The sequence below is a fragment of the Variovorax sp. 05N34 genome (assembly GCF_056397405.1).
Window position 1 is genome coordinate 169,840 of record NZ_JBFTNI010000007.1, and the last position, 57,065, is coordinate 226,904.

The 57,065-nt window shown below is 62.6% G+C and carries 54 protein-coding genes (2 of these 54 only partly in view); 17 read left to right on the forward strand and 37 right to left on the reverse strand.

All coding sequences use genetic code 11. The annotated features are described in order from the left end of the window. The 3 genes from AC1DMA_RS19815 to AC1DMA_RS19825 all read right to left on the reverse strand — a co-directional run. Window positions 1–106, reverse strand: the start of a protein-coding gene (locus tag AC1DMA_RS19815; protein ID WP_478125831.1) for a TRAP transporter large permease subunit. 308 nt of this gene lie to the left of the window's left edge; only the first 106 of its 414 coding nucleotides appear in the window; the start codon lies at window positions 104–106; its stop codon lies off the left edge, out of view. An 858-nt stretch (window positions 107–964) separates the two neighbouring features. After that, window positions 965–1,255 carry an AMP-binding enzyme gene (locus AC1DMA_RS19820; protein ID WP_478145398.1) on the reverse strand — a complete coding sequence of 97 codons (291 nt, stop codon included), beginning with the start codon at window positions 1,253–1,255 and terminating at the stop codon, window positions 965–967. 565 nt (window positions 1,256–1,820) lie between these two features. After that, a complete protein-coding gene (locus tag AC1DMA_RS19825) occupies window positions 1,821–2,090 on the reverse strand; it encodes a hypothetical protein (protein WP_478145285.1) in 270 nt (89 codons plus the stop codon). 424 nt (window positions 2,091–2,514) lie between these two features. Between AC1DMA_RS19825 and AC1DMA_RS19830 the strand changes: the two genes are divergently transcribed. Further along, window positions 2,515–2,778: a hypothetical protein gene (locus tag AC1DMA_RS19830; protein ID WP_478145286.1), complete on the forward strand. Its 264-nt coding sequence runs from the start codon at window positions 2,515–2,517 to the stop codon at window positions 2,776–2,778. Window positions 2,779–3,132: 354 nt separating this feature from the next. Next, window positions 3,133–3,534: a hypothetical protein gene (locus tag AC1DMA_RS19835; RefSeq protein WP_478145287.1), complete on the forward strand. Its 402-nt coding sequence runs from the start codon at window positions 3,133–3,135 to the stop codon at window positions 3,532–3,534. A gap of 137 nt (window positions 3,535–3,671) precedes the next feature. Here the strand turns inward: AC1DMA_RS19835 and AC1DMA_RS19840 are convergent, their stop codons facing one another. Both AC1DMA_RS19840 and AC1DMA_RS19845 read right to left on the reverse strand, forming a co-directional pair. Then, complete coding sequence (locus AC1DMA_RS19840; RefSeq protein ID WP_478126220.1) at window positions 3,672–4,025, reverse strand: hypothetical protein; 354 nt, start codon at window positions 4,023–4,025, stop codon at window positions 3,672–3,674. Between the two features lie 200 nt (window positions 4,026–4,225). After that, complete coding sequence (locus tag AC1DMA_RS19845) at window positions 4,226–4,639, reverse strand: hypothetical protein (protein WP_478145288.1); 414 nt, start codon at window positions 4,637–4,639, stop codon at window positions 4,226–4,228. A 429-nt stretch (window positions 4,640–5,068) separates the two neighbouring features. Between AC1DMA_RS19845 and AC1DMA_RS19850 the strand changes: the two genes are divergently transcribed. Further along, window positions 5,069–6,184, forward strand: a complete 1,116-nt coding sequence (locus AC1DMA_RS19850) for an OmpA family protein (protein WP_478145289.1) — start codon at window positions 5,069–5,071, stop codon at window positions 6,182–6,184. Between the two features lie 714 nt (window positions 6,185–6,898). Here the strand turns inward: AC1DMA_RS19850 and ccmI are convergent. Genes ccmI through napE form a run of 14 tightly spaced genes read right to left on the reverse strand, consistent with a single transcriptional unit; the run spans window position 6,899 to window position 17,901 of the window. Then, the gene (gene ccmI / locus AC1DMA_RS19855) at window positions 6,899–8,119 is read right to left on the reverse strand and encodes a c-type cytochrome biogenesis protein CcmI (RefSeq protein ID WP_478126217.1); all 1,221 of its coding nucleotides are present in this window, start codon (window positions 8,117–8,119) and stop codon (window positions 6,899–6,901) included. Next, window positions 8,116–8,550: a cytochrome c-type biogenesis protein gene (locus tag AC1DMA_RS19860; RefSeq protein ID WP_478126216.1), complete on the reverse strand. Its 435-nt coding sequence runs from the start codon at window positions 8,548–8,550 to the stop codon at window positions 8,116–8,118. The genes ccmI and AC1DMA_RS19860 overlap by 4 nt, the downstream gene beginning before the upstream one ends. Then, window positions 8,547–9,068 carry a DsbE family thiol:disulfide interchange protein gene (locus tag AC1DMA_RS19865; protein ID WP_478145399.1) on the reverse strand — a complete coding sequence of 174 codons (522 nt, stop codon included), beginning with the start codon at window positions 9,066–9,068 and terminating at the stop codon, window positions 8,547–8,549. The genes AC1DMA_RS19860 and AC1DMA_RS19865 overlap by 4 nt, the downstream gene beginning before the upstream one ends. Beyond that, window positions 9,065–11,068 (reverse strand): heme lyase CcmF/NrfE family subunit, encoded by a 2,004-nt coding sequence (locus tag AC1DMA_RS19870; protein ID WP_478145290.1) that lies wholly within the window; start codon window positions 11,066–11,068, stop codon window positions 9,065–9,067. Before AC1DMA_RS19870 ends, AC1DMA_RS19865 begins: the two co-directional genes overlap by 4 nt. Next, window positions 11,065–11,523: a cytochrome c maturation protein CcmE gene (gene ccmE / locus AC1DMA_RS19875; protein WP_478126214.1), complete on the reverse strand. Its 459-nt coding sequence runs from the start codon at window positions 11,521–11,523 to the stop codon at window positions 11,065–11,067. Before ccmE ends, AC1DMA_RS19870 begins: the two co-directional genes overlap by 4 nt. After that, entirely contained in the window at window positions 11,513–11,659 is a 147-nt protein-coding gene (locus tag AC1DMA_RS19880; protein ID WP_478126213.1) for a hypothetical protein, read from the reverse strand. The genes ccmE and AC1DMA_RS19880 overlap by 11 nt, the downstream gene beginning before the upstream one ends. Beyond that, entirely contained in the window at window positions 11,656–12,426 is a 771-nt protein-coding gene (gene ccmC / locus AC1DMA_RS19885) for a heme ABC transporter permease CcmC (RefSeq protein ID WP_478145291.1), read from the reverse strand. Before ccmC ends, AC1DMA_RS19880 begins: the two co-directional genes overlap by 4 nt. 11 nt (window positions 12,427–12,437) lie before the next feature. After that, window positions 12,438–13,103 (reverse strand): heme exporter protein CcmB, encoded by a 666-nt coding sequence (ccmB, locus tag AC1DMA_RS19890; RefSeq protein ID WP_478126211.1) that lies wholly within the window; start codon window positions 13,101–13,103, stop codon window positions 12,438–12,440. Next, complete coding sequence (ccmA, locus tag AC1DMA_RS19895) at window positions 13,069–13,746, reverse strand: cytochrome c biogenesis heme-transporting ATPase CcmA (RefSeq protein ID WP_478126210.1); 678 nt, start codon at window positions 13,744–13,746, stop codon at window positions 13,069–13,071. The genes ccmB and ccmA overlap by 35 nt, the downstream gene beginning before the upstream one ends. After that, window positions 13,739–14,416 (reverse strand): cytochrome c3 family protein, encoded by a 678-nt coding sequence (locus AC1DMA_RS19900; protein ID WP_478126209.1) that lies wholly within the window; start codon window positions 14,414–14,416, stop codon window positions 13,739–13,741. Before AC1DMA_RS19900 ends, ccmA begins: the two co-directional genes overlap by 8 nt. 18 nt (window positions 14,417–14,434) lie before the next feature. Further along, window positions 14,435–14,908 (reverse strand): nitrate reductase cytochrome c-type subunit, encoded by a 474-nt coding sequence (locus tag AC1DMA_RS19905; protein ID WP_478126208.1) that lies wholly within the window; start codon window positions 14,906–14,908, stop codon window positions 14,435–14,437. Window positions 14,909–14,927: 19 nt separating this feature from the next. After that, the gene (gene napA, locus AC1DMA_RS19910; protein WP_478145292.1) at window positions 14,928–17,417 is read right to left on the reverse strand and encodes a periplasmic nitrate reductase subunit alpha; all 2,490 of its coding nucleotides are present in this window, start codon (window positions 17,415–17,417) and stop codon (window positions 14,928–14,930) included. Then, complete coding sequence (locus AC1DMA_RS19915; RefSeq protein WP_478126206.1) at window positions 17,407–17,685, reverse strand: chaperone NapD; 279 nt, start codon at window positions 17,683–17,685, stop codon at window positions 17,407–17,409. The genes napA and AC1DMA_RS19915 overlap by 11 nt, the downstream gene beginning before the upstream one ends. Before the next feature lie 48 nt (window positions 17,686–17,733). Beyond that, window positions 17,734–17,901 carry a periplasmic nitrate reductase, NapE protein gene (gene napE / locus AC1DMA_RS19920; RefSeq protein WP_478145293.1) on the reverse strand — a complete coding sequence of 56 codons (168 nt, stop codon included), beginning with the start codon at window positions 17,899–17,901 and terminating at the stop codon, window positions 17,734–17,736. A 237-nt stretch (window positions 17,902–18,138) separates the two neighbouring features. Here napE and AC1DMA_RS19925 point away from each other — a divergent pair, with 237 nt between their 5' ends. Then, window positions 18,139–18,534, forward strand: coding sequence for a CBS domain-containing protein (locus AC1DMA_RS19925; RefSeq protein ID WP_478126204.1), 396 nt, complete (start codon window positions 18,139–18,141; stop codon window positions 18,532–18,534). 262 nt (window positions 18,535–18,796) lie between these two features. Here AC1DMA_RS19925 and AC1DMA_RS19930 read toward each other — a convergent pair whose 3' ends face one another. Further along, complete coding sequence (locus tag AC1DMA_RS19930; RefSeq protein WP_478126203.1) at window positions 18,797–20,083, reverse strand: alpha-hydroxy acid oxidase; 1,287 nt, start codon at window positions 20,081–20,083, stop codon at window positions 18,797–18,799. A gap of 195 nt (window positions 20,084–20,278) precedes the next feature. On the opposite strand from AC1DMA_RS19930, the gene ctaD reads away from it, so the two are divergent. From ctaD to coxB, 6 genes are all read left to right on the forward strand, one after another. Continuing rightward, on the forward strand, window positions 20,279–22,234 hold the full coding sequence (gene ctaD, locus AC1DMA_RS19935; protein ID WP_478145294.1) for a cytochrome c oxidase subunit I: 1,956 nt from the start codon (window positions 20,279–20,281) through the stop codon (window positions 22,232–22,234). A 67-nt stretch (window positions 22,235–22,301) separates the two neighbouring features. Further along, complete coding sequence (locus AC1DMA_RS19940) at window positions 22,302–22,826, forward strand: cytochrome c oxidase subunit 3 (protein ID WP_478126201.1); 525 nt, start codon at window positions 22,302–22,304, stop codon at window positions 22,824–22,826. Window positions 22,827–22,833: 7 nt separating this feature from the next. After that, window positions 22,834–23,280 carry a hypothetical protein gene (locus tag AC1DMA_RS19945; protein WP_478126200.1) on the forward strand — a complete coding sequence of 149 codons (447 nt, stop codon included), beginning with the start codon at window positions 22,834–22,836 and terminating at the stop codon, window positions 23,278–23,280. Then, window positions 23,277–24,134 (forward strand): cytochrome c oxidase assembly protein, encoded by an 858-nt coding sequence (locus tag AC1DMA_RS19950; RefSeq protein ID WP_478126199.1) that lies wholly within the window; start codon window positions 23,277–23,279, stop codon window positions 24,132–24,134. The genes AC1DMA_RS19945 and AC1DMA_RS19950 overlap by 4 nt, the downstream gene beginning before the upstream one ends. Further along, window positions 24,131–25,441, forward strand: a complete 1,311-nt coding sequence (locus AC1DMA_RS19955; protein ID WP_478145295.1) for a c-type cytochrome — start codon at window positions 24,131–24,133, stop codon at window positions 25,439–25,441. Before AC1DMA_RS19950 ends, AC1DMA_RS19955 begins: the two co-directional genes overlap by 4 nt. Window positions 25,442–25,471: 30 nt before the next feature. Beyond that, complete coding sequence (gene coxB, locus AC1DMA_RS19960) at window positions 25,472–26,449, forward strand: cytochrome c oxidase subunit II (RefSeq protein WP_478145296.1); 978 nt, start codon at window positions 25,472–25,474, stop codon at window positions 26,447–26,449. Here coxB and AC1DMA_RS19965 read toward each other — a convergent pair. The 12 genes from AC1DMA_RS19965 to AC1DMA_RS20020 all read right to left on the reverse strand — a co-directional run bounded on the left by AC1DMA_RS19965 (window position 26,443) and on the right by AC1DMA_RS20020 (window position 38,968). Further along, window positions 26,443–28,230: a glycoside hydrolase family 15 protein gene (locus AC1DMA_RS19965; protein WP_478126196.1), complete on the reverse strand. Its 1,788-nt coding sequence runs from the start codon at window positions 28,228–28,230 to the stop codon at window positions 26,443–26,445. The genes coxB and AC1DMA_RS19965 overlap by 7 nt on opposite strands. Before the next feature lie 67 nt (window positions 28,231–28,297). After that, entirely contained in the window at window positions 28,298–29,179 is an 882-nt protein-coding gene (locus AC1DMA_RS19970; RefSeq protein WP_478126195.1) for an SMP-30/gluconolactonase/LRE family protein, read from the reverse strand. A 10-nt stretch (window positions 29,180–29,189) separates the two neighbouring features. After that, window positions 29,190–30,845, reverse strand: a complete 1,656-nt coding sequence (locus AC1DMA_RS19975; protein WP_478126194.1) for a GMC family oxidoreductase — start codon at window positions 30,843–30,845, stop codon at window positions 29,190–29,192. Beyond that, window positions 30,835–31,488 carry a gluconate 2-dehydrogenase subunit 3 family protein gene (locus AC1DMA_RS19980; protein ID WP_478126193.1) on the reverse strand — a complete coding sequence of 218 codons (654 nt, stop codon included), beginning with the start codon at window positions 31,486–31,488 and terminating at the stop codon, window positions 30,835–30,837. The genes AC1DMA_RS19975 and AC1DMA_RS19980 overlap by 11 nt, the downstream gene beginning before the upstream one ends. Continuing rightward, entirely contained in the window at window positions 31,481–32,404 is a 924-nt protein-coding gene (locus AC1DMA_RS19985; protein ID WP_478145297.1) for a hypothetical protein, read from the reverse strand. The genes AC1DMA_RS19980 and AC1DMA_RS19985 overlap by 8 nt, the downstream gene beginning before the upstream one ends. Window positions 32,405–32,408: 4 nt before the next feature. After that, on the reverse strand, window positions 32,409–34,193 hold the full coding sequence (locus AC1DMA_RS19990; protein WP_478145298.1) for a thiamine pyrophosphate-requiring protein: 1,785 nt from the start codon (window positions 34,191–34,193) through the stop codon (window positions 32,409–32,411). A gap of 55 nt (window positions 34,194–34,248) precedes the next feature. Continuing rightward, entirely contained in the window at window positions 34,249–35,241 is a 993-nt protein-coding gene (locus tag AC1DMA_RS19995; RefSeq protein ID WP_478145299.1) for an SDR family oxidoreductase, read from the reverse strand. 185 nt (window positions 35,242–35,426) lie between these two features. Further along, window positions 35,427–36,773, reverse strand: coding sequence for a DUF2254 domain-containing protein (locus AC1DMA_RS20000; protein ID WP_478145300.1), 1,347 nt, complete (start codon window positions 36,771–36,773; stop codon window positions 35,427–35,429). 531 nt (window positions 36,774–37,304) lie between these two features. Next, window positions 37,305–37,793: a lipocalin-like domain-containing protein gene (locus tag AC1DMA_RS20005; protein WP_478145301.1), complete on the reverse strand. Its 489-nt coding sequence runs from the start codon at window positions 37,791–37,793 to the stop codon at window positions 37,305–37,307. A gap of 122 nt (window positions 37,794–37,915) precedes the next feature. Then, window positions 37,916–38,074 (reverse strand): hypothetical protein, encoded by a 159-nt coding sequence (locus tag AC1DMA_RS20010; RefSeq protein WP_478145302.1) that lies wholly within the window; start codon window positions 38,072–38,074, stop codon window positions 37,916–37,918. Continuing rightward, window positions 38,050–38,181 carry a hypothetical protein gene (locus AC1DMA_RS20015; RefSeq protein ID WP_478145303.1) on the reverse strand — a complete coding sequence of 44 codons (132 nt, stop codon included), beginning with the start codon at window positions 38,179–38,181 and terminating at the stop codon, window positions 38,050–38,052. Before AC1DMA_RS20015 ends, AC1DMA_RS20010 begins: the two co-directional genes overlap by 25 nt. 568 nt (window positions 38,182–38,749) lie before the next feature. Then, window positions 38,750–38,968, reverse strand: a complete 219-nt coding sequence (locus AC1DMA_RS20020; protein ID WP_478125416.1) for a hypothetical protein — start codon at window positions 38,966–38,968, stop codon at window positions 38,750–38,752. 197 nt (window positions 38,969–39,165) lie between these two features. Between AC1DMA_RS20020 and AC1DMA_RS20025 the strand changes: the two genes are divergently transcribed. Together AC1DMA_RS20025 and AC1DMA_RS20030 are read left to right on the forward strand one after the other, a co-directional pair. Then, window positions 39,166–41,403 carry an ATP-binding protein gene (locus AC1DMA_RS20025; RefSeq protein WP_478145304.1) on the forward strand — a complete coding sequence of 746 codons (2,238 nt, stop codon included), beginning with the start codon at window positions 39,166–39,168 and terminating at the stop codon, window positions 41,401–41,403. After that, entirely contained in the window at window positions 41,312–43,744 is a 2,433-nt protein-coding gene (locus tag AC1DMA_RS20030; protein ID WP_478145305.1) for an ATP-binding protein, read from the forward strand. Before AC1DMA_RS20025 ends, AC1DMA_RS20030 begins: the two co-directional genes overlap by 92 nt. Window positions 43,745–44,511: 767 nt before the next feature. Here the strand turns inward: AC1DMA_RS20030 and AC1DMA_RS20035 are convergent. From AC1DMA_RS20035 to AC1DMA_RS20050, 4 genes are all read right to left on the reverse strand, one after another. Then, window positions 44,512–44,721 carry a hypothetical protein gene (locus tag AC1DMA_RS20035; RefSeq protein ID WP_478145306.1) on the reverse strand — a complete coding sequence of 70 codons (210 nt, stop codon included), beginning with the start codon at window positions 44,719–44,721 and terminating at the stop codon, window positions 44,512–44,514. A gap of 625 nt (window positions 44,722–45,346) precedes the next feature. After that, complete coding sequence (locus AC1DMA_RS20040) at window positions 45,347–45,970, reverse strand: hypothetical protein (protein ID WP_478145307.1); 624 nt, start codon at window positions 45,968–45,970, stop codon at window positions 45,347–45,349. 147 nt (window positions 45,971–46,117) lie between these two features. Further along, window positions 46,118–46,777 carry an HAD domain-containing protein gene (locus AC1DMA_RS20045; RefSeq protein ID WP_478125420.1) on the reverse strand — a complete coding sequence of 220 codons (660 nt, stop codon included), beginning with the start codon at window positions 46,775–46,777 and terminating at the stop codon, window positions 46,118–46,120. Between the two features lie 176 nt (window positions 46,778–46,953). Further along, the gene (locus tag AC1DMA_RS20050) at window positions 46,954–47,787 is read right to left on the reverse strand and encodes a DNA adenine methylase (protein ID WP_478125421.1); all 834 of its coding nucleotides are present in this window, start codon (window positions 47,785–47,787) and stop codon (window positions 46,954–46,956) included. Between the two features lie 2,974 nt (window positions 47,788–50,761). Between AC1DMA_RS20050 and AC1DMA_RS20055 the strand changes: the two genes are divergently transcribed. The 5 genes from AC1DMA_RS20055 to AC1DMA_RS20075 all read left to right on the forward strand — a co-directional run bounded on the left by AC1DMA_RS20055 (window position 50,762) and on the right by AC1DMA_RS20075 (window position 56,721). Further along, complete coding sequence (locus tag AC1DMA_RS20055) at window positions 50,762–51,460, forward strand: hypothetical protein (protein WP_478125422.1); 699 nt, start codon at window positions 50,762–50,764, stop codon at window positions 51,458–51,460. 14 nt (window positions 51,461–51,474) lie between these two features. Further along, window positions 51,475–53,451 carry a hypothetical protein gene (locus tag AC1DMA_RS20060; protein WP_478145308.1) on the forward strand — a complete coding sequence of 659 codons (1,977 nt, stop codon included), beginning with the start codon at window positions 51,475–51,477 and terminating at the stop codon, window positions 53,449–53,451. Between the two features lie 17 nt (window positions 53,452–53,468). Next, on the forward strand, window positions 53,469–54,434 hold the full coding sequence (locus tag AC1DMA_RS20065; protein WP_478125424.1) for a TniB family NTP-binding protein: 966 nt from the start codon (window positions 53,469–53,471) through the stop codon (window positions 54,432–54,434). A 939-nt stretch (window positions 54,435–55,373) separates the two neighbouring features. Next, window positions 55,374–56,129, forward strand: a complete 756-nt coding sequence (locus AC1DMA_RS20070) for a TniQ family protein (RefSeq protein ID WP_478125425.1) — start codon at window positions 55,374–55,376, stop codon at window positions 56,127–56,129. Between the two features lie 151 nt (window positions 56,130–56,280). After that, on the forward strand, window positions 56,281–56,721 hold the full coding sequence (locus tag AC1DMA_RS20075) for a DDE-type integrase/transposase/recombinase (protein ID WP_478125426.1): 441 nt from the start codon (window positions 56,281–56,283) through the stop codon (window positions 56,719–56,721). Window positions 56,722–56,965: 244 nt separating this feature from the next. Here the strand turns inward: AC1DMA_RS20075 and AC1DMA_RS20080 are convergent, their stop codons facing one another. Continuing rightward, window positions 56,966–57,065 carry the final stretch of an FHA domain-containing protein gene (locus AC1DMA_RS20080; RefSeq protein ID WP_478145309.1) on the reverse strand. 269 nt of this gene lie beyond the right edge of the window, so only the last 100 of its 369 coding nucleotides appear in the window; its start codon lies beyond the right edge, outside the window; it ends in the stop codon at window positions 56,966–56,968.

The window sequence follows — 57,065 nt, forward strand, 5'->3', positions numbered from 1 at the left end:
CGCCTTCGGTCGGCGTCATGACGCCGCGGTAGATGCCGAACAGCAACACCACCGGCAGCATCAATGCAGGCAACGCGTCAAGCGTGATAAGCGGAATCTCGCGCATCGGCACCGGTGGCTCGACAGGATTGAGGGTGATCCTCGCCCTGCACGGTTCGCCTATTGGGACGGCCTGCAATGGAAGTGGCGCGCTGCCACTGCGGGCAGGCGCGTGCCGAACGCGATTCGGAGTCGCTCTGCTTGGAGTCTCTTTCTCATTTGCAGTGGAGAGGCTTGAGCCAGCCGCAAGATTCTGTTCTGCCTGCAACCGAAGGAGATCGCCAAGGTTAAGAGCGAGTCTCTGATCGAGTTTCGAACTCCTCATCAACCTCACGACTGCCAAGCCGCTCGGCAGCGATCTGTGATGTGCAGTTGGCGAGCGAGTTGTTAGTCCTCGCGCAGCCCTTGGACATCAACGGAGCGGGGACGTCTACCTTCATACCGATGAGATCAAGCGGGCGCGGCAGCTGGGGGAGGCCTTTCCGGCGCGCGTCACGCCTGATTTTTGCGGTGAACGTCTCAGAAAGACTGTTGCTGTCGTTCGAATTTCTCTGCCGAATGACAGCGGTCGCCGAAACCCGACCTTGGCCCTTTTCTTGACGAACGGCCGGTCTACTTTGGAACTTGACCTCGCCGACGTCGCGATAACTTCAGCATGGGTGGCAGCGGATGAGCAGGGCGGCATCGTGCGCGGACGACAGCTTCCACAAGGCGCGAATCGGAGCTTCGGGCCCATCAGCGACATTCACGAGCATGAAATCGGCGCCGGAAAGCTGCCAGAGGGGCACAGGACCTTCAATGGCCCTTAGTCCCTGCTAGGCTGCAACCATCGCTGGATAGCGCCCTTCAGGAATCGCTGACGCGCCTCAAGCAGATCAGCGAAGCCGCGCTGCCGCGCCGTTGAGGTCGCGCGGTGGGTGCCCAGCTATCGCAGGCCTGGGCGCAGGATCTTGCGGACCGTGGATTCGGGAACCAGGGCCTTGCGCAGTGCGCGCGGATGTCGTTCACCCAGTCCCGGGTCTGAGCGAACCACCACGGTCTTGACAGCCTCGCCCCTGGCCTCGTCGRGAATTCCGACCACTGCGCATTCGAAGACACCCTGATGTTTGATCGAGCACTGCGAGATCGAAGTCGACCGGTTCTTGAAGAACAGGTTGACCGGCAGTGACTCCTGCGAGCACTGCCGAACGTCGAATGGAGGTCGGCCGAACTTTATCCGCTCACTGCATTGAACTGCTGGCCTAACTGGAAGGAGCCTGAGGCCGAAGTCAGATCAAGTGTCCGGTACTGTTGGGGTGACCCTTAGCGCACGCCGAATCCAGCACGATGTCGGTGGAGGTCAAGCTCCGAATTTCCTCGCCGCTCGCGGTTGCCGCCGACCGGGCCACTCACTCAAGTCTGACCGAAAATGGCCCGCTCGAAGCGGGCCCAAGGACTGCCTTGAACAATCCCCTTGAGGACTCGGTTCCAGTTTTTGCGCCTGCGCTTTGTAAAGGGCAAGACCGCTCGATCTCTCATTTGGCCATGAGGTCTCAGGCGTTCTTCTGCGCGAAAAGCGCGTCCCGCGTTGTGGGCGAGCTGGTCCTGCGTGGCCTCACATGACGGCCTCCGTAAGGTGGAAACGGTTGCCTCGATCTTTGGACATGTTGATGATGGCCGCAGAAGTCAGAAACGTGCCTTTCGCGCCCAATTGCGAATTGATCACGTGCCGCCACTCATCTCCTGGCAAGCATTCGTTGATCGCACGGCTGCCGCCGGGCAATGCGATGGGTGATAGCCCGTTAGTACTTGGTGTCGCGCTTTTCCTGGCGTCCGCCCTGCTTGGTCTCGTGCTTGTCTTGCCGGCACTGAGCGTTGCTCTTCTGGTTTTCGGCCCGGCAGTCGACCTTGTCCGAACGCGCGTCCTGTTTCGCCGCCTGGTTCGCGTCTCTGCCTTGCTGACGCTGTTGCGACTGATCGGTGGCCAGGGCAGCCCCCGATAGCATCAGGAGTCCGACCGCGGCCAGCATTCCGCCTGCCCGGTGCCAGTTTCCGCCTCTCGAGTCGATCATTTGCGTTCTCCAAGGTTGATGGATTGAGACCGAGGTCCAAGTGTCGCACCAAGCCGCCTTCGTTGCCCTTGAACGGTCAGAGACAAGAAACCTCCCACGGACAAACGAGCTTCCATTGCCGCTCGCGTCATGGTCGCACCAATCACTGCCGAAGTGAACGAATTTCAATCCGAGTTCGTCGCCAGCAGGTCGCAGTTGCTCGATAGGTGGTCGGCGATCGCCGCGATTCGATCGACCTGACATGAGGACTTCCATGAGGGCTTCCCTGTCAGTCTCTACAGCGCCGCCGCAGCAGTTCGGGTTCAGCACCGCGCAAGAGTCCGGCCGGCGGGTCGGGGATCCTTGGCGGCGGCCGCGGCACACGAAGACTCGCTCGAACTGGAATCGGCCGCCAGACTGCCGCGCGAGGCGGTAGGATGGGCGCATGGGCGCAACCGAGACCATTCCGTTCGTCTACGCGCCGGAGGATTTTGCGGTCAACGACGCCCGGATCCTCCGCTCCGTGCGGACTGCTGGGGTTGAAGGGACGGCGGTTTTCGGCAAGACCGCAGACGGCTGGACCCGGGTCGTAGTCACGATCTCAGGGGAACCGGAGCCGATGCGCATCGCACGCATGGGTCTTCCGATGGAAGCTCAGGACATCGGCTGCGATCGCCACAGAGCGATCAAGACGCTCCCGAACAAGTGAGGCACCTCGTGGCTCATTGGTCTGTTGGTCGAACGCCAGAGTTGTTCACCAAACTGCTTACGGCATCGTTGCAGCAGGCGCGGCAGGCGCACGAAGCCGCCAATCAGCCCCAGCATCATCGGGGTGTAGATGAGGTAGACGTCCGTGGGAGGACGCGCCAGCAAAAGGGTCAACAGCGCCGGGGCGCATTGCGTTTGCTCAAGAGCTTCGGAGATCCGGATGCGGCTGCCAACTCTGAAGCTGCTGCAAGCGGAACACCACCGTCGACTCGCCGCGCCGGACCCTGCCAGTTCAAAGAGACACCCGTATGCTTCGGGCCGGACGCGTGACCCACATGCACCGCACTGCAACCTCTTGATCTCCTTCATCTCGACAATGACGCGGCTTGTATTCACTTGGCGCGAGCGCTCTTCAAATAGCGCCAAAAATAATCTCGCCCAAAGCCAAAACACGAAACACGCAAGTAGAAACAAGTGCCGCCTGAGCGAGACACTCAGGAATATGGCCCGACGTTCGGCGCGATGCCCCCTATCGATAGGATCGGCACCGTCTGCAAAGGATTACATGGACAAAAACGAGGTACAGGCGCTCGCTTGGGTGAGATGGGAAACCGCCGCTGAGCGGATTTCGCTTGAATTGGCCCCGCCGGACGGCGAGGTTTGGGATGAGCAGCCACGCGATCTCAAGGCCGCTGTGGAACTCGCCCGCGCTGCGCTCGATGCGATCGAAGCAGCATACGGCCTCGACAAATCCTGAAGGTCTGATTTGCTCCGCCAGGGTTTGCGGCCGAGAGAGTCCCAGTAGGCGCGGCCACCCTGGTGGTTGGTCTCGAAGGTGCGCTGTCGGCAGTTGGGCGGCGGGTACTGGCGCTGGTCTTCAATCGAACACGGAGATCAGGATTGGCACTGCCCGATGACGCCGGTCACGCTCGTCTCTGGGCCGCGGAAACCAACCATCGAGCCGGATCCATTGGTCGCCGGGCGCACCATGGCGGCGGAGCCGCTTGGTGGCATCTGACCCGGAACGAAGACATCGAATGCCGTGTCATTCGCATAGACGTACTGCGTGTAGACAGTCTGCCGGGTACCTGTGGCCCATTTCTGCGCGATGCATGCAGCGGCTGCCTTGGGGGGAAGCTGGCTCTGACCGACAGGACGCACCTCCGATGGCAAGGGTGATGGTGATGACGTTGGTTGGCTCGCACACCCAGAGACTGCAAGAACCAGAGCGGGCAGGACAAGTTTCATGATGATGGCTCCATATCAAGAACGCGAAACAGCAAACCTATCGAGTCGCAACTCGCGAGTCTTCATGGTGTGGGTCCTGGGTGCGCGGACGTTCAACGCATATTGCGCACGCGCCCTCAGTGGATTGCAATTTGTGCGCTTCGCACCTCATGAAGAAGGCAGGCCGTCTCCTGCACACGAGCGCTGGCGCTCGCCTCGTCTCAGTCCAAGCCCCAGACCTTGAGGGTGGCTGATGGCTTGTCGCCGAGGATCTTGTACTGGACCGTGACTGCCGTCAGTCGCCCTTTGCGACCCGGAGCATCTGCTGCGGCGGTCTGTCCGCCTGCCTTAATAACGCCAACATCCTTCACCGTGTCGTCTCTGCGGTTGTCCCAGTTGAGCACAAGCTGCGTGATCTGAACGTCGGCACCCTCTGCTGACAACTTCACCTGTTTGACGTCCTTGTCCCATCGACCGCCTTCGCTCTTGACCTGCGCGCTGGGGTCCGAGGATTTGATCGTCTGCTCGCCGAGCACGAACCACTGGTCCGCCGCTGTTGCGCTCTCCACAGCGCCCATAAGGGACGCGGACGCAACAACGAAGGAGGCCACCAATCTATGCATCTTCATCTTCATGGAGTTTCCTTCCGAGCCCGCGAGCATGCAGGATGAATACCGTCAATGCAAAGTCCCTGAAAAATTCAATGTGTGCGCCGCCCTTTTGTCCAGGCGGCTCGAGGCAACATGTTGTTCCGTCCTTGGGCGGTCGGCAGTTTAGGCACCCATGGAGTGAGCGCGCATTGACGTTTGTCAGTTGATGCGAATCTATACATCGTCCGTTCCACAAACACGCTTTTGCGACTTAGTTCGGCATCAATGCACACGTTGCCAATGAGCAACCATTGGTAGTTGGTTCTGACTTAATTGAAACAATGATGTCGATAACTGGTGATTACACAACGTTTGGTGACGTCTCAACGCATCGAACTGCCAAGGTCGCCTCTATCGTGGATTCGTCCGGCTTCGGCTGAGGCTCTCATCAACGTCAACAACTGAGGAGTCTTTATGTTCGATCGACGCGCCCTTGCAGCTTGCTGCGTACTCGCCATTCCGTGCGGTGTCTCTCTGGCCCAGACCAGCTTCGCACCGGATCAGTACTTCGACAACCGCTGGTACATCACGCCATTCGGCACCTACGTCCATCCGGACAACAACTGGAATGCGAAGAACGGCTGGGGCGGAGGCGTTTCGATCGGCAAGCCGATCAATCCTTACTGGAACATCGAGGGGCGCGTGCAGTACGAGGAGCTCGACAGCAAGTTCGGCACTGCCTTCGGCGTCTTCAACACTTACGACAAGTACAAGAACCTCAGCGGCACGATCGATGCGCAGTGGTTCTTCCTGGGCCGCCAGGGGATCAACCGCTGGCAGTCCAACAGCGTGCAGCCTTATGTCGTTGGCGGTATCGGCGCGCTCGACAACAAGGTGGATACCCTGTTCGCCAGCAGCAGCAGCCACACCAGCTTCACCGCCAATGCGGGGCTGGGCGTGGTCTGGCCGTTTTCGTCCTGGGGCCGCCTGATGGCCGATGCACGCTACCGCTATGTCGACAACGCTAGCAACGTCAGGCTGGCAAGCCGCCAGCAGATGAACGACTGGATGTTCACCGTGGGCTTGCAGATCCCCTTCGGTCCGCCGCCCGTGGTGGCGCAGGCACGTCCGCCATCGCCGCCGCCAGCAGTGATGCCGCCGCCTCCACCGCCGCCTCCGCCTCCGGCCGCGCGCAACTTTGAACTCAAGGCCGATGGCACCTTCGCCTTTGCCAAGTCGGACCTGACGCCGGCCGGCCGGGCACGGATCGACAGCACTCTGCAGGAGCTCAGGTCCTCGGGCATCCGGCTACGCTCGATCTTGATCGTAGGGCACACCGATCCGATCGGCGGTGTCGAGTTCAACCAGCGCCTGTCCGTGGCGCGCGCCACCTCCGTGCGTGACTACCTGGTCGCGCAAGGGGTGCCTGCGAACATCATACAGACCGAAGGCCGCGGCGAGACCGAGCTCAAGATCACCGAGCAAGAGTGCAGAGCGCAAGGCAAGGCGAAGAATCGCACCGCGCTGATCGCCTGCTTTGAGCCGAACCGGCGCGTGGAGATCCGGGCGACGGGCGAGCAGGGGCTCTAGAGGGTTCGACTCCAGCGACTTGAGAGGTCGTCAGGCGCTGGAGATACAGTGACCAGAGAAACTGTTGGCTCGACCGGTGAACGGGCAAGCGTCTTCAGGATGACAACCGCAGCGAACGGCAGCTCGCGTCGAGCCATCGCATCGGTCCTCGTGGAAAGGGGCAAACTTCGAATGGCATCCCCAAGCGCGCGTGCGAAGGTGGGATTCAGCCGGATTGAGCCGGCGCGTTGGGGCGACGATAACCGCTTGGACGCGCCTCGACGAGCGTGTTGCCGCCGCGAATCAGCTCCTGCTCTCTCTATGGGGCAATCACCGGCGCGATCGCGTAGGCTCCGTTCAGGTCCCGGACAACTCTTCCTTCGTGTCGTCGAGCTGCTCCATCTGCTCGCGCAGGTTCTTGATCTTGTCCTGCAGTCGTTAGGTCTTGGCTTCGACCTCCGGGGGCTGCGTGCGGTGGGCGTCTCCAGACAGCTGCACGTTGCCTCCTAGCAAATCGGTAACCGCACCCGCACGGTCCCGAGTCCACCGAAGCCTGGGCCGAGCGCCACGCGTCAGGAGCGCGCGCGCCAATCCGCGCAAATGCATTTGCACAGCCGGCATCCATACCCACTTGCTGGACAGTTGGGGCGAAAACCGACTATCGACCAGTTCAGCGCACTGCGGCGGTCGGGCGATATGTAGTGAAGCGTCCGGTCAGGCCCATGTCACCGGCCTTCACCGGATCACCTTGTCCGCCTCCAGCGTGACGGCGTCCTGCCCCAAGGCCACATCGGCCACCGAGCCGGTCAGGTCACCCGGCTGCGGCGCTGCCTGACCCGACCGTGTCACGCGCACCTCGATCGTCACCACGTCAAAGCGCGAGATCGGGAGGTCCGGTGACATTGCCAGGGTGTCGTCGAGCACGAACTTCGCAGGCAGATCCTTGACTTGCAGGCGCAGCACCGCGACCGGCATGCGCCCGGTGGCGGGGGACTTAGCCAGCACGAACACTGTGTCTTGCGGCGTAGTCCTTTCCCGCAATCCCGTGGCAATGGACACGGTGCCGCCGACGCGCTTGCCCGCCGCTTCGACGCGCGGCGCTGCCGACTGCTTGGCCGCGTCCAGTTCGGCGAGGTTGGCGCCGATCCTCTGGGCCGCCTCGGAGTCCGGCGGCAGCAAGGACAGCACATGCTCCCAGCGTTGCCGGGCCTGCACGAGGTCGCCGCGCTTGAACGCGGCCATGCCGGCCAGCGCGAGCGCCTTCGGATGGTCGGCGTCAATGGCCAGCGCGGCATCGATGGCGGCCTGAGCCGGCCCGCCCAGATCGCCGTCGCGGGCCGATGCCAAAGCGTCCGCATAGTCGGCCAGCAACTGAGGCTGGTTCGGCGCCAGCGCCATCGCCTTCTGGTAGGCGACCACCGCGTCGTCGTAGCGCTGCAGGTATTCGTAGGAGCGTGCCAGCACGATCCATCCTTCGACATCGTCGGGCTGGGTGCGCAGCCGTGCGGCCAATCCACCGACCATGGCCTCGACCTCGCCGCCCTCGCCCTCATGCGAGCCCGAGCGCTCGGCCGCCAGCATCTGGCTCGCGGCGGCCATCGGATTGCCGACCTGCAGATACAGCAGTAACGCCGCGGCCGGCAGGCCGACGCTCAAGACGCCAGCGACGCCCCAACCCATCCACGGCCGGAACACGAGCCCGGTGCCCGGCGACGATGGCGTTGCCTCGTCGAGCACCTGCCGCTGCAGTTCGTCGATGGCCTGCGCGCGGTCCTGCGCGCTCAGCGCATCGGACTCGAAGTCCTTCTCGATCCGGGCCAGTTGTTCCGCATGAAGCCTGCGCACGGCATCACCCTGCGCCAGCGGACGCGCTGCCGATGCCCTGAGCAGCGGAGGCACGACGAAGAGCAGCGCCAGCACCAGCAGCGCTACGGCGGACAGCCACAGGACCGTCACGGCGCGTCCCCTTTCAGGAGCGCGGCCGCTCGTTCCCGTTCAGCCGGCGTCAACGGCGCGGGCTCCGAGCGGCCATGACGGCGCACCACACGCCACAGCGCCGCGAAGCCCACTGCGAGCAGCACGAAGGGTCCCACCCACAGCAGCCAGGTGGACGGCATGAAGGGAGGGTCGTAGCGCACGAAGGCGCCGTAGCGTTCCTCGAAATAATCCCTGATCTGCTGCTCGCTGCGGCCCTGGCCGAGCTGCTCGCGGATCTGATGGCGCATGTCCGCGGCCAGCGGCGCGTTCGACTCGGCCAGAGTCTGGTTCTGGCACACCAGGCAGCGAAGGCTGCCCGAGAGTCGCGCCTCCCTGTCCTCGATCGTGCCGGCGGCGTCCGCGCCGTGCATCAGCGCCCAGAGCAGGATGAGGCAGGCCCAACGGCTCATTGCAGGCTCTTCACGACCGGCAGCAGGCGGTCGCGCCAAATGTCGGCGCTGATCGGACCTGCATGCTTGTAGCGAATGCGGCCCGCGCGGTCGATCACGAAGGTCTCCGGCACGCCGTAGACCCCGTAGTCAATGCCGACGCGTCCGTCGCTGTCGACTGCAGACCCGCGATAAGGATTGCCCCAGCGCTGCAGCCAGGTGCGCGCCGCGTCGCTCTTGTCCTTGTAGTTGAGGCCATAGAGCACCACGCCGTCCTTGCCGGCGAGCTCCATCAGCACTGGCAATTCGTCGCGGCAGGGTGCGCACCAGGAGGCCCACACGTTCAGCAACCAGACCTGCCCGCGCAGACCTTCAACCTTCAACTGTTGCTGGGGGTCGTGCAGCAACGGAAGGTCTATTTCGGGCGCCGGTTTGTCGATCAACGCCGAAGGCAATAGCTTCGGATCGCGACGCAAGCCCACCGCCAGCACGATCGCCAGCACGATGAAGATCGCGAAAGGCAGCTTGAACCGCATCAGGCGCCCTCCTGCGGCCGCAACGCGGCCGTGGCGCCGTTCGCACGGGTCTTGCGCGCGGCCATGCCGAGGCGGTAGCGGCGATCGGTCGCCGCGAGCAAGCCCCCGAAGGCCATCAGCAGGCAGCCGGCCCAGATCCACGCCATGAAGGGCTTGACGTGGAGGCGCATCGTCCACGCGGCGTCTCTGGCCGGCTCGCCCAGCGCGACGAAGAGATCGCGCGTTAGGCCGACGTCGATGGCGGCCTGGCTCAACGGCATCTGCTGGGCGCGATAGATGCGCTTCTCGGGATGCAGCGTCACGACCGGCTTGCCGTGGCGCGACACCTGCACCGTAGCGCGCTGCGCGTCGTAGTTCGGCCCACTGGCCGGCGCGATGCCTTCGAACCGAAACTCGAAGCCAGCAAGCGCAACCTGCTCGCCCAGATTCAGCTTGAGTTCCTGCCGCCTTTCGAAACCGTTGGCCATCGTCGCGCCGAAGATGAAGACGCCGATGCCCGCATGCGCGACCAGCATGCCGTACCAACCGCGCGGCTGGCGGCGCGCGCGTTCGAGCCAGCCGCCGGGCGCGCCACGCAGCCGCTGCCAGGCGTGCGCCACAGCGCTGGCCACGGCCCAGGCCGCCAGCAGAAGTGCAAAGGTCGACATCGCCGGCCAGCCCCGCTGGCCGGCCGGCAGCGTGAAGGGCATCAGAAGCGCGGCCACGCAACTGGCAGCGAGGGCCCAGCGCAGGCGCCGCGCCAGTTCGGGCAGCGGCGCATGCTTCCAGCGCGCAATCGGCCCCACGCCCATGAGGAAGATCGCCGGCACCATGATCGGCACGAACACGGCCTCGAAGTAGGGCGGCCCGACGGAGATTTTCTGGCCCGACAGCACGTCGAGCGCCAGTGGATAGAGCGTGCCGATGAGCACCGACATCGCCGCGACCGTCAGCACCACGTTGTTGGACAGCAGCAGCGACTCGCGCGACAGCAGGCCGAAGCGCCCGCCCAGGCCGATGCGCGGCGCGCGCCAGCCGAAGAGCAGCAGCGAACCGCCCACCACCGCGACCATGAAGGTCAGGATGAAGAGCCCGCGCCCCGGATCGACCGCGAAGGCATGCACCGAGGTCAGCACGCCGGAGCGAACGAGGAATGTCCCAAGCAGGCTCAGCGAGAAGGTGCAGATGGCGAGCAGCACGGTCCAACTGCGGAAGGCGCCGCGCTGCTCGGTCACCGCCAGCGAATGGATCAGCGCCGTGCCCACGAGCCAGGGCATGAAGGATGCGTTCTCCACCGGGTCCCAGAACCACCAGCCGCCCCAGCCGAGTACGTAGTAGGCCCATGCGCTGCCCATCAGGATGCCCAGGGTCAGGAACATCCATGCGGCCACGGTCCAGGGGCGCGACCAGCGCGCCCACGCTGCGTTGAGTTCACCCGACAGCAGCGCCGCGATGGCAAAGGCAAAGGCGACCGAGAAGCCGACATAGCCCATGTAGAGGACCGGCGGATGTACCACCATGCCCGGGTCCTGAAGCAGCGGGTTCAGGTCGCGCCCCTGCAGCGCGGGCGGCATCAGACGAGTGAATGGATTCGAGAGAAACAGCAGGAAGAGGAGAAAACCCACGCTGAGCCACCCCATCACCGCGAGCACGCGCGCGACGTAGGCCTCGGGCAATTGCCGACTGAACAGCGCCACCGCCACGGTCCATGCACTCAGCAGGCAGAGCCACAGCAGCATTGAGCCTTCGTGCCCGCCCCACACGGCCGCAAACCGGTAGGCGGCGGGCAGGTCGGCATGCGAGTTCGACGCCACGTAGAGAACGGAGAAGTCGTTGTCCAGGAAGCACCATGCGAGGCACGCGAAGGCGATGGCCGCGAAGATGAATTGGCCGAGCGCCGCCGGGCGCGCCAGCCGGATCCAGCCGGTCACGCCCCAGTGCGCACCCGCCAGCGGCAGGCTGCCCTGCACCATCGCCACCAGCAGAGCCAGCACCAGGCTGAAGACGCCGAGCTCGGGGATCATTGGGGCGCCTCCAGCGTCGGCGCCGTGTGGGACTGCCGCGCCTGCTCCAGGGCCCCCGCAGCCTCGGGCGGCATATAGTTCTCGTCGTGCTTGGCCAGCACCTGGGTTGCCTCGAAGGAGCCGTCGGGCAGCAATCGGCCCGCCACCACCACGCCCTTGCCTTCGCGGAACAGGTCCGGCAACAGACCGCGGTAGCTCACCGGCACGCGCTGCGCCAGATCAGTCACCACGAAGCGGACTGTCAAGCCGTCATGGCCCCGCTGCACCGAGCCGTTCTCCACCACCCCGCCGATGCGGAAGGCGCCATGGCGCGGCGCGGCGCTGGCAGCGACCTGGCTCGGGCTGAAGAAGAAGACGAGGTTCGAGCGCAGCGCGTTCAGCACCAGCAGCGCGGCGAGCCCGAACGCCAGCAGTCCGGAGCCGATGATCGCCAGGCGCCGCGTCCTAGGCTTCATCGTGCAGCTCCGAAGGTAATAACGTTCGGGATTGAGCGCGGCAGCGGCGCACGAGCATCCAGACCTCGGCGGCGATCAGCACCGAAGTGACACCGTAGGCTGCGAGGAGGTACAGGGTCGGGTCGCTGCCGCTCATCGCCGCCTCGCCAAGGTGTCGCGCTCCACGATCAGGCAGCGAACGCGCGCCAGCACCACCGCCACCGAATAGGCCCAGCATGCGCCCGCCATCAGCAGCATGCCCGCGAGCATGGTGTGCGCCATCGCGGGCGCGGCCGTGAAGCTGATCGACGCGCCCTGGTGCAGGGTGTTCCACCACTGCACCGAAAAATAGATGATAGGCACGTTGACCACGCCGGCCAGCAGCAGGATCGCGCCGCCGCGGTCCGCGCGCCGTGGATCGTCGACGGCCGACACCAGGCCCAGGTAGCCCAAATAGAGAAAGAGCAGGATCAGCTCGGAAGTCAGCCGCGCATCCCACACCCACCAGGTGCCCCAGGTCGGCTTGCCCCACACCGCGCCAGTCCACAGTGCGATGGCGGTGAAAAGTGCCCCCGTGGGCGCCAGCGCCCGCGCCATCAGCGCCGACAGCCGCGTGTGGAAGGCGAGCCCCATCGCGGCATGGAACGCGGCCACGAGGTAGATGAACATCGACATCCACGCCGCAGGCACATGGATGAAGATGATGCGGTAGATCTCGCCCTGCTGGTGATCGGTCGGCGCCACGAGGAAGCCGAMCACGAACCCCACCACCGCGAGCACCACGGCCAGGGCCGCGAACCACGGCACCATGCGGYCCGCCCAGCCATGAAACACCGCAGGAGACGCCAGCCGCCGCCATCGGCCGCGCCGAGCGGCCGCCGACGGCGCCAGGCCTTGTGGGTCGATGCGTCGAAGCGAATCCATGGCGCGACCGCTCATTCGACCGCCAGGCGCAGGGCCGCGCTCGCCGCCCAGGGACACAGGCATGCTGCCACCAGCAGGCAGGCGCCGAGGAGCGACAGGTGCGGGTTCACCGGCAGCCCCTGGTTGCTGGCCGCGACCGCACCGCTACCGAAGATCAGGACCGGCACGCACAGCGGCAGCACGATCAGCGCCAGCAGCACGTTGCCGCGCAGGCCGAGCGTAAGCGCGGCACCCAGCGCGCCCAGCAGCACCAGCGTCGGTGTGCCCAGCAGCAGCGACAGCAGCAGCACGCCGATCGCCTGTGCCGGCAGCCCGAACTGCAACCCCATCAACGGCGCAACGGCGACCAGCGGCAGGCAGGTGATGAGCCAATGTGCCGCGATCTTTGCGTAGACGATGCCCGTGAGCGAACGCGGCGACAGCAGCAACTGTTCGAGCGCGCCGTCCTCCAGGTCGGGCAGGAAGAGCCGATGCAACGAGATCATCACGGCCAGCAGCGCAGCGACCCACACCACACCGGGACCGATGGCCGCCAGCAGTGCCGCATCGGGCCCGACGGCCAGGGGGAAGACGCTGCCCACGACGATGAAAAACAGCAGCGCGCTGAGCGCGTCCATCGGCCGGCGCGACGCCGTGCGGACTTCACGCCCGATGATCGGAAGGGCGGCAGTCAGCATCGCTCAGCCTGTTCATGTCCAGCGTGCGCGCGCAAGGGCCGTCGTGGCCAATGTCGCGATGGGTCGTCACCACGGCCATGCCACCGCGGCGGGCGTGATCGGACAGGGAGGCGTCGAAGATGCGTTCACCTTCGGCGTCCAGGCCAGCGCACGGCTCGTCGAGCAGCCACAACGGCCGCTGGCTCAGGAGCACGCGCGCCAGGCTCAAGCGACGCTGCTGGCCCTGCGATAGATGGCGGAGCGCCTCGTGCTCGCGGTCCGCGAGTTGCAGTCGTTGCAGCACATCGTGGCATGCGGCATCGCCGCTCGCGCTGCCGGCGACGTGCAGCGAGAAGCGCAGATTTTCGAACACCGTGAGTTCGCCGCTCATGCCGACCGCATGCCCCATGTAGGCCACCTCGCTGGCAAAGCCGGCGTCGTGTGCGCCGACGCGCCGGCTGCGCCAGTGCACGCCGCCATCGATCGGCTGCAGGAGGCCGCACAGCAAGCGCAGCAGGCTGCTCTTACCGCTGCCGTTCGATCCGCGCACCTGCACCACGTCGCCGGGCGCAGCGTCGAAGGTGAGGCCGGCGAACACGCGCCGTCCGCCGCGCGCGCATGCCAGGTCGCGAACGCGAAGACCGTCGTGCAAGATCTCAGCCACCCGTTTTGGCGCCGCCCGGCGCCCCGCCAGCGGGCGCCATGGCCTCGTCGCCTTCCTTGGGAACGACCTGGCCCGGCGTGTCGGTCGGTGCCTGGCCCGGCGGGATGTGGGGCAGCCTGTGGGCGATGCCCTTGTGGCAGTCGATGCAGGTCTTCTCCTTGTTCGCCAAGAAGGTCGTGTGCATGCTCTGAGCGCGCACGCTCTGGCGCGTGAAGTCCATGGACTCGTAGTTGTGGCAATTGCGGCATTCCAGCGAGTCGTTGGCCTTGAAGCGCGCCCACTCGTTCTGGGCCAGCCGAAGACGTTCCTCCCGAAACTTCTCCTGCGTCGAGATGCTGCCGAATATCTTGCCCCACACCTCCTTGGAGGCCTGCATCTTGCGCGCCATCTTGTCGGTCCAGTTGTGCGGCACGTGGCAGTCGGAACAGATTGCGCGCACCCCGGATCGATTGGTGTAGTGGATGGTGGGCTTGAGCTCGGCGAACACGTTGTCGCGCATCTCGTGGCAGCCGGTGCAGAACGCCTCGGTGTTGGTCAACTCCATCGCCGTGTTGAATGCGCCCCAGAAGACGATGCCGCCGATGAAGCCGCCCAGCGTCAGGAAACCCAGGCTGAAATGCACGCTCGGCCGGCGGATGATGGCCCAGTAGCGCTTCAGGAGTTTCATCATGGTGTGGTGTTCCCGCGGCTACTTCTTGTCGGCCCGCGTAGGCTCGGCGGCCCGCTTCGCGATCGTGTCGGCATTCTCGAAGCCGTTGCCCACCAGCGGCTGGACCGGGTCCTGCGCCACGTGGCACTGCATGCAGAAATAGCGCCGCGTCGAGATCTGCGGCAGCACCTTGCCGCTGCGGTCGATGTAGTGCGTGGGACTCACGGGAATCGCCTGCGAGAAATCCGTGCGGGTGCGCGCATGGCAATCGAGGCACTTGTTGAAGTTCTTGTCGATCTGGTAGCCGTCGACGCGATGCGGGATCGTCGGCGGCTGCATCTCGTAACTGCGTGGGCGCCGCACGTCGTCGTTGATCGCGTTGCCCAGGCGCGGCGGCTCCGTGGGGTCAGGCACCGGCACCGGGCCGCGCGCCGGGTCCACCAGGCCACCCGACTGAGCCCACGCGAAGGCGGCCAGGAGGCCGAGCAGCGGGAGGAGCTTGCGTGGGGTCATGCCGGTGTCTCTGGACGGCTCAGACCCTGACGATCTTCACCGCGCACTTCTTGAAGTCCGTCTGGAAGGAAATGGGATCGGTCGCATCCAGCGTGACCTTGTTGATCAACTGGCTCGCATCGAACCACGGCACGAACACCAGCCCGCGCGGCGGCTTGTTGCGGCCCCGCGTCTCCACCCGCGTGCGCATGCTCCCGCGCCGCGAACTGATCTCCACCTCGATGCCGCGCCGCACGCCCAGGGCCCGCGCGTCTTCCGGATGCATGTAGCACACGGCGTTGGGCACCGCCTTGTGCAGTTCGGGCACACGTCGCGTCATTGAGCCCGAGTGCCAGTGCTCCAGCACACGGCCGGTCGACAGCCAGAACGGAAAGTCCTTGTCGGGCGACTCCGGCGGCGGCTCGTAGGGGAGCGCGAAGATCAGCGCCTTGCCGTCCGGGTGGCCATAGAACTGGAATCCGGTGCCGGCCTTGACGTAGGGGTCCGAGCCTTCGCGGTAGCGCCACAAGGTTTCCTTGCCGTTCACCACGGGCCATCGCAGGCCGCGGACCTGGTGATAGGTCTCGAAGGGCGCGAGGTCGTGGCCATGGCCGCGTCCGAAGGCGGCGTACTCCTCGAACAGGCCCTTCTGCGCGTAAAAGCCGAAAGCCTTTGCCTCGTCGTTGTCGTAGCCAGCCTCGATCATAGAGTTCGGGAACTTGTCGACCTGCCCGTTGCGGAAGAGCACGTCGAACAAGGTCTTGCCCCGAAGCTCGGGCTTCTTGGCGATCAGTTCCTCGGGCCACACTTCCTCGACCGTGAAGCGCTTGGAGAACTCCATCAACTGCCAGAGGTCGGACCGCGCTTCGCCGGGCGCGCTGACCAGCTGGTGCCAGAACTGCGTGCGACGTTCGGCATTGCCGTAGGCGCCCTCTTTCTCGACCCACATCGCTGCCGGCAGGATCAGGTCGGCACTCAGCGCGGTCACGGTCGGGTAGACATCCGACACCACGATGAAGTTGTCGGGGTTCCGGTAGCCCGGGTAGCCTTCCTCCTTCAGATTGGCCGCCGCCTGCATGTTGTTGTTGACCATCACCCAGTAGGCGTTGAGCTTGCCGTCCTTCAGCATGCGGTTCTGCAGCACCGCGTGGAAGCCGGGCTTGTCAGGGATGGTGCCTTCGGGCAGCTTCCAGATGTGCTCCGCCTCGGCCCGGTGCTTCGGATTGGTCACCACCATGTCGGCCGGCAGCCGGTGAGAGAAGGTGCCGACCTCGCGCGCGGTGCCGCAGGCCGATGGCTGGCCGGTCAGCGAGAAGGGACTGTTGCCCGGTGTCGCGATCTTGCCGGTGAGCAGATGGATGTTGTAGACCATGTTGTTGCACCACACACCGCGCGTATGCTGGTTGAACCCCATGGTCCAGAAAGACATCACCTTGACCCTCGGGTCAGCGTACATCTCGGCCAGCGCCTGCAGGCGGTTGCGCGGCACGCCGCTGAGCCTGGCGGTGTAGTCGAGGTCGTAGGTGGAGACGAACTTCGCGAACTCGTCGAAAGTCATCGGCTTGGAGCCGCCTGCGTCGCCGGCGTTCTTGGCCGCCTTCTGCAGCGGATGCTCCGGCCGCAGCCCGTAGCCAATGTCAGCGTTGCCGAGCCGGAACGAGGTGTGCTTGTCTACGAAGTCGCGGTTCACGCGGTTCGTCGTGATGATATGGTTGGCGATGTAGTTGAGGATCGCCAGGTCGGTTTGCGGCGTGAAGGTCAGCTCGATGTCCGCCAGCTCGTAGGAGCGGTGCTCGAAGGTCGACAGCACCGCCACCTGGACGTTGCGCCCGCTCAGCCGCCGGTCAGTCACGCGGGTCCACAGGATGGGATGCATCTCGGCCATGTTCGAACCCCACAGCACGAAGGCATCGGCCGCCTCGATGTCGTCGTAGACGCCCATGGGCTCGTCGGCCCCGAAGGTCCGCATGAAGCCCACTGCCGCCGACGCCATGCAGTGCCGGGCGTTGGGGTCGAGGTTGTTCGAGCGAAAGCCGGCCTTCATGAGCTTGAGCCCGGCATAGCCCTCCCAGATGGTCCATTGGCCCGAGCCGAACATACCCACTGCCGTCGGGCCCTTCTCCTTGAGCACACGCTTGAACTGCGCGGCCATCACGTCGAAGGCCTGGTCCCACGAGACGCGCGTGAATTCGCCGTCCTTCGCGTAGTGGCCGTTCTTCATGCGCAGCAAGGGCGTCAGCAGGCGATCGTCGCCGTACATGATCTTGGAAAGGAAGTAGCCCTTGACGCAGTTGAGGCCGCGATTGACCTCGGCTTCAGGGTCGCCGTGGGTGGCGACCACGCGGTTGTCCTTGACCGCCACCGTCACGCCGCAACCGGTGCCGCAGAAGCGGCACGGCGCCTTGGACCACTTGAGGCCGGCAGCGTCGGGAGCGACCGCCTGCGCGATACCTGTCAGGGGAATGCCAGCCACCGCGCCCGCGGTCGCCGCCGCGGTCTGGCGGATGAAGTCCCTCCTGTCAATGGGCATCGGGGATCTCCTCGTTCATCGCTTCTACTGTGTCCGCGTACTGGTACACCAGCGCGGCGGAAAGGACGCCTTCGGTGCGCTGGATCGCGTTCACTCGGGAAAGCATCGCGTCGGCGCTGTCGGCATCGAGCGTGACGACCAGCTTGCCGTTGGGCGAACTGCCGTACACCCGTGCGCCGGGCATCAGCGCGATCGCGTCCTCGACACGTCGCAAGCGTTTCGGCGTGGCATGCACGACCAGACTGCTGATGTGTACTTCCTCGGACACGTTGGCTTCCTTTTGACAGGTGACTGGTGTGCTGCGCGAGATGCTGCGTCAACCTCGGCTGCCGGGCGGCCCCGCAAGGAGAAGCTGGTACATCCAGACAAGAAAGCCGTAGCCCGCGACGATGATGCCCGCCAGCACTGGCGCCATGACCACGGAGAGGAACAGGAAGCTGCGCAGCTCCTGTGCTTTTGTAAAAGGCACATTCGGGTGTTCCACAGGTCTCCTCCATCTTGGGCTGCCGCAAGAACGCCGGGCCGGGAATTGAGAAAGTCGAATTCATTCTTCACCGAAGGGCTGGCAGTGTCAATTTGCCCTAAGGTGCTACAAGTTCCTGATCGGCGCTGGCCCCGGAAACGTCGTAGCCGCGGTTCGACGCAATCTGCTGTACTTTCTGGGGGGCGAGAGGGTTTCGTCGCACAGTTCCTCACGCAGGCGGATGACCTCCCCCGTCGAATGTCGATCGTCGAGCTCCTTCTTCTCGCGCTCCTTGTCTATTTCGGCCAGGGACAGGCACACCGGGCTTTCCCCGTGCTGAGCGGCGGCGCGCTAAGGGGCATTGTTGATTGCGGGATGCTGGCGCGTGCTCTTCGCACGCCCGGCGCGACGGTGGGCAGCGCCTGCGAAGGCTCAGTGCTGCACTTCGCGCTGCCCGGCGAGAATTGCCGCACGGTCGCCACGCGGATGGCCCGCTATCGGCTCGAGCGGCTTCCGGTCGTCTCCGATGCGGCCTCGATGTCGCTTGTCGGCATCGTGTCGCGCAGCGATCTGATCAAACCGTCGATCGTGCATTTCGACGAAGAAGAAAATCGCGAACGGCTGCGCAGCATGCCCTGGCGATCGCAGCCGTAGTTCGGCCCCCGTGGTCACTTCGCGAGGGCGTCCACCTGGGCGGCTTGCCCCCTGCCACTTTCGTCGTGGTGGTCGGCGGCAGGCCGCGCCCGCTTTGCTTGGAGAGAGCTCGCAATGGTTGCCTCGGGTGTATCCGCAAATACACGCGACATCCGGAAGGCACGCGAGGAATCTTCCCTGGCGCGTCCCACGTGTCCTTTGTAACTCCTTCCTCGTCAGCCCAGCCGCTCTGACCCTCTCTGGGCAACGCGGACGCCCCATGTCATCGCCTTACGGTCAGGTCAGACCGTGACATCTTCCACGGGAGCTCCTTCGTTCGCACGAGCGCTTGAGGGTCGAGCTGATCGATGCTCGGCGCGCCAAGCTGGCCCAATGCATTCATCGTTTCGTCCCGAAGGATGTCGAGGGCGCGAGCCACCCCGTCCGCGCCACCCGCGCAGAGCCCATAAAGAGGCGCACGCCCTGCAAGCACGGCATCCGCTCCCAGTGCGAGCGCCTTGACGATGTCGGTGCCGCGCCGGATGCCTCCGGACATGAAGAGCAAGACGCGATTGCCGGCGATGCCGCGCGCAACGGGCAGCACGTCGAGAGCGGAAACGGCCCAGTCGAGTTGCCTGCCGCCGTGAGTGCCGAGCATGATGCCGTCGACGCCGCTGTCGCACGCACGCCGAACGTCATCCGGATGCAAGACTCCCTTGATGAAGAACAGCTTGCGCCAGCGCGAACGGATCTTCTCTACTGTCTCCCACGATAGCGAGCGGGACATCTGGTCGCGGATCCAGAACGCGCTCTGGAAGAAGCCGCGCTGATCCTTCGGGACGAAGTCGATCACGTTTGCGAACACGGGCATGCCGTGCGTGAGCAGCGTCGATGCGAGCCAGTGCGGATGCAAGGCGGCATCGAAGATCGCAGCGGCCGATGGACGCGAGCGGGTCGCGCGCGTGCGCTCATCCCACTCGCGGTTGCCATAGATCTGCGCATTGGTGGTGAGCACGAGCGCTTCACACCCGCAGGCGTCCGCACGCCGGAGCAACTCCTGCCAGACTTCGTCGCCGCCGAACACGTACAGCTGCCACCAGTGCCGCAAACCCGCAACCTTGGCGACCTCGTCCATGCTGTCGTTCGACATGGTGCTCTGGATGAAGGGAACGCCCACGCGTGCGGCACCTTGCGCGAGTGCGACGTCAGCGCCATGCATGAAAAGGCCGTTCAGACCTGTTGGCGCAATCAGCAGCGGCAGCGCAGCCGGCCTCCCCGCAACGTCGCGCTCCGCACTGCAATGCGCCACATCGACAAGGGTGGGCGGGACAAAACGCCATTCGGAGAATGCTTCCAGCTCGCGGCGAAGCGTGGCCTCTTCCTCGGCGCCGCTTTCGAGGTACTCCAAAACGAAACGCGGCATGCGCCTGTGCGTGCGCGCGCGCAAGTCCTCGATGGTCTTCGCCCTCTTCAGGTCCGCACCGCTGTAGTAGCTGCGGCGTGGCGTGCCGCATAGCTGGGCGGGATCTGACGAAAGTTCAGACGTCGTGAAAGCGGGTGAATATGCCATGGCATTGGTTCCGGCGATGCTTAGGTTGCGGAATCCATTAGGTCATAACATGATGTATTGATTCCCCACCAACGCACTATTCGTCGATGCCCGCTTTGGAACTCGGTGAAGTCCTACATCGAATTCACAGCTTCTGGGTCGAATCTCACCGTCCTCGTTTGCCTGTCGTGATCGCGGACTGATGGAGCAATCGGCATGCACGCATCTCCGGGTTCATTGGTTCGAACGCCGATCATCGGCAAGGTGGAGCCGCAGTCCGCCCAGGCAGAAGCGCTTCGCGCGATTTGGGAGACCAGCCCCGGCTGGATTGGCTGGCTCGGTTCGGTCGACCACAAGGAGATCGGCAAACGCTACCTCGTGACGGCATTCCTCTTCCTGCTCGCTGGCGGCGTCGAGGCGCTCGTCATGCGCCTGCAACTCGCCCGGCCGAACGAGACCTTGCTGACACCTGAACAGTACAACCAACTGTTCACGATGCATGGCATCACGATGATCTTTCTGTATTCGCTGCCCGTGCTCTCGGGTTTCAGCAACTTCCTCTGGCCGCTGCTCCTCGGCTCCCGGGACATGGCGTTTCCTCGGCTGAACGCGGTGTCGTATTGGATCTTTCTTCTTGCTGGCGTGTTTCTGTACGCGTCGTTCCCTCTGGGCGAAGCGCCCAATGCGGGCTGGTTCAACTACGTGCCATACGCATCCCGCACGTACAACCCGGGACCCAACATCGATGTCTACGCACTGGGCATGATCTTCCTCGGACTCTCGACGACGGTGGGCTCGGTCAATTTCGTGGTGTCGCTGTTTCGCACCCGGGCCCCGGGGATGTCGATCAATCGCGTGCCCATCCTGGTATGGGGCACGCTCACCGCTTCGGTCGGCAATCTGCTCGCGGTACCTGCCGTATCGCTGGCCTTCCTGATGCTCTGGCTCGACCGCCAGTTCAATACGCACTTCTTCGACTTCACCGACGGCGGCAAGCCGCTGCTCTGGCAGCACCTCTTCTGGATGTTCGGGCACCCGTGGGTCTACGCGCTTGTTCTGCCAGCCATGGGCATCGTCTCGGACGGGCTGCCGACCTTCTGCCGTCGTCCATTGGTGGGTTACACCGCGGTCGCCCTGTCGACCATCTCCACCATGATCCTGGGCTTTGGCGTGTGGGTGCACCACATGTTCGCCACCGGCTTGCCGCCATTGTCATTGTCGTTTTTTGGCTCGGCCAGCATGGTGATCGCCATCCCGAGCGCGGTGGCGGTCTTCGCGTGGATAGCGACGATCTGGTACGGCCGCCCGGTCTTCAAGACGCCGTTCCTGTTCTTCGCGGGGTTCGTGTTCCTGTTCGTCGTGGGCGGCGTCTCCGGCTTCATGACAGCGGCCGTGCCGCTCGACTGGCAGCTGACCGACACCTATTTCGTGGTTGCCCACCTTCACTACGTGCTGCTTGGAATCAACGTCTTTCCGGTCGTCGGAGGCATCTATTACTGGTTCCCAAAGTTCACTGGCCGCCTGCTGAGCGAGCGGCTCGGCCGGTGGGTGTTCTGGACCATGTTCATCGGGTTCAACCTGGGCTTCTTTCCAATGCACATCTCTGGTTTGCTCGGGATGCCACGCCGCGTCTACACCTACGGCCCGGAGATGGGATGGAACACGGTGAACATGGTGACCTCACTGGGCTCTTTCGTCTTCGCGGCCGGTGTCGCTCTATTCGTGGTCGATGTCGTGACCAGCTATTTCAAGGGGCCGAAGGCGGGGCCGAATCCCTGGGATGGTGCCAGTCTCGAGTGGGCAGTTCCGTCTCCGCCGCCCCCCTACAACTTTGCGGTAATCCCCATCATCGCCAGCCGGCACCCGCTTTGGGAGGGGCGAATGGAAGAGACCGCGGGACGCTCTTCGATCGAAGAAGGTGCACTGCTGAACCATGGCCGGGAGACTCTCGGATCCACCATGCTCGACGCGGTGCCTGACGTGATCCTGCACATGCCAGGAGATTCGCTGACCCCGCTGTTCACCGCGCTGACCTTGGGGCTGGCATTCCTCGGGCTGCTAATGCATTCGGCATTCACTGCCGCGCTCGGAACGCTCGGCTTGGGGTTGACCCTGGCCGTATGGCTTTGGCCGGCGAAGCGGGACGCACACGCACGAGGTGCTCATGGATAGCGCGATGCTCCTTCAACGCCCGCTGCCCATCCGGGGTTCGCGATGGGAGTCGACTGCATGGTGGGGCATGGCGTTCCTGATCCTCACCGAAGGGTCGTTGTTTGCTTATCTTTTCTTCAGCTATTTTTATCTGGCGTCGCAAAGCACCGGCACGTGGCTGCCAAACGGGCCGCCGGATTTGACGAACGCATCGATTGGCACGGTTTTGCTGCTGTCGAGCAGCGGGCTCGCGTGGTGGGGCGAGCGCCGAATTGCGATGGGCAACACGCGCGGGCTCTCGATCGGACTGGGCGCGACCATCGTGGTCGGCATTATCTTCATCGCCATCCAAGGCCGTGAGTGGGCGACCCGGCCGTTTGGTCTTTCCAGCAGCCCCTACAGCTCGCTCTATTTCGTCATCACCGGATTCCATGGCGCGCACGTGATCGTCGGCCTGCTCATGCTCTCTGCGCTGCTGTTCTGGAACTTGACCGGACGCTTCGCGCAGGGATGGCACCTGGAAGTTTCGGTGGGCATCGTGTACTGGCATTTCGTCGATCTCGTCTGGCTGGCGGTCTACGCCACGCTCTACCTCAGCCCTCGCCTTAGCTGAGCACGTCATGGCCGAGCGCGCGACCCACGACCCGGAACTTGAGATGCCGCGACCCAGCCGGTCTCGACCGGGGGCGGTACGGCTGTTCGCCGGCATGGTCATTGCGCCGACCGCATGGTCGCTGCAGGTACTCATCGGCTACGGGTTCGCGGCATATGCCTGCTACCCGACCGACAGGGCTCTTGCTGCGCCCCTTTGGGAGAACTTGCGCACGATCGTCGGCCTGGTTTCTGCCGTGCTGTGGCTCCTCCTTTTCGTGGGCTGTGGCATCGCATGGGGAAACTGGAAAGCCACGCGCTCGCAAAGCAACGTCCATCCGCGCACGACCATCCAGGCGGGCACCGGACGAGCGCGCTTCATGGCCTTGTGCGGGGTCATGGTCAGCGGCCTGTTCGCTATCGTCCTGCTGTTCACGAGCATTGGTATCTTCTGGGTACCGAGCTGCGGGCCATGACAGTCGCCGCCGACGTTGCCATTGGGGGGGCCCGCATGCTGCCACGGGGGTGGGAGCCGGAGCCTGTCGTATGTCTGTTGCTGACCGCCATTGCCGCCATCTACGTCGCCGGACTGATCCGCCAGTCGCGCGAGCGTCGGCTGCCCAGGCATGCGCACATGCGCGCGCTCAGCTTCTCGACGGGCATCGTCGTCCTTGTGCTGGCACTGCTCTCGCCGCTCGACGCATGGGGCGATGAACTTTTCAGTGCGCACATGGCGCAGCATTTGATGCTCATGATGGTCGCGCCGCCGCTCCTCGTGCTGGGACGGCCCGCGGTGGTCGCGCTGTGGGCCTTGCCTCGTGGGCGGCGACACGCGCTCGGCGCCTGGTGGTTGCGCAGCCGGGCATTGCGTCCATTGACTGAAATGATCCGCGCACCCCTGACCGCGTGGCTGCTTGTCAGTGCCTCACTCTGGTTCTGGCACCTGCCGAAGCCCTATGCATTGGCGTTCTCGCACCCGACGGCGCACGCGCTGGAGCATCTGTCGTTCTTCCTGACGTCCATTCTGTTCTGGCGCGTGGTGATCGGCGGCCCGCAGGCGGGACGACTGTCGGCCGGCGCGATCATGGTCTTTCTCATCACATTCGCGATGGAGAACGCAATGCTGGCGGCAATCCTCATCTTCGCGCCAGGTGTGTTGTACGTCGTGCATGCGGTTGCCCCGGCCTGGAGCCCTTGGACCCCTGTCCAGGATCAACAGGTCGCCGGCATTCTCATGTGGTCGGTCACCGCCGCGGTGGACTTGCTGGCGCTTTGCCTGCTGTTCGTCGCGTGGCTTGCGAGCAGCGATCGCAGGATGCAACGCGCATGACAGCCGCGACTTGCCTTCTCCTGGCGCGGATCGCCCTGTTGGTCGTTTGGACACAGGCGGGCGCTGCAGCGCTTGCGCAAGGCATGCCGGCGACAGGCTCGGTCGACGCCGATCTGGTCACTCGCGGTGCCTACCTCGCGCGCCTGGGGGATTGTGCGGCATGCCATTCGGTGCCGGGCGAACCCGCTTTCAGCGGCGGTCTGCCGTTGCATTCGCCGCTCGGCACGATTTATTCGACCAACATCACACCCGATCCCGAAACCGGCATCGGGTCCTATTCCCTGCAAGACTTCGACCGGGCCGTGCGATCGGGCGAATCACCTCGCCACCATCTGTATCCGGCGATGCCATATGTGTCGTTCGCGAAGATGTCGAGCGAAGACGTCGCGGCGCTCTACGGCTATTTCATGCACGGCGTAGCGCCTGTGCACCGAACGCCGCCAAAGACCGCCCTCACCTTCCCCTTCGATCAACGCTGGGGACTGGCCGTATGGAATTGGTTCTTTCTCGAAAAGGGCGCCTACGGCGACGACGGCGCGCGAAGCGCCCAATGGAACCGCGGCGCGTACCTCGTCCAAGGCCTGGGTCACTGCGGCTCATGCCACACCCCGCGCGGGCTCGCGTATCAGGAGCGCGGCTATTCGCAGACATCGAGCCACTACCTGACCGGCGGCATCACGGATCACTGGCTGGCGCCGAATCTCACGGGTGACCCGATCAGCGGCCTTGGCGGCTGGAGTGAAAGTCAGATCGTGCAGTTTCTGAAAACCGGCCACGGGGGCCGGTCCATGGCATTCGGACCCATGAAGCAAGTGGTCAGCGACAGCACGCAACACTTCGATGACGCCGATCTCGCGAGCGTCGCGAACTATTTGAAGTCGCTGCCGCCGCAGCGCCCGGCCACGTCATTCCTGCCGCCTTCCCGCGCGAACCGTACCGTCGAGTGGCTCGACAGCGGCGACGTTCGAGTACCGGGCGCCGGGCTCTTCAACAATTTTTGCGCCAAGTGTCATCAAGCGAGTGGAGCGGGCAACCCTGCCAAGGCGCCGGCGCTCGCGGGCAGCGGTGTAGTGCGCGCCGAGGACCCATCCTCGGTCATTCACATCATCCTGAGCGGCGCCAAGCCGCACCAGGCTGCCGACATGCCGCCGGTCGAGCCCATGCCAGGGTTCGCCGACCGATTCGATGACCGCGAGATCGCGGAGGTCGCGAGCTTTGTGAGGCGCTCCTGGGGCAACGACGCCCCGCCCGTCACCTCGCGGAAGGTGGGGCAGGAACGTGCCCAGATCGCCGCCGAGAAGCCGTGAGTTGCAGACCGACGACGAAGGGGTTCCCAAATGAATGACGCCGTCGCTCCGCTGGCCTACTTTCACACGGCCGGGCCCGCCGCCGATCCGATCACGCGACTCGGCTGGGGCCTCGCCCTCGTCTCGATAGCGGTCGTGGTCATCATTTCGGTGCTGCTGACGCTGGCGATCTTTCGCAAGCGGCTGCGCAGCGAAGAGAATTCGGAGCAGGACGGCGGGCAAGCCAGGATGCCGCTGCACGAAAAAGCGGGGCTGACCTGGATCGCGGTAGGGACAGGCATTTCCGTCCTGGCCCTGTTCGGTTGCGCAGTCTGGACACTCTTCACCTTGAGCGCCGTCGCCGCACCCACCACCACGCCGCGGGTGGTCATCGAGATCCATGGCTACCAGTTCTGGTGGCGTGTGCGGTATCTCGATGCGAATGGGCAGGTGCTGCTTACGACCGCCAACGAGATTCACATTCCGGTCGGAGAGCCCGTGCGGGTGCGTCTTTCAAGCAGCGACGTCATTCATTCGTTCTGGGTGCCCGCCCTCGGTGGAAAGATGGACGCCATACCTGGTCAGACGAACGTGACGTGGATGCAGGGCGATCAGGTGGGTCGATACCGCGGCCAATGCGGCGAATACTGCGGGCTGCAGCATGCGCACATGGCACTCTTCGTCAACGTCGATTCTGCTGCCGATTTCGATCGTTGGCTCGACTCGCAACGCCGCCCGGCAAGTGCACCCGAGCAGCAGAGCATCGCGGGCGCCCGCATATTCATGGACAACTGCGCAGGTTGCCATGCGGTTCGAGGCACCGCAGCACGCGGCGCAGTGGGTCCCGACCTCACTCACCTCATGACGCGAGAGACCATCGCAGCTGGCGCATTGCCCAATGGGGCCCCATCGCTGCGACGCTGGATTGCCCAAACGCAGAGCGTGAAGCCTGGAAGCGAAATGCCGGTCGTGGGGCTCAACTCGTCCGAGTTGGACGCGACCGTCGCGTACCTGGCGACGCTTCATTGATCATGGGGTCTGCTTGCAGAGGTCTGATCCAGGTCGACGCGACGCAGCGCAAGAACGCAATGGATCAATGCGAGATGACTGAGTGTTTGGGGATAGTTGCCGGCCAAGCGTTTGCTAGCCACGTCGTATTCCTCTGACAGGAGGCCAAGCGGACTGCGCAATGCCAGCACGCGCTCGATGGTCCTTCGGGCATCCTCGTGGCGACCCTGCCGGATCTGGCATTCGGCCAGCCAGAACGAGCACGCCAGGAAAGCTCCCTGCGGAATTTGGAACTCAGACAGGTTTCGCAGCACCAGCCCGTCGACTGTGAGTCGCTGCTCGATCAATGCGATGGTGGCGGCCATGCGCGGCTCATCGGCCGGGAGAAAACCGACGATCGGCAAGAGCAACAGCGACGCGTCGACCGATTGACCGCCGAAGAAACTGGTGAAGGATTGCAGGCCTTGGTCGAAGGCTTCCGCACAGATCACCGCATGGATGTGGTCGCGCAAGGCGTGCAGGCGCTCGCGCTCATGAGTTGAACATTCGTCACCGCCCTTGCCACTCAGGAACCGCTGCAGGACCACCCAGGCCATGACCTTGGAATAGGTGTAGTGGCGTGCCTCACCACGACTTTCCCATAGACCCTGATCGGGTTCGACCCAGATACGCTCCACATGCCGGACGATCGCGAGTTCAAGGTGGCGTCCCTGTTCGTTGCGTTCGAGGCCAGCGTCTTCGGCGTCGTGCAGCGTCCGCAGCAATTCACCCCAGACGTCCAGCTGCAGCTGACTGGCCGCCGCATTGCCGATGCGCACCGGCCGCGCGTACCGGTAGCCGGGAAGCCATTCCAGTTCGGACTCATCGAGCCGACGCGAGCCATCCACGCGATAGACGATCTGCATCTTGTCAGGCGCCCCAGCCACTGCCCGCAGGATCCAGTCGCGCCACGCGGCAGCTTCGTCGAGAAAGCCGCAGCCAACCAATGCGTTGAGCGCGAAGCTCGCGTCTCGCAGCCAGCAGAATCGGTAGTCCCAATTCAGTGTCCCGCCCGGCCGTTCCGGCAGTGAGGTGGTGGGCGCCGCGATGAGGCCCCCGGTCGGGCGGTGGATCAGGGCCTTGAGGGTCAGCAGCGACCGGCGTACGGCATCGGCGTATTCGACGGGTCGGTCGAAGCGCGCAATCCAGTCGCGCCAGAACGCCTGTGTCGCAATGAGCGCCGCCTCTGGGTCGACAGGACCCGGCTCCGGCTCATGCGATGCGCCATAGCGCAGCACGAAGACGTGCCGACTGCCCGTGTCGACAACGAAATGGGAAACGACAGCGTAGTCCTCCACGGTGAATTCGGTCGGGCCATGCAGGACCAGCTTGTCGGGTCCGACGCGCATGACCGCGTGGCCGTTCGTCGTCTCCGTCCAGGGCGGCATGTTGCCGTAATCGAATCGAAAAGCGGCGTCCAGCCGAGCACGGACACTGCCCGAGACGCCGGTGACGATCCGCACCAAGGCCGGAGCCCCGTCCCGCATCGGCATGAAGTCGGTCAGGCGAATGGTGCCCGTGGCCGAGGTGAGATCGGTCTCCAGGATCATGGTGTCGCGCTGATAGCGATGCACGCCTTGTTCGATCGGATCTTCGGGTGCGATGGACCACCGCCCGTGCTGGCTCGTTCCCAGCAACGCCGCGCAACAGGCGGGCGAGTCGAACCGGGGCAGGCACATCCAGTCGATCGAGCCCAGGCGCGAGACCAACGCCACGGTCTCGCCATCGCCGATCATCGCGAGGTCTTCGAGCGGCAGGGTCATGGCCCGACACTCTGGCTTGCCGTCCGAAGCGCGAACCGATGGCGGGCGATACACGGGGGCGTCATCGTCAACGCACTGCAAACAGACGGGCGATGCCACGCGCGCCGGGATTCACGCGCATCAGGGCGCCAGCCATCGGCTCGCGTTGTTTTTGCTCCGGGCTCATCGCGGAAGAAGCGCTGCTGACATACATCGTCGTGAGGTCATCGCCAGCGAACGCGCACATAGTCGGCTGGCTGACCGGGAGCGTGAGGTCTCGATCGGGCGACCCGTCCTGGTTGAACCGCCGCAGCTTGTTGCCGCCATGAAGCGCGCACCAATAGCCGCCTTCGACGTCGATCGCCGCGCCGTCCGGGATGCCGTGCGCCTTGGGTATGGTCGCGAACAGTCTGCGGTTGGACAGGCGCCCGTCCTGTGGCTCGAAGTCGAAGGCGAAAATCTCTCCGGCATAGGTGTGCGAGACGAAGAAGGTGCGCCAGTCCGCGCTCCATGCCATGCCGTTGTGCAGTTCGGAGGCGTCGGGCTCCTCGCGCAACCCGCCTTGCAGCGTATAGCTGTGCAGTCGGCCCGGCCGCGGCGAGGCATCGGCGTCGAGCGGGTCGAACATCACGCCCACCCAGAAGCGCCCATTCAGGTCGCATGCGCCTTCGTTGAAGCGAAAGAGCGTCGGATCGTAGGGCGGAGGCGTCAGGAGTTCGAGGCTCCCGCTTTCGAGGTCCAGGCGGTGCAGGCCCTGGCGCAAGGCGACGAGCGCGGCGCCATCCGGCAAGAGCGCAAACGCGCCCAGGTCGCTGGTCACCTGCCAGCTTCGCAGCGCGCCGGTATCGATGTCGAGTCGATGAAGCGCCGGCGCCTTGACGTCCACCCAATAGAGCGCTCGTTGATGAGCGACCCAAGTCGGCGATTCGCCGATCTCGGCGCGCATGGCAGTAAGGGGTTCGATGGTCATTGGGCCTCCATCAGAGTTCACGGGCGGCGGCCAGCTTCTTGATCCTGTCCGCAGTTCTGAGGGCGAGGGCCTGGATCGTCAGGGACGGGTTGACTCCCCCGACCGTTGGGAAGACGGAGCCGTCGCATATCCAGAGGTTCAGGATGTCCCAACTGCGGCAATCCGCGTTCACCACGCTCTGGTGGGGATCGGTTCCCATGCGCGCGGTGCCGCCGAGGTGGCAGGTGTCGTCCTCCTGGCGAAAAATATCGGCTGCGCCGATCACCTCGATTGAGCGAGTCATCTGGTCCAGCGCATGCGCGATCAGGGCCTTGTCGTTCGCGCCCCACGTATAGGTGATCCTGGGGACGCGCAACCCGTACGGGTCCGTCTCGTCGGCAAGAGTCACGCGATTGGCTTCGTCGGGCAGCATTTCGCCGACCATCTTCACGCCGATCATGTGGTTGTAGTCGAGCATCGCGGTGCGCAGTCTCTCGCCCCACAGCCCGCGCGCAGCGGTCAGCATCGACACCCACTCGATCGGCAGTGGCCCCTGGCCCATCCAGCAATAGCCGCCATGGAAATCCTTGCGGTCGTCGTAGTTCCAATGCTCTGTGATCGCGAGGCTCGGCGGTCCCTTGTACGAGCGGACCTCCTGCTCCATGCGCCCCCAGACGGCCTGGTTCGACTGGGTCATCAGGTTCTTGCCGACCAGTCCGGAGCGATTCGCCAGGCCATCGGGAAAGCGGTCGTTTGCGGAGTTGAGCAGCAGTCGAGGTGTCTCGATCGCGTAACCGGCGACCACGACATTCCGGGCGCGCTGGAAATGCCACCGGCCCTCGCGGTGGAAGTGCACCCCGACGGCACGGCCGTGGGGGCCCGTCTCGATGCGCCCGACCATCGCGAGGTCGCGAACCTCGGCGCCTGCCGCGAGTGCGCGCGGAATCCACACGGTGAGCGCCGAGCGCTTGGCGTTCGTCGAACAGCCGAACCGACAGAAGCCGCGATAGACGCAAGGCGGCGAGCGGCCCTCCGGCCCCGCGTGCGGCGCCGAGAGCGTCGCGAGCGGCGTTTCGGTCCAGGCCATGCCGAGCGCTTCGCAACCCTTGGCAAGCAGTTTGGCGGCCGTGTTGAGTTCGTGGGCGCGATAGGGATAGCGCGGGCGCGGCGGACCCCATGGGTAGTTCAGCGGGCCGGCGACGTTGAGCTGCCGTTCAACGAGGTCGTAGTAGTGCCACATCTCCTGCCATGAGATGGGCCAGTCCGCGCCATAGCCGAGCGACGTGCGGGCCTTGAACCACTCGGGCCGGAACCGCAGCGACACCATCGCGAAGTGGACCGTCGAGCCACCGACGGCCTTGCCCGAGTTGTTGCCACCCATGTTGATCGGATTGGCACCATCGACGATGCGCCTGTCGGTCCAGTAGAGCTTGTTCTGCGCCGTTTCGTCAGAAGCGAAATCTTCGAGTGGCCGGAAGTAAGGTCCCGCATCGAAGGCCACCACCGAGAACCCGAGTTCAGCGAGCCGGGCGGAAAGAGTCCCGCCGCCGGCGCCCGTGCCGACGATGACGAAGTCCACCTCGTCGGTGTGCCGGTATTCGCGCATCGGCACCCACGCGCCCTCGCGAAAGACGTCCGGCGCTCGCGCATCCTTTGCGCGCGGCGCGCTCAGCGGATCAGACGACATGGCGATTCATCCACTCGGCGTCGTCCCGATCGCCTCCAGGCGTCGCTTCGACGGCTTCCCAGGGGTCGAGTCGGTCGCCGTCGAGTCGAACGTAGCCCCGCGGGCTCGCCGGACCGCCGAAACCAATCTCGTCCCATGCGTTCGGATGACCGTAGTAGAGCGCGGGCACGTCCACCAGCACACGTTGCTTGAAGAACTTCTCGGCGCTCATCCCGCACCAGTGCTCGCCCTTCAGGTGGCCGTGCTGCATCGAATCGATCAGCGCGTCCTTGTCCTGATCGTCGAGACTGCGATACGAGCGGCCTGCATGCCGGTTTTTCGCTTCGACCTCCAGCGCTGCAAGTCCACAGCGCCAGGCGTCCTGCATGGCAGGCATGTCGACCTCGCGAAAGCCTTCGCCCAGATCGCGCAGCAGCTTGGCGTCGAGCAATGCGACGAGCGACACCGGTGGCCGGTCTGGAGCCTGTGGCATGACACGGCGGCAGAGCGCCTCCGCCACGGCCCACTCCTGAGCGGTGAAGAAGCGAGGATGCTCGGGCGTGCGAAGGCGTTCGTCGATGGCCCGCCGGGTCTGCTCGTTCCACGAAAGGGTGTCGCGCTTCGCGAGCACGCGGTAGCCGGGAAACCGTGAAGCTTCAGTCATCGTGGGCATCCGCCAGCAATGCAAGTGCGGCCAGCCCCGCCAGTGCGAGTCCGGTGAATGAGGGCGGCGCAGGCAGCGGCGGACCGGCGAGCGCGTTCTGGCGCCAGTTTTTCCATCCCCCCATGCCTCGCGATACGCCCCAGGCGTGAAAGGCGACGCCGCACAGCCCCATCAACCCGGTCGCGGCAAGCCACCAGCGCGACAGCGGCCGCGGCGTGTCGCGGCGGCGGCCCAATGCTGCCGCCGCGAGCAGGCCGGCGGCCACGGGCGGCATGGTCACAGGCAGTGCCATCGCAGGGTTGTGGAATGCGCCCCTGAAGTGCAGCAGTCCCGCTTCGGCCGTGGTGCCGAGGAGCGACGCGCTGGTCAGTCCCGCGACCACACGGCCGGCATCGAGGCCAGCGATGCGCGGCGTCGAGCCGGTCGGATTGCTCCGCACGCGCTCGCCCAGAAAGCCCATCAGCCCCGAGAGCGACATGGCGGCTGGCGCGCCGAGCGGGGCTGAATAGAACACGTTCTGCCAGCTCAACCCGCCCACTTTCTTGGTCACGTTGTAGACGTGAAAAGCCGTACCGACCACGCCCACGACGCCGGCCGCGCCGTAAATCAGGTCGCGCCCGAGGTGGGGACGCGCGCGCCGATCCACGTGGCCGTGCATGCTCGCGCCAATCGACAACACAGAGGTGAGGATGGGCGTCCACATCGCCTTGTTGTGGAAGTTGCCCCGGGCGTGCTCCATGGCGCTGTCGAGCAGCACGGACGCCGCCAGCGTGCCAGCCGAGCGGTTGAGCCGCGTGGCGGAGCGCACGATCAACCCCGAAGGGGTTTCGGCGATCTCCGCATGGGGAGCCTCGGTGTGACGGCCGCTTTTGGCCCGGGCGGGTGATGCCAATGCGGCAAGCGCGACTGCTTTCATCGCTTCAGCTCTTGCCGGGAATGACGCTCGCCAGCAGCTCCTTGGCGCTGTTCTTGAGGACGCTTCCGAGCTCGGGTTCGTTGCGCATCATTGTCATGAAGTTGCGCGCGTCCTTTAGGGTGATGTGCGGTGGCAACGGCGGCACGTTGGGGTCGGCCTTGAACTCGATGATGACGGGCCGGTCCGCCTCAAGAGCCTGCTTCCAGCACGACGCGATCGCGTCCGGGTTGTCGCAGAAGATGCCTTTCAGGCCGATCAGTTCCGCGTATTTGTGATACGGGAAGTTGGGAATGGTCTGTGTCGAAGGTGTCTTGCCTTCGCCCAGCTGCACGCGCTCCTCCCATGTGACCTGGTTTAGGTCCTCGTTGTTGAGCACCATGATGATCAAGCGCGGGTCGGACCACCGCTGCCAGTACTTGCTGATGGTGATCATGACGTTCAGCCCGTTCATCTGCATGGCGCCGTCCCCGATGAAGCCGATGACCGGCCGATGCGGGTAGGCCATCTTTGCCGCTACTGCATAGGGCGTCGCCGCCCCGAGTGAGGCCAGTCCGCCCGACAGCGAGCCCATCATGCCGCGCCGCATCTTGATGTCGCGCGCATACCAGTTCGCCACCGAGCCACTGTCCCCCGTCATGATGACGTCGTCTGGCAGCAGCGATGAGAGCTCCCAGAAGATGCGCTGCGGGTTGATGGGCGTCGCGGCCTCCATCGCGCGTTCTTCCAGCGTCTTCCACCACGACGCGACATTGCCTTGGACCGTCTCGCGCCACGCAGTGTTCGTGTTCTGCTCCAGCAGGGGCAGGAGGGCAGCCAGCGTCTGCTTGCTGTCGCCCACGAGCGAGTACTCCATCGGATAACGCAGGCTCACGTTCGAGCCGTTGATGTCGATCTGCACGCCGCGCGCGTCTCCCGGCTTGGGCAGGAACTCGCTGTAGGGAAAGGCCGAACCCACCATCAGAAAGGTGTCGCATTCCTTCATGAGATCCCAACTCGGCTTCGTGCCGAGCAGGCCGATCGATCCGGTGACATACGGCAAGTCGTCCGGGACGACCGCCTTGCCCAGCAGGGCCTTCGCGACGCCCGCGTTCAGCCGGTCGGCCACGGCAATGACTTCGTCAGTGGCGTGCAGCGCGCCCGCGCCGACGAGCATCGCCACCTTCTTGCCGCGGTTCAGGATTTCAGCCGCACGCCTGAGCGCGTCCATGCCGGGCAGGGTCGCCTCGCCTGCGAAACCGACTCCGGTGTGCGTGGCGCCATGCGCCATCGGAGGCTCTTCGTAGTCGAGTTCTTGCAAATCGTTGGGCATGATCACGCAGGTCACCGTGCGTTTGGAATGCGCGATTCGCACGGCGCGGTCGATCAGCGTGCGCACCTGGGTCGGGACGACGGCCGTCATGACGAACTCGCTGACCACGTCCTTGAAGAGATTTTGCAGGTCGACTTCCTGCTGGTAACTCGCGCCGAGCGCGCTGCGCGCCTGCTGTCCGACGATGGCGACGACCGGCATATGGTCGGCCTTCGCATCGTAGAGACCGTTGAGCAGGTGGATCGCTCCTGGGCCGGAAGTCGCATAGCACAGCCCCACCTGCCCCGTGAACTTAGCGTGGGCCGAGGCCATGAAGGCAGCCATCTCCTCATGGCGTACCTGCACATAGTCCATGAAGTCCTTGGCCTTCTCGAGCGCGACGTCGAGGCCTCCGACGCCGTCGCCCGGGTAGCCATAGACGCGTGACAGTCCCCATTCGGACAATCGCTTCCAGACGAATTCAGCAACGTTTTGGGACATGATGAGATCCTCTGCCAAAGGGAAAAATGGTTTGAAACCGGCGGCGAGCGGGGCGCTAGCGTGAGGCACGTCGAGCCAGGAGGCCCGTGATGGCGAGAAGCGCGAGGCCAACGAGCGCGAAGGCGGCGCTGCGGTGCCGTTCGGTAAACATCTGCCAGCTCCGAGCGCTGGCTTCATCATCGAAGCGGCCGTGCGCCCCGAAGTCGCCAGGCACGGGCGCGAACAGATTGGCTGGTGCATTGGGAGCCGTAGGGTGATCGCTTAGTTGTCCCGAATAGCCGGTGGTCGCCAGATACCGGTCCAGAAGGCCGGGCGCCACGCGGTTGGCCAGAATGGCCTTGACTGTCGGGAATCCGACCCAGACCTCGCGCCGCTTGTGCGTGGCGGCGAAAAAGATGGCGCGGGCCGCGACCTCGGGCTGAAAGATCGGCGCAACAGGCTTCGCGCGACGACCTGTCTTGTTCAATGCCCAGTCGAACTGCGGCGTGTTGATTGCAGGCAGATCGACGATCGAGAGTTGAATCTTCAGCTTGTCGTGAATGATCTCCGATCGCAAGCTATCGGTGAACCCCCTGATCGCCGCTTTCGCGCCGCAGTAGATCGACTGCAGAGGAACCGAGCGGTACGCCAGCGCCGAGCCAACGTTAACAATCGTGCCGCGGTTGCGCATACGCATCCGACGCATGGCGGCCATCATTCCGTGGACCTGACCGAGGTACGTCACTCGCGTGCCCCGTTCGACCTCGGCGGCAGTGAGATCTGCGACAGGCGCGAACACCGTGGCCATGGCGACATTGACCCAGATGTCGATCGGACCGAGTTCCCTTTCCGCGCGGTTCGCTGCCGCATCAACCTGCTCAGCATCGGCGACATCTGTTGGAATTGCCAGCGCTCTAACACCGTGCTTGCGGAGTTCGGCAGCAGCGCGTTCAAGCCGGGCTGCATCGCGCGACATCAAGGCAACGTCGTAGCCGTTCCTAGCGAACTCTTCGGCCGTCGCACGTCCTACTCCAGCGCCAGCGCCGGTAACCACCACAATCTCGGACACTTGAGCTCCTGACCTTGGCGGGATGCCGCAGGAAAAGCCACCCTGAGTGGAAGGCTCACCGAAGCACACTTACTCAATAGACATTACCAGCCAGGCGAGCAGCGTCAGCCGTGTCCTTTGTCTCATGGCGGACGTGTATTACAAGCACGTGCGCTTTTCCATTGTTTGCGACGGCACGGTAGGCCTCACGCGATCGATGAAGCGCTGCAGCGCTCGCCTTCCCTCTCATGCCACGACCTGGTGAGGAAGGCATAGCGCCGGCCCACATCCAGAACATCATCGGAATTGCCTACGTTGCGGCGAGCGTCCGCCCAGATCAACCCCGCGTGACGCAGCAATGCGTCCCGGCGACCTTCGTCGGCCTCGCAGATGGTGGTCGCGATCAGAACGTCCAGCATTCGAATTAATACGGCCGCGCTGCCGCCCGCGTTCTGTCGAATCATGTGGAACATTTCGTCGACCAGACGGTCGTAGCTGACACGGGGCACCACCAGCACGACTTGGTCGTCACGCGTGGAGACACCGCTCGGAAGGTGGCTGCCTGAAAGATCACACAACGCGGCGCCCAATCGGTCGAGCACGCTCATGGCCGTGTGCGGGTCATTGATGCTTGGCGAAAGTGCGCGCACCGCCACTTCGACGAGTTGCCGGATCGCGGATTCGGCATCTCCACTACTACCACGCGTAGAACCCAGCGCGGTGGCTTTACGGATTGCCGCTTCAACATCCGGGACCTTGATCGATACAACCGCGATTGGCGCTCCGGGGAAGACATAGTCTCCGCGGCGCACGAGGAGTCGCACCGCTGTCCCATGGCGAGCCGCCCAGTCTGCCAACGACGCTTCATCCAGTTGCTGGAGATAGCCCCGTCGAAAATCGATGACAGGCGTCGCCTGCGCCCAAAAAGCTTCAGCGGGAGGGTCTGGCTCCTGCGCATCGACGGACAGCAAGCGCATCGCAGTTCGCACGTCGTCGCTAACGAGTTCCACCACCGTATCCACATTGATCCTGTTCGCCATGTGCCCGACGAAGTAGACCAGGGTCGCGACGCAGCCAAAGGCGAGCAAGAGCCCGACAGAAAGCGCGAGGTGTGGTGTGAAAGGTCCTTCTTCTTGAGTGCGTACGCTGCGCAGCACCATCAGCGCGTATGAGAACGTGCCAAGGAACGCACCCAGAGTGACCTGCACTCCGCGATCGCGTGTGAAGTTCCGCAGCAGCCGCGGCCCCATCTGGCCAGCGGCCAACGATAGCGCGGCGATCGTGATCGAAAACACTGTCCCCGCGACGCCGATGGTGGATGAGGCGATTGCCCCCAGAAGCGTCCTCGCGCCGGTCCCACCCCCGTTGTACAGCCAAGCGCTCTGCGTCATCCATGAAGGTAACGCACCGCCGCGATCGATACCTAGCAGTCCGACAGCAAGCAGGATCCCAAGCAGAACCATTCCTGCGGGAACAAGCCAGAAGCTTTCGCGAAGATCGATGAGGAGTTTGCGTAGACGTGCAGTCATTAAGATTTGAAAGCGCGTGGGCAACCCTCATCGTGCAGGGGCCACTGCGGCGGTAAGCAGGCTGGTGCTGAAGCGGGTGTGGGACTTCGCCTCCTCCGCCAACTCGCACGGCGGAAACGACCGCGCCCGAATACCCTGACCGCCGCCACCAAACCCGAGGTCGTCCTCAGCACAAGATTCCCACTTTCGTGAGGTCCCACATCCGCTGTAGCGCCGCGGAATCAGCGGGCCGTTGTCGTGGTCGGCACGGTCGGCGCGGTCGTCCCGGCGATCGGCGACTTGATGATGTGACGGCGACTCGAACAGCATCTTGATCGGCTCGCGAATCGACCCTGCGCAGAGGCATCACTGCCAGGCGTCACAAGCTGGAAACGAAGCTACCGAAAGCTGGTCGTTCTGAAGCGGCCGCCGCGCGACGCAGTAGCGTTCGATCCAGGGGCCAATTCGCCGTACTCGGGGTCGAGCGCTAAGGGCCTCGGCCGCGTCCGAAGTCCAATGGCACTCTGCCCCAGAGCGAAGGGTGCCAACGGTGGGACCTCGAAGTTCCGTCACTGGTTATTCAATCCGCTCGTAGGTAGTCGTGACAACCATCTCAGCGCCATCAGTATTTGCCTTGAAAGGAGCCGAGACCATGGTCAATGTTTTGTCAGAGACTTCGTATTTGTCGACCTTGAATTTGGTGCCGACCCAACCCTCGTTCCACGCGCCTTCTATGGTGTCGACAATCTTGCCTCCCTCAACCTTGTAGGTGCCGTTGTAGGCGTACATGGTCTTGAACAAGGCAACGCTCTCGGCGTCGGTTGGCTCGGCTGCTGCCGGCTTTGGACGCTGATCCTTGAATCCGCTCCACATGAAATGGCCATCCTTGGTAAAGATCAGGTAGCCGGTGGGATGCTCGCCAAACGGCTTTCCGTCCTTGCCCGAGGCAACCTCATGTCGGGTCCAGGAAGTCATTTTCCAGACGCCAGCCAGCTTTGCCGAATCGTCAGCAACGACCGAAGTAACGACACCAAAGACGATGCAGGCGATAAGAAATTTGCGCATACGTTCATCCTTTCCATGTTGGTCAATGCCGAGAACATCGTGGTCTCGTGTTCTTGTTGTCAGGCTGGCTGCTTCCTGCTCGCGCCGGACGAGACAGGATCGCGATGCGGACGAAGCAGGATTTACGCGATCACCGCGAGTTCGAGCAGCGTGACGAGGGCGATCAGCGAGCGATGGAGCGCGTCGATCATGCGCGCGACCTCATCCCGCGACCCGTGCCCATGCGGCCCAAGCGCTGACTCGCTGGCGGCTGGACTCACAGGATCAGGGGGCATTTCCACGGGCCGATCTCGTGCGGCCCCGTCAATGCACCACCGGTCGCGCCCGTTGACGACTTCGGGGGCGCCGGCGTGGGCATGTAGATCACGAGTGTCAGTGTAGGGATCATCGCAAGATCCTGAAGGCCAGGGAGGGGCTCGATCTTGTTCGATTTCGGTGCTTAGGTCAGCAACGACACCAGCGATTTGCGCGCCGATAACCTTGATGGCAGGCTAATCTGAGCCACGGTCGGCGCATTTCCACGCACCTTCCGTTTGGTGACCACCAGGATGGCCCCTTGGCGACTTCTACTCCCTAATTGCTTCAGAGTCCAATGCCGCTGCCTGAAGTCGATGCCTGCGGAGGCCAGCCGTGTCACGCCCTTGTTTGAGAAGCAATTTCGGCGCGCAACGCGCATGCCGCTTGCGGAGCTTTGACATCCAACGTGGACTGCTCGAAAGCCGACGCTCGTGTACTTCCGGTCATGGCCGCGAGTACCAGTCCGCTGCGGTCCCTGTTACTGCCCCTCGGGGCTATCGCCCGGATAGCCCAAGGGCCGCTATCAGGGAGGTTGGCGAACAGTCAGTCCCGGCCAGTAGCGGAAGTTAAACCTGCCGGCGGAATTTGCTTGGAAGCAGTCGTTGCCGGGGGCAAAGCAAAGCCTCTTCGGGTGCCGAACGCCAGCCTCTATGGGCTCGCTAGGACTTGGGCGCATCCGACGGATCTTTCGTCGTACGCCACTCGTTGCCGTTGACCTTGCCTTCGGGTGCAGCCTGGTCGTGTGAAGTCTGCTCGCTGTTTCCACCACGATCCTTCGCGTCCTGCTGCGCAAGCCAAGAAGCTGCCGTGGGTTGCCGGGTGCTCTCCTCGCGCGAAAGGGCCTGTATCAGATCAACGAGCTCGCTACGGCGGGTCACGGGGTTCCTTCTTGTTCCCTTATTTCCTTTTTGCAGTTTTCGGCGTAGCGTCAAGCGCAGTCGTAGGACGCCACCAACTGCGGGCCTCGTCCTTGCCCGACTGGATGTGGCCACTGGGCGCTTGCCCCAGGGGTCCGGTAACATTTAGCACTACTTCCGAAACAGCCACGCCCAGACCCTCAGCACCAAATTCAGCCATGGCACCCGAACCCCGCGTTCAGATTCCGCTCTCGACTCACAGCGTGTCTGAAAGGTCTGACGATGCACGATGGAGCCAAACGGTCATTGACCGCTATCGCCGGGTGCTCAATGGGGCGACGGAGACGGCCATCATCTCCATCGATGCCGACGGCATCGTCACCGGCTGGAGCGAAGGCGCGCACCAGATCCTCGGTTGGACCGAGGCGGAAATGCTGGGCCAGCCGCTCGCTCGAATATTCCCTATCGAGGAAGGCGGTGAGCAATTGCTTCGCTCGGAGATCGCTCTTGCTGTGGAACAAGGCGCCGGTGGCGCCGAGGGCTGGCGTCTGCGCAAAAACGGCGAGCGCTTCTGGGGGATAGGGGAGACCAAGCCCTTGAATCGAACGGACCCCAGTGGCGGCTTCGTCAAGGTCCTGAGAGATCGGACAGCGCACCGTCAAGTCGAATCGGCCCTGCGGGAGCGCACGCGGGCGCTCGAAATCCTCAACCAGGCTGGCGCGACCCTCGCCCGTGAAACGGACCTTGACGCCCTCGTTCAGACCGTCACCGACGCGGGCGTGGCACTGACCGGCGCCCAGTTCGGCGCGTTCTTCTATAACGTGGTGGATGCGGCCGGCGAGAGCTACATGCTTTACGGCATCTCCGGCGTTCCAAAGGAGGCGTTTTCAAAGTTTCCCATGCCACGGAACACCGAAGTTTTCGCACCGACGTTCGAAGGCAGCGGCATCGTACGCTCGGATGACATCACGCGCGATCCTCGGTATGGACACAATGAGCCTCACTGGGGAATGCCCAAGGGGCACCTTCCAGTGTGCAGCTACCTCGCGGTGCCAGTCATCTCACGCAACGGGTCAGTCATTGGCGGTCTCTTCTTCGGCCACTCCGAGTGCGGTGTGTTTACGGAAGATTCAGAGCGCAATCTGAGCGGCCTCGCCGGCGAGGCGGCCGTCGCAATCGACAACGTTAGGCTTTTCGAGGAAACGCAGCGAGAGATCGCCGAGCGCCGTCGAATCGAAGCTGCATTGCGAGAACTCAACCTGGACCTGGAGGAGCAGGTCAGGCGGCGTACCGAAGATCTCGTCCAGAGCACGGAGGCCCTGCGCCAGGCCCAAAAGATGGAAGCGGTAGGCCAGCTGACCGGCGGCATCGCACACGACTTCAACAACCTCCTTCAGGTGATCGTGGGCAACCTCGAGATTCTGTCGCGCAGCTTGCCCGAGGAAATGGCGCGCCTGCGCCGCGCTGCTGCCCAGGCTATGTCCGGGGCCCGGCGAGCAGGAGCGCTCACGCAGCGACTGCTAGCATTTGCGCGACGCCAGCCACTCGATCCCAAGCCTTTGAACGCGAATTTGGTCGTGCAGGGCATCTCGGAACTGTTGCGGCGTGCGATCGGAGAAACGGTCCAACTCGAAACAGTCGCAGCGGGTGGGCTCTGGACGACCGAGGTCGACCCGAACGAACTGGAAAGCACGCTGTTGAACCTGGCGGTTAACGCCCGGGATGCAATGCCCTCCGGGGGCAAGCTCACGATCGAGACGTCCAATGGCCATCTCGACGAAGCCTATGCTGCACGGCACGCTGAGGTTATACCCGGTCAGTACGTCGTCATCAGCGTCACTGACGCGGGCGTCGGCATGGACCCGCAAACGATGACCCGCGTGTTCGAGCCCTTCTTCACGACCAAGGCGGAAGGCAAGGGGACGGGCTTGGGACTGAGCCAGGTCTACGGCTTCGTGAAGCAGTCCGGCGGTCATGTGCAGCTCTATTCGGAAGTGGGGCATGGCACTACTGTCAGGCTGTATTTGCCGCGCAGCCATGGCGACACGGCGCAGGAAGAGTTGACCGAGCCTGCGTTGGCCCCCGAAGCATTGGGCGAGACGATTCTGGTGGTCGAGGACGATCCTGACGTGCGCCTGTATACAGTCAACGCATTGCGAGAGCTCGGCTACCAGGTGATCGAATCCCTGGACGGCCCAGCGGCCCTCGGGGTACTGCAGAAGCGCAGCGTTGACCTCGTGTTCACGGATGTCGTTCTCCCCGGAGGCATGACCGGTTCCGAGGTGGTGGCGCGCGCGCGAGCCTTGTGGCCGGGCATCAAGGCGCTTTTCACCACCGGTTATGCGCGCAATGCCATCGTTCACCATGGGCGCCTCGATCGGGGCGTTCAGCTCATCACGAAGCCGTTTTCGTTTGACGAATTGGCCGCGAAGGTACGTGACGTGCTCGACAAATAGCAATGATCGCCAGCAGCCACCCGGTTCGTCGCGCCCTTCGGTCCCCAAAAGGTACGTCATTTATGGCGAAGCATCCTGGCGGAGTAAAGCCGCGGTAGGTTCTGCCGTCTTCTGTCGAGTGGTCCATACTCCGGATCCAGCCCGGCCTTTACACATGTCCAATACCGCCGAGTCCCTCCCCAAAGACCACGAAGTCCGGTTCTATGACCGGGACGACTGGTTGATCGATGAGGTCTGCGAGCACCTCGACTCCGCTCTGCGCGCCGGGGGCATGGCCGTGGCTATTGGGACATCCGCGCACCGCGCCTGTTTTGCGCAGCGGCTGAGCGCCTTCGGCAAGGGAGCCTGCGACATCACCGGCGGATTTGCCGGTCGGCTCGTGATGCTCGATGCAGCAGAGACCCTGGAGCGCTTCATGGTCGATGGACGGCCGGACGCCGCGTTGTTCGAAGAGGCACTGGGGCCGGTGTTGCGCAATGGACGGTCAGGCAAGCCGCTGCACGCATTCGGTGAAATGGTGGCGCTGCTGTGCGAGCAAGGCAACTACGAAGGCGCGCTGCAGCTAGAGCAGATCTGGAACCAGGCGGCGCGGCGCTATGCCTTCGCGCTGTTCTGCGCATATCCTTGGCAGCTCTTTTCCTCGTCGGAGAAGGCTCGCGCCTTTCAACATGTCTGCGCGGCCCATTCGCGCGTGCTCAATACGCTCGACGAAGCGGCGGCTCCGCCCGGCTCCGCGGCGATGACCTTCCTCGAGCTGCAGCAGCAGACGCGCGCGCTGCGCGTCGAGCTAGGCAGGCGTCAGCGCGCCGAGGAGACGCTGCGCGAGCGAGAGCGCGAGCTCGCCGATTTCCTGAACAACGCGAGCGAAGGCATCCACAAGGTGGCCGGCGACGGCGCAATCCTCTATGCCAACCGGGCCGAGCTCGAGATGCTGGGCTACCGCTGGGAGGAGTACGTGGGCCACAACATCGCCGAGTTCTATGTCGACCCTGCCCGGATCGACCAAATTCTGCGCCGGCTCAGGGCCGGCGAGGTGCTGCGCGACGAACCGGGCGAGATGCGTTGCGGGGACGGCAGTACAAAGACGGTCCTGATCTGCTCGAACGGGTACTTCGAGGACGGCGAGCTGCGCTACACGCGCTGCTTCACCCGCGATGCCTCCGAGCGCATCGCGCGTGAGGCGGCTCAACTCGCCGCAGCTTCGGAGCGGGAGCAGCTGCTGGAAGAACTGCGAGAGGCAAGCCGTGCTAAGGACGAATTCCTTGCCATGCTTGGCCACGAGCTGCGCAATCCCCTCTCCCCGATCGTGATGGCCTTGCAGCTGATGCGCATGCGCGGCGACACGGGCACCGCGCGTGAGCAGGGCATCATCCAGCGGCAAGTCGAACATTTGGTGCGCCTCGTGGACGACCTTCTCGACATCTCGCGTATCACACGCGGCAATATCGAGCTCAAGCGCACGCCCAGCGATGTAAAGGCGCTGCTCGCTAAGGCGGTCGAACAGGCGAGCGAGCTGCTGGAGCAGCGCAATCACGAACTGCGCGTTGACGTGCAACCCGACCTGCGTTGCGTGTGCGATCCCGTTCGCATCGCGCAGGTGGTCGCCAACCTGCTGATAAACGCGGCTCGCTACACGGAACCCGGCGGCTGCATCGAACTCTCGTGCAAGGCGGTGGACGAGGCGCGCTTCGCGATCAGCGTTCGCGACAACGGCCGAGGCATTCCGCGCGAGATTCAGCCGCGCATCTTTGAGCTCTTCTACCAGGGCCCGCGCGGCATCGACCGTGCCGAGGGCGGACTGGGCATCGGCCTCGCGCTGGTGCACAGCCTGGTCGGTCTTCATGGCGGAAGCGTTGACGTGCAAAGCGAAGGGCTCGGTCGCGGCAGCGAATTCGTGGTGCATCTGCCGCTTGCTATTCCCGAGGCCGAGGCGTGCGCACCAACCATCCCAGACGACGCGCCGGCCGCGGTGGGTCGCGGCCAGCGCATCTTGCTGGTGGACGACAACGTCGACGCCGCCTCCACGACCGCTCAACTACTGCGCGCGCACGGGTACCAAGTCACCGTGTGCCACGACCCGGTGTCGGCACTGGAGGTCGTCGGCGCGGTGCTGCCCGAAGTCGCCCTGCTCGACATCGGACTGCCAGTCATGGATGGCTACGAGCTGGGCGCGCGCATTCGCGCGATCTGCGGCACCGACTGCCAACTTGTCGCACTCACCGGCTACGGGCAGGATGCGGACAAGGCGCGCGCCCGCGAGGTCGGCTTCGACCGGCATCTGGTGAAGCCTGTCGCGCCGCAGGACGTGTTGGAAACAGTCTCAGCGGCCTCGCGCAGGTAGGCGCAGAGAGCGCCTCGGAGTTGTCGTCGATGGCACTGGTGATTGCGCGGCTGCACCGGATCAACCCACCTTACGCGAATGCCTCCGGACGGCATCGACGAGCGGCTTCTGGGGTATTAAACAGCCGGTATGACCACGCAGCAGATGACTGCTTCGAAGCGAGCCCAGTGACCGCTTAGGGCCCGAACCACCATTCCGGCGCTGATGCAAGCAGCCATTCGATGTGACGCGGCCAGGTTGCTTCACCCGCTCCGGTCACTTTCGCCGTCCAGTCGCCCGCCGATCCGCGGACGAGCATCCCGAAGTCAAGTTCCAGACTAGACCAGTCAGTCGCAAAGAAAGGCGCGGACGTCAGGTATCGGCGATCTCCGTCGTTCGCCGGAAAAATTCGACCGACAGCAGCCAGTGTGGATCAGTCGTAGCGGGTGGACTCGCGACCGGTTGCTCATGGCCGGGACTGCCTGTTCACCAACCTCTCCAATAGAAGTCGTTGGCTATTCCGGGCGATAGCGCCGAAGGTCAATACCAACGACCACCAAAGGCACCCAGACAAGGGCAAGTGGATTAAAAGATACGGCAAGTTCCAGCGCGGGCTTCTATAGAAAAGTGACGCGAAGACTAGCGACCAGCAGCGGCTCACTTGGCGACGGCGTAGAACACGGGTGGGCTTCGCCGGAACCCAGGCCCAAGATCAAGAAATCGAATCGCGTTAACGGCTTACCGGCCACGCCGGAGGAGCAGGCACTTCACCTTGCGAGATAAGTGATTCATACGTCCGCCTTCAGTATGGGCGGGCGCGGAGAGAAGATGCCCTGACGGGTCTGTAGGTCGGGCCGATAGATAACGAAGCCTCCGCTGGCAGCTCTTACCTTGTATGACTTGGACGGCGTGGTTGCCGATTCGACCATGTTCCGGAGCACCCGCTGGGCGCGCGGGGACATCTCTCTACAAATGGCGCGCCCAACGATACTGGTCATCGAATTCTCCTTTGGCCATATTGTGCGCGCCACCTCGACACAGTCGACCCAGACCAAGGTCGACCCAGAGTAGACGATTTTCAGCCCAAACCGTTCCTAAGAGCCGTTGCGACGGTGCGAGCGCGCCTCTTCAAAGCGTCGATGCTTGGCAGTCATCTATCTAGGACGAGACAGAACAGTCTCGACCTCGTCAGTAGCATCAAATTCATCTTCGACCTGGATGCCTCTCGCTTGCTTCCATGCTCCCCAGACGTACAGGGCGTCAGTATTGACTCCGGAGTCTCCGGCCAACCGGTAGACGCGGCCTGAGCGAGTCAACACACGCCGACTGACCGGATCAAGCCTTGCAATCGCGGTGCTGACGCGGCCGCGGCAAGTCTCGCGCACAAACCCCCACAAGTGGCCCGTCCTGGGGCGGTCTAGTCCATCAGCGGGAACGATACAGACTCGCCAAGCATCGAGCGTTTTGGTCGGTAAAGCGTCGACTGGTCCAACTTCCCACTTGCTCATACCTCAAGTCCAATCAGCAAGAGCGCCCTCGCGACATTTCGGTTCGGCGAGGGCGCCGTACAGATTCGGCCATATCGCACCAGATGCTGGCAGCCAGTCTTAGGCCTCGGCGTTCTTACGTGCCGGCGGTAGCGGCGTCCAGCGGCGCATGGACCCAGAACTTCGGTCGGTAGGCGGATCCTTCTTCTTCCCAAGCCTTTTGAGCGGCCGGCGCCTCGACTACGGCACGCTGCAGTTCTTCTTCACTCCACCAACGGTAAGGCTCGAAGTTGTAGCCGGCCCCGATTCCTGACGCTTGGTCACGAGCGAGCAATAGGTCGGGATCCTCCGCGTGGAGACGCCGTACCCAGACGTCTTCTCCACACACGACAGCCACGACGAGAACGATTGCTCCACTTCGTTTGCGTAGAGATTCGTCCATCGGATACGTTGCAAGCTCCAAGGACTTGCCGCCCCCCTTGAGAACCAGGCAGGTGGTCGATGTCGTCAAATCGAAAGACGTCAGGTTCACGATATCCGCGTCGTCCTCGAGCAAGGCAGGCAAGGAGTCGTGAACTCGCTCGGGCAAACAAATCAGGACGACGGACGGCTCGCCAGCGCTCATCTTGGGCAGGTACTTGGCCTTTACGACGCCCGCCACAGCGCCGCCCAGGACCTCTGGCCGATCGGTGGTCTCCCGAAGACTTTGGACAATGGGAAGAAAGTCAGGCTGTCCTTCGGCCGCCTGCTGCAAGGTCATTTGCAGGGTGGGTTCGCATTTTCGAAACATTCGCATTCACTCCGGTGTTGGTATGCAGGTGGGTTGTCCGCAAAGGGACACGCGTTAACGTGTATGCCCGCGGTTTATTCGCTGCGGCGAGACATGCCCATGGAAGTGCGAAGTGGCCTAAGGTATGCCCGGCCCCGCGATCCGACGCAGTCCTTCCCGGACGGCGCCCAGCACGCTCGGGTGACTGATTCCTTCGAGAGGATCGGTGCGGACGTACTGGTCTCTGCACCACGCTGGCCAATTCATGTAGTCGTCATCCAGAGCGAGCCAGTCCCGAGGTTGGCGCCGAAGCACGTCCGCCCAAACCTGCAACCCGCGGGGCAGAGACTGGAAGTCGATCGAATCCATGGCGCTGTGAAATGTTGCGCCCACAACCCGCTCCCGCAATCCAATGGGAAGCCTGCGCGCGGTTCGCAAACAGCCATATCGCAAGACCCAGGAGGTACTCAGGATGATGCGAACGTCGGGATAAGGCATCAGCAGCGATTCAAGCAATCCGACATGCTGGAAAAGCCGGTAGCTCGCCGGCGTCTTCAGGTAGGGTCCTCGCTTTGGGCTCCACAGCACTTCTTCGTTGTGCAGTACACCGTCAAAGTCAAGGTACACAACCGGCCCGCACCTTTCCGTTGTGTCTTGGGCACTGGCTGTCGTGATCATCGACCCCATACTGTCTTCTGTCTTCAGTACGGGCGCTCCTGGGCCCAGCGGCGCCACCGCAAAGTGGCATCCGTACAGAGTCCCCCGAGACATGGTCTCAAACTTCTCAAGGCACGCCATTTCGCAGATGCGAGGTCTGGAGGCTTGCCACGCGCTATCGGCATGCACCCCAGCATAGATGCGCGCCGCTCAAAAAAACGCAGTGAAAGCACGCTACCTGATGCATGGCATGCGAGCAACCAGTGCCCCGAAGGAGAAACATCACTTGAAAGCCCGGGTGTGCCCGAACGGCGCGCTCAGCTTCGTTCGAGTACCGCGAGGAGCTCACCGCAGGTGCCCCGCCCGGCTTTCGTCGATGCGATGCTCCTGTTGACACGCAGTTCGTGAATTCTGAAGTCCTTGTAGAGAGCCCGGGTGACGGGGGTGTCGTGGTTCGAGATGAAGACGCGCGCACCTCGAGCCGCCGCGGCCCTGGCGCTGTCGACAAGGCGGAGGTGATCCGCGTCACCGAATCCGTCGCTCGTATACGCCGCAAACGAGGCACCGCGGGCTGACCGGTGATAGGGCGGGTCGCAGTAGACGATGTCCCCCGCCACAGCGAGGTCGATTGCAGCTTGAAAATCCCCCGCTTGGACCGCCGCGCGCTGCAAACGGTTGGCGGCCTGCAGCGCGGCATCCATCGGGAAAACAGGTAGCTGGGCTGGCTTGCCGTAGGGGACGTTGAATGCGCCGGCCCGGTTCACTCGGTACAACCCGTTGAATCCAAAACGGTTCAGATACGGCAGCAAGGTTGCGCGGAAATGCGGGTCCGACGAAGCGTTGAACGTTTCGCGCAAAGCCAGATAGCTACTCTGGTTGTGGTTGGTCTCGCAAAAGTACGCGGCAGCGTCCCGCACATAGTCGCAGGGGCTCCGCTTCAGCGCCGTCCAAACCGCGACGAGGTCGGCATTGGCGTCATTGAGGATGTACGCAGGGTAGTCGGACGCCAGAAAGACAGAGCCCGCACCGACGAACGGCTCGATGAGACGCGCGCCCGCCGGAAGAAGGGGAAGGAGAGACTTGAGCAATCGCTGCTTGCCGCCGGCCCACTTGAGGAACGGACGGGTGCTGGTGGTTGGATGCTTGTGCATCCGCCGTCTAGCGGATGTTGTTTATCCTTCCCGACGCGGCTGGGGAATTGCGAAGATGGGAGGCGAATGTGTGTCTCGCGAACAAACTGCACGCCATCAAGGGACGGGCGAACCGACTGAGGACGGGAAGCGGACGGGCGAGATATCGCGAATGGCGCAGCAAGCCCTTGTCAGTTTGTAATACCCGCATCTCGATGTGCCCACATTGGCAGGTCGCTTGCAGTCGCCGCGCTCACACTTGTCGGGATTCTTCAGGGCATGTTTCGCCGCTGTTGCGTCATGCGGAGGACGCTAGATTGCCGTTGCGCGGGTTTGGCCAATCTGGTCAAGACCACGTTCGCTGAGACGAACGATTCAGCGGACAAGGGGCTCGTAGCAGCGGCCGCGCAGACCTGGTCCGAGCCGGCTCATGCACCGACCTAGGCGTTCAGCGTCGCGGCCTCGATCACTAGTCGAAGGCGGTGGACGCTATCGCCGTCCTCCACATCTGGAGGTGCTTTTCTGAATGGGATCGGCACACGCCTCAGTGCCATCGGGACGCAGGCAATTTCGATGAACGAGCGCCAGCTCTGTCTTCTTTCGGAGCGTATGACCGTGGCGACCGCGTTGCCGACGGCACTCACTTTAAGTCGCGTAAGTCCAGCAAGGAAGCGGTGTCCTTGAGCTCAAGATCAGAAGGAAAGGCAATGCGAGTGAGCTTCTCTGCTTCGGCACGCGAACCTTAAACCCAGGTGCTGACGAGAGAACTCTGATTCAGGCGAGCGAGCAGGCGTTACGTTAACCGGTATGGGCAAACGGGGCGAACTTGCGATAGATTTAAAGATTCGCGGACTGGGCAGTGCAAGGCTGCGCTTTACTTGACTTTAAACCGCGACTCATGTGATGTCGCATCGCGTGCAGGCAGACGTCTCCTGGCATGCAGGGGTCATAGGAGTTCTTCTCGCATGTAGACGCTTTCGCGTCCCTATGCTGATGACATGCTCAAAAGTTCACGTCATCCCCCACCCGCCCGGCGCATTCGAAGGCTCCTCTCCGCACGGTTCAGTAGCGCGGCATGAGCGACGGGGCGGGAGTGGATGGACCTCGAACTGCTGGCCCGATTGCACCTTGACCTGGAAGAGGCGAACTCGGGTGAAGCTCCTCGATGAGGGGCCGTGCTCAGCACAGCGCGCACTGCTGGACGCTGCGTGCTAAGCGAACTTCGGCTCCGTCGCCAGAAACCCGTGGCCGCCTTAGGCGGCATCGCTAGACAGATCGCAGAGGCCCTCTCTGTATTTGTCAGGCCAACATGAATGAACCTTTTTCTTCTCGACCGCCCGCGCTGAGGGCGGCCGGTGAAAGCAGCGCGGGCGGGCGAAGGGGCCCGTATAGCGCTCAATTGCTTGTTGCAGCGTTGGAGTCCGAAGCGATTCGGCGGCGCCACACAGTTCGGGATTTGGCTGTCGCGATAGGAGTGCACCCCGCGCACTGGTATCGCTTGCGGGCAACGCCTAAACTCCTTGCCCGGTGTGAACGTCCGACACTCGAGAGCATTGCGGTGTACTTAAAGTGGCCACCCAGCCAGGTATTGCTCGCTAGCGGAGCGATCGGTTTAAGCGAGCTCGAAGCCCTCTTGGGAGGGGAGGATGCCGTGTCTGCGACGCTTGCGCAGCTCGAACGCAGTCCTCTTGGGGCAGCTCTGGCCAGACCTCTATCGAGCGCAAGCCGAGACCATCAATTGCTGGTCGCTGAACTTTACGCTGCCCTTCAAGCAGAGCGGCTTCGCTGCACCCGTCTGCAGGGATTGGCTGACCGGCCTGAGGCTTAAAGTGATTTATTGATGCGGCCAACTTCCAGTTGGCCGCATCGTCTTTGACGACCAAACTCGTTCCTGCGTCAATTGCTTTAAATCAGCGATGCGTCTTAAGACTAAATTCGCTCCATATCCTATGGTCCCTCGCGTGTGACGCACACCAGAGAGTGCATGTGCTAATCGACACGTTTAATCGACCTGGCGCAATCTTTCGTCCAGTGAGGTGCGCAAATGGATCGTTTTATTCGGATTGAAGTGAGTATTGGAAGCTCGGCTGTAAACCGATTTACAGGCGAAATAGTGTCATCGCGGCCGTCGCTTGTAGACACAGTCCGACTATTCGACTTGGCTACTGGTTCCTGCGTATCGGCGATCCAGAGCTATCCCCACTACGTCGAATCGCCCGTTGTACTTGTGCAGCGGCTATTAAATCAGAGGGGCCTGAGCGAACCGCTTAATTCGGAGTTGCCCGAAGAGGCAACGGTGGCGCTCACTTTAAGCCGGGATCCCCAAGCTGTATTCGCGACTACTTTGCTCCAAATTGAATACTCTGATCGACATCTTTTGTGCCGCATCGTGACGGATGAAAGCTTGGTCGAGAAGGCTAGCTCGCCAGGGCCTGTGATCAGACACACCGCTGCAAGTGCGGTTGTCTGGGCCGTGAACTCGACGATGGGGCGGCAGGCGTGCGCTGCGCTCCCGACCGCCTTGTGCTCGATACCGATCCGCGCGCGCGCAGGTCAAACGGCATTTGTCCGGATGGCAGATGTCCCCGAGTTCGCTCGCAGACGTTTCTGCAAGCGAACAGGCATTAGTTTGAGCGACGAACAGATTGACGCAACCGTTTGGAAGACGTACCTCCGGTCCGTGAGGCACGAGCGGCAATGCGAATTGACGTTAGCGCAGATGGGGCCTGCAATCTTCAAACATTCAGTTTCACTCTAGGCAGTTGAGGTATTTGCTTGAAAGAAAGAAGAACTCTAATCTTCTCCCAACTACCTAAATCACAGATGCTGAAATAGATAAAGCAAACGCCAGCTCCCTTTCGAGAACCGGCGCTGCCGACCGCCCTGACGGGGCCGTCTGAGGTTGTGGGACCCTCATGACAGTATCGTCAGTGCTGCCAATAGCGTCAAGGGGCGCTTGCGTCTGCTTTCCAGGAAATCAACCTGAGGAGCAACGATGCATGGACACATCCCTTTTGACGGCGCCCGCGAGGTCGTCTCTCGCTCGCCCACACGTACTGTGGGTCTCGTCAATGCGCCTTGGGCGCAGCCTCACCCGGTTGAACACGAAAGCGACAACGAACGAAATTACGTCATCTCTGCGCTCCTTTGCCCGTGGCTGCTCACGTTGGTGCATCAGCCATGCACGCTAACGGTCGGTTCACGCAAGTACACGCCCGATTTTGCTCAGAAATTCCTGGACCGAACTGGAGCCTTTATAGAAGTCAAGATGGGGAATCGCGTGAAGGAGAACCGCAGCCTCTTCAACGACGTCGCATTCCAACTTCGTGCAAAAGGCTACGAGTTTTACGTCGTCCATGACGGGCAGAGCAATGCAGAAGGAAGAGCAGAGCGGGCGGAGATTGCCCGCAAGTACGGGATGCATACGGTCCCTCCCGAGAAACGCAGCTCGGTAGAGGAACTGCTATCCATCGCGGGGCCTGAAGGGCTCGCATTCGGACTAGTGATGGAGAAGTGCGGTGTTTCCAGATGGGACGTGCTCCACCTCGTGTGCCGCCGTGTCATTTCGCTGGACAGGTACCTCCACATGAGCGATGACGACTCGGTTTTCCTGGCGCCGAAGCTGCCCCGTAATTGCTCGAAAAGCTTCGGAGAGTGGTTTGGCTGCTCGCCGTGGAACGATGGCGGAAATTAAGAGCAGGAGCGGTCATGTCCATCTTCGTATTGGAAGAAGGTTTGGTCCTTCGGCGTGGTTGCCAAACTTTGGAGTATCTGCGTCAAATCGACAAGGACACATACCAATTTGAGGACAAGCGGACCCGGATGGTCCAAAATTTCAAGTTAAGCCGTCTTGTTGCAGATATTGGCTCTGGGCGGTTAACGGTGATACTTGGGAATACGCCGCATTCTTCTAATCCGGAAAACCAAGAAAATCAGCCGGTAATATTGATTGACCTTGCGTCACTTAAGGAGAAGGATCGAAATCAAATTGAGCGCGCAATGGATTACATCCTATGGATGCGTCGTAAAAATATCACCAAAGGTCAGCGATTTCGGATAGAAAACGAAATTCCAAAAGTCGCAAAGAGCCGAGAGGAAGCACGCCAGAAGACGGGCGATTGTTCCAAAGAGAATTTGCCTAGCGCGGCGGCGGTAATGACGTGGATGCGCGTCTACGAAAAGTCGGGTTGCAATCCAGCAGCGCTGCTGTCCGGTAATCGCTGTAGAAGGCGGCAGAAGAGACTTCCTGACAAGGTCAATGAGGTCGTGGACAAAAAGATCCGCTCCGTCTACCTCACGACGTTCCACCACACTTTGCGGCATACGTATGAGTTGATCCATCGGGAACTCAAGAGCCTTGTGGCCCAAGGGAAACTGGCCGCACGTGACGCTCGCGTTAGCTTGGCAACGATTCACAGGCGGGTGCAGGAGTTCGACCCCTATGACCGCGACCGAGCACGGTATGGGCCCCTATATGCCCGAGCGAAGTACCGCACAACGGTCGAAGGAAATCGTGCATCGCGCGTCCTCCAGCGCCTGGAGTGTGACCATACGCCATTAAATTTCGTCGTCGTCTGCGACAGAACGTGGCTGCCATTGGGTCGGCCAACACTGACGGTGCTGGTCGACTCAAACAGTGGCTACATAGTCGGCGTTTACGTCAGCTTTTATGGACCCGGCCTAACTTCAGCGATAAACGTCATTAAGAACGGAGTCATGCCCAAGGATGACTGGGCCGCAATGGCAGGCCTTTCGAAACCGTGGCTTGGGTTTGGAATTCCAGAAATGCTTGTATTTGACAATGGCTTGGAATTTCACTCGCGCCAGCTACGCCTGGTTGCATGGGAACTCGGTGTAGACATTAAGTACTGCCGCACGCGAATGCCCTGGGTAAAACCGCGGGTCGAACGTTTCTTTGCGGAGCTTGACTATTTGACTTTGACGCAGGGCCGCATAGCAAAGCCAACACCGAAGGTGACGTACACGGATGCAGCCAAACAAAACTGCATCACCTTTTCGGCTTTCGTGATTGGTCTTCTCAAGTTCGTGGTTGAGATTCATCCATTCGAGCTCAATAATCGGCGTCTAGAAAAGCCCTTTGATGTGTTCAAGGACGGCATGGATTTCTTGCCGCCCCCTGCATTTCCGTTAGACGTTGAGCGCCTCAACTTGATCGCGGCAATGAGCAAGGAATTGACGATTGCCCACCACGGCGTGGAGCTCTATGGGCTTAATTATGCAGGCTCTGAACTGCGTGATCTACGGCGCCGCGCCGGAGCGAAATTCAAAACGCTTGTGAAATGGAGTCCCGACGATTTGTCTTTTGTTTACGTGAAGGACCCGATGAACGATGCTTGGGTGATAGCACCTAGCATGCAGCCCGAATACACCAAGGATCTGTCGTGGGTGCAGCACGTGGCCATCCGTACCTTCAAACGCTCCCAGGCTGTCCATGGGGCAGAGGCTCTCATGCAATCGCGCCTCGCGCTCAGCGATTTTTGGCATAACGAAATGCAGAATTCAAGAAAGCGAATTTCGCAGCAAAGAGGGGCTAAGTTCATGGGTATTTCCTCCAATCAGTTGCTGCTTCCATCGCAATCAATTAGCCCTGGACTACTCGTGGCACGCGAGGAATCGCCTGTGGATATTAAAAATATCCCGCCGTTGGAAACTTTTATTCTCTGAATTAATGAGGTGCAGAAATGATAGTGTCAGATCAAGCCATTAATCCCGATTTCTCTGAGTATGAATATTTCCAGGAGCCCCAGCTGACTCGACGCAAAGCGACTTATTCCGAGTTGGCATTGAAGTCGGTAGAGTCGATAGAATCCGTTAATGTCGCGTGGACTGAGTTTATCCAGGTTACAGATGCGCTTGAGCGCATTTATACGCATTCGACTCGTGACACCGATCGTCCGTATGGGCTCTGCATTCACGGCCCCCACCTTACGGGCAAATGGACCGCTGTGGAATATTTTTATCGAACCCACGTGTCGCGTGAGCTCGTCGCGGTAAGGCGGCACGAAATAGTGATGATTCGTGCCATTCGGTCTGGTCGCGCCGAACCGCTCCTATCGGCGCTGCTTCGGCACTATGGGTATCCGATCAAGGTAATTGGTCCTGGTTCAATTGAGGCGAGAATCAACGTTATTCTGGCTGCAATTGAACAAAAAAGGACGAAGGTGATTTGCATCCGGAATGCCGACAATTTGCTGGTTCCGGCCGGAATGCCTCGGGGGTCGGCATCCTCGGCAACCGATGTTCTCACGCAAATAATGGACGATCGGAAGATAGGCGTCGTTCTTGCTGGATCTGATCGATTGTTGACGCTAAAAGATGCCGACCCCTTGTTTGCAAGTCGTATTCAAACATTTGAGCGTCTAGGTAACTTTGAGGCATTGCAATCTTGGTTGTCCTTTGTGAAGGCCTTTTTCGACAGTTGCAATCGTTTTGATTTTAATTTCTTCTGGGTGGACGGTCAGGCTGAAAAGCTTTATGCGGTTTGTACTGGAAACCCCGGGCTATTCAAAATGTTTATAGTTGAGTGCGCGCTGTGCGCGGCGGAACGGGGCTCGCGAGAAATAACGCTGGAGGACGTGAAGAAGGCTTTTCGCGCCTTCTTTGGTTCCTCGACACCGATGGTCAACCCGTATGAAAACGCTCGATGAGCTTCCCGTTGCGGTGGGCAGGCATGACCAGGAGGCTCCACTCGGCTGGCTCTTTAGGACGGCAGTCGCCAACGACCTGTCGATGCCCGAGTTGCTTGGCCTGTTGGGGGCTAGGGGTCTGCGTGATGTCGACGTGAGGCGCACCGGACTATGGATGAGCGCTGCAAGGGCGCGCGAGGTCGACGGTTGCGGCGGGAGCGGCGAGACCCTTCGCTATTTGGGTCAGTTGATTTGGCCGCCGTTTCTGTTGCGATTGAGGCGGCCCCAGATTTGCGTGAGGTGCATTGATGAGTCGGGCTTCTGCCATGCAGCGTGGGAGTTCTCTTGCTTCTGCGTCTGTACGGCGCATGAGTGCAGGCTCGTTGATCGATGCGGAAGGTGCGGGCGTGGCTTACGTTGGTTCCGCCCGGCGTTGGACGTCTGCGATTGCGGCGCCTATCTGCATGACGACGGGCACGGCCTGCCTGAGTCTGAAGTGGTTTGGTTTGCTTCCGAAGTACTCGCGAGATCGTGCTGCGGTGATTCTGGAGCAGCAACCGTGGGCGATTTCTCGTTCTTGGAGGCCTTTCCTTGGTGGCGCTCAATCTCGCTGAGCGGTCTCATGCAGATCGTGCTGGCATGCGGAGTCCAGACAAGCTCAAAGCCCCCCAGTTGGGGAGCGCTGCATCGGACCTCAACCAGGGAGTGGACTGAACTTGTAAGCCGAGGACTGAAGCGGCTGCGTCTCCTGGGAGAGGCTACTTTGGAGAGCGCCACGGGTCTGGACCTGAGGGGCTTGGTTTGGGAGGGCGCTTTGGAATCAACAGCCCTGCGGCCGACGATCGCCTCCGACAGAGATGCCGCGTTGAGCATTCTTGATTTGGTATTTGGACCGGTCGCAGGTGCTCGTCTTCGCCAACAACGGGTTGGAAGGCAACTCGAACTATTTGGAGTTGGCCAATGAGTGATCATGATCTTCACGGGGTTTGCGAATACGAGTTCTTGGAAGCGCCGAGCAGTTGGTTGGTGCGCGTCGCACTTGGCCAAGGCGTGCCAGTAAACGAGCTGTGCAAATGGCTCGAAATCAAGTATGGCCCCGACTTAGACATCAATTTCGCCGAAGCGAATGTCCGGGCAATCGCGCGCAGGTGCGGTTTTGCGGAAACCACTTTCTTTCCCATAAGCCGAATGCTGAGGTCGATCCAATCCTTGGGATACGGCGAACCCCCACTACTGCAGGCGGGTTCAAAGGCTGCCTACCAATTCTGTTCCATTTGTTTGCGCGAGCAGGAGACGCCATTCTTTCCCCTTCATTGGAGGCTGCGGCCCTACAAGATGTGCTACCGGCATTCATGCCTGATGGAAAGAATGTGCTCTTTGTGCGGTCGCTCAGTGACGTTGGCGCGTCAGCGTGCAGAAATTGCACGAGCGTCCATTGCATTTGTGACTCAGTGCATGTGCTGTGGTCATTTGCTTTCGAAGGCAGAGCCGGTTTTCGTGAGCGAGCTGTCTTACCAGGATTTGAGCTGGCAAGAACGCGAGCAATTGGATAACGGCTGTGCATTCGCGTCTGCGCTTGCTTTTGACCTCACTGCACGGTGGTTTCGTGCGGGAAACCTTTTCCAGTCGGAAGGCGACTTACTGGAAATCCTGCCTGGGGATTGGATTCCTTCACCAGACGCGATCCGACGGCGCAAGCTGGGCACAGCTGCTTGAGCGCCCGGAGCGCTACTTTTGACCTCGATTCAAACCGGTAGCCCCCGATCCGCTCGTTCAGCTTCAAAGGAGATTGACTATGAGGCAAAGCAAGATTCGTGTACAGGATGGCTTCGGGCTCCGGTCCGTCCGGGGACGTGAGCATCGGCGCATGGCAGCGCGTATCACCGAAAGTGAACCAAAGTGGTCATGGGAGATCGATGTCATTTGCATCGGGACGCATGAAGGTGCGCTTTATCTAAGCGTCGTCGTGGGCCAGTTCTTCCGTGACATGATTGGCTGGTCCATGGGTCAGCACGAAGGCACTGGCTTGGTGCTCTGCGCGTTGCGGAGCGCATTGCGACGTCGGCGGCCCAAAGGCCTTGTCACCGTCAGGACGGATCACAGCCAACTGTACAGCGGACGTGTTTGGCAAGAGTTCCTTTGCGAACACAACCTTGCCTGGAGTCGTTCTCGTTACCTTCCCGGCAAGAGCGCCGCAGAGAGGTTTTTCCAGTTCCTTGGCAAAGAGCAAATTCGTCACGGGATTTACCCGACTCGCGATCGCGCGCAGGCCGAGGTTCTCCGCTGCATCAGCAAGTGGTCGCGCTGATCTGCGCGCCACGGTGCCAGCGATACGGCGGTTCCATCAGGGCGCGAATTTCCGCAAGCACTCTGGCTGTCGCGAAGAAATAGTTCAAAGTTAAGCGAGTCAGATTGGCGATGATTCAGCATTAAGCGGGACGAGAGTTCAACGCTCGGTGCGAAAAGCAGCTACCTACCTAGGTAGCCGACTTCGGTGCTCAGTGAGAATCGACACGTGAACGGGAGACCGGTTGGGCCCGTGAACCCGCGTCTCAGGGTTTACCCCTGATGGTCGGCGCTGCGCCCGGGGCGGTCGGCCTGTTCTCTTCGTCCGGGTCCACCAGCAGGCGTGGCACGGTGGAAACCCGCTCG

Coding starts and splice junctions, on each gene's coding strand:
- AC1DMA_RS19825 (WP_478145285.1), bottom strand. CDS start 2,090: ATGATCGACTCGAGAGGCGGAAACTGGCACCGGGCAGGCGGAATGCTG.
- AC1DMA_RS19830 (WP_478145286.1), top strand. CDS start 2,515: ATGGGCGCAACCGAGACCATTCCGTTCGTCTACGCGCCGGAGGATTTT.
- AC1DMA_RS19840 (WP_478126220.1), bottom strand. CDS start 4,025: ATGAAACTTGTCCTGCCCGCTCTGGTTCTTGCAGTCTCTGGGTGTGCG.
- AC1DMA_RS19845 (WP_478145288.1), bottom strand. CDS start 4,639: ATGAAGATGAAGATGCATAGATTGGTGGCCTCCTTCGTTGTTGCGTCC.
- AC1DMA_RS19850 (WP_478145289.1), top strand. CDS start 5,069: ATGTTCGATCGACGCGCCCTTGCAGCTTGCTGCGTACTCGCCATTCCG.
- AC1DMA_RS19860 (WP_478126216.1), bottom strand. CDS start 8,550: ATGAGCCGTTGGGCCTGCCTCATCCTGCTCTGGGCGCTGATGCACGGC.
- AC1DMA_RS19870 (WP_478145290.1), bottom strand. CDS start 11,068: ATGATCCCCGAGCTCGGCGTCTTCAGCCTGGTGCTGGCTCTGCTGGTG.
- ccmE (WP_478126214.1), bottom strand. CDS start 11,523: ATGAAGCCTAGGACGCGGCGCCTGGCGATCATCGGCTCCGGACTGCTG.
- AC1DMA_RS19880 (WP_478126213.1), bottom strand. CDS start 11,659: ATGAGCGGCAGCGACCCGACCCTGTACCTCCTCGCAGCCTACGGTGTC.
- ccmB (WP_478126211.1), bottom strand. CDS start 13,103: ATGCTGACTGCCGCCCTTCCGATCATCGGGCGTGAAGTCCGCACGGCG.
- AC1DMA_RS19900 (WP_478126209.1), bottom strand. CDS start 14,416: ATGATGAAACTCCTGAAGCGCTACTGGGCCATCATCCGCCGGCCGAGC.
- AC1DMA_RS19905 (WP_478126208.1), bottom strand. CDS start 14,908: ATGACCCCACGCAAGCTCCTCCCGCTGCTCGGCCTCCTGGCCGCCTTC.
- napA (WP_478145292.1), bottom strand. CDS start 17,417: ATGCCCATTGACAGGAGGGACTTCATCCGCCAGACCGCGGCGGCGACC.
- AC1DMA_RS19925 (WP_478126204.1), top strand. CDS start 18,139: ATGTCGATCGTCGAGCTCCTTCTTCTCGCGCTCCTTGTCTATTTCGGC.
- AC1DMA_RS19930 (WP_478126203.1), bottom strand. CDS start 20,083: ATGGCATATTCACCCGCTTTCACGACGTCTGAACTTTCGTCAGATCCC.
- ctaD (WP_478145294.1), top strand. CDS start 20,279: ATGCACGCATCTCCGGGTTCATTGGTTCGAACGCCGATCATCGGCAAG.
- AC1DMA_RS19940 (WP_478126201.1), top strand. CDS start 22,302: ATGGCGTTCCTGATCCTCACCGAAGGGTCGTTGTTTGCTTATCTTTTC.
- AC1DMA_RS19945 (WP_478126200.1), top strand. CDS start 22,834: ATGGCCGAGCGCGCGACCCACGACCCGGAACTTGAGATGCCGCGACCC.
- AC1DMA_RS19950 (WP_478126199.1), top strand. CDS start 23,277: ATGACAGTCGCCGCCGACGTTGCCATTGGGGGGGCCCGCATGCTGCCA.
- AC1DMA_RS19955 (WP_478145295.1), top strand. CDS start 24,131: ATGACAGCCGCGACTTGCCTTCTCCTGGCGCGGATCGCCCTGTTGGTC.
- coxB (WP_478145296.1), top strand. CDS start 25,472: ATGAATGACGCCGTCGCTCCGCTGGCCTACTTTCACACGGCCGGGCCC.
- AC1DMA_RS19965 (WP_478126196.1), bottom strand. CDS start 28,230: ATGACCCTGCCGCTCGAAGACCTCGCGATGATCGGCGATGGCGAGACC.
- AC1DMA_RS19970 (WP_478126195.1), bottom strand. CDS start 29,179: ATGACCATCGAACCCCTTACTGCCATGCGCGCCGAGATCGGCGAATCG.
- AC1DMA_RS19975 (WP_478126194.1), bottom strand. CDS start 30,845: ATGTCGTCTGATCCGCTGAGCGCGCCGCGCGCAAAGGATGCGCGAGCG.
- AC1DMA_RS19980 (WP_478126193.1), bottom strand. CDS start 31,488: ATGACTGAAGCTTCACGGTTTCCCGGCTACCGCGTGCTCGCGAAGCGC.
- AC1DMA_RS19985 (WP_478145297.1), bottom strand. CDS start 32,404: ATGAAAGCAGTCGCGCTTGCCGCATTGGCATCACCCGCCCGGGCCAAA.
- AC1DMA_RS19990 (WP_478145298.1), bottom strand. CDS start 34,193: ATGTCCCAAAACGTTGCTGAATTCGTCTGGAAGCGATTGTCCGAATGG.
- AC1DMA_RS20005 (WP_478145301.1), bottom strand. CDS start 37,793: ATGCGCAAATTTCTTATCGCCTGCATCGTCTTTGGTGTCGTTACTTCG.
- AC1DMA_RS20015 (WP_478145303.1), bottom strand. CDS start 38,181: ATGATCCCTACACTGACACTCGTGATCTACATGCCCACGCCGGCGCCC.
- AC1DMA_RS20025 (WP_478145304.1), top strand. CDS start 39,166: ATGGCACCCGAACCCCGCGTTCAGATTCCGCTCTCGACTCACAGCGTG.
- AC1DMA_RS20030 (WP_478145305.1), top strand. CDS start 41,312: ATGGGCGCCTCGATCGGGGCGTTCAGCTCATCACGAAGCCGTTTTCGT.
- AC1DMA_RS20035 (WP_478145306.1), bottom strand. CDS start 44,721: ATGACCAGTATCGTTGGGCGCGCCATTTGTAGAGAGATGTCCCCGCGC.
- AC1DMA_RS20040 (WP_478145307.1), bottom strand. CDS start 45,970: ATGACCTTGCAGCAGGCGGCCGAAGGACAGCCTGACTTTCTTCCCATT.
- AC1DMA_RS20045 (WP_478125420.1), bottom strand. CDS start 46,777: ATGGCGTGCCTTGAGAAGTTTGAGACCATGTCTCGGGGGACTCTGTAC.
- AC1DMA_RS20050 (WP_478125421.1), bottom strand. CDS start 47,787: ATGCACAAGCATCCAACCACCAGCACCCGTCCGTTCCTCAAGTGGGCC.
- AC1DMA_RS20055 (WP_478125422.1), top strand. CDS start 50,762: ATGCATGGACACATCCCTTTTGACGGCGCCCGCGAGGTCGTCTCTCGC.
- AC1DMA_RS20060 (WP_478145308.1), top strand. CDS start 51,475: ATGTCCATCTTCGTATTGGAAGAAGGTTTGGTCCTTCGGCGTGGTTGC.
- AC1DMA_RS20065 (WP_478125424.1), top strand. CDS start 53,469: ATGATAGTGTCAGATCAAGCCATTAATCCCGATTTCTCTGAGTATGAA.
- AC1DMA_RS20070 (WP_478125425.1), top strand. CDS start 55,374: ATGAGTGATCATGATCTTCACGGGGTTTGCGAATACGAGTTCTTGGAA.
- AC1DMA_RS20075 (WP_478125426.1), top strand. CDS start 56,281: ATGGCAGCGCGTATCACCGAAAGTGAACCAAAGTGGTCATGGGAGATC.